We start from the raw sequence: 57,671 nt of genomic DNA, 5'->3' as shown, positions 1-57,671 counted from the left end.
GGATCGCCCGCGTCTCGAGGACCTTGAAAGCGCGGAGCTCGCGCGATCTCCGGGAGACATCCATTCGGCGACGCCGCCGTGATGCGCCGAACGCGAACGGCCCTTTGCGGTGGCGCGCGCAGCGACGGGCTCGCTAGCCTAGCGCGCCCTGATGATCCTCCGGAATGCCCTGAGCCGCTCCCTCGCGTTCGCCGCATTGTTCGTACCCCTCCTCGCGAGCGCCACGCGCGGGAGCGCGCTGCCGCGCCCGGCCGCCGTCGAGCCGGGCGCGCCGGCGGCGCCGAGCGCGATCGACGCCGCGATCGCGGAGCAGCCCGTCTGCGTCGGCTCGACGGTCGCGAGCGCGGGGGAGCTCGGCGACGTCCTGTTCTACCGCAGCGCGCCGGGCGAGCGCGGCACGGTCTCGGTCGGCTATTACGCCTTCTTCTCGGAGGAGCGGCCCTGGGGCAACAACTGGCTCACCTGGACCGTGCTGCCCGCGCTCGCCGTGGACATGGTCTACACGCACGGGCTGCTCTTCGGCCCGGGAGTCCAGCGCGTCGCCTACGGCAAGGGCGACGTCGAGGGGTTCAGGATCGTCTACGGCGTGGGCGAGGACGGGCGGCTCACGGCCGAGCACGGCGCGGCCGACCGCGGCGATCACAGCGAGGTGCGGCTCGATCGGGCCGATCTGCTCGCGGTCGATCCCGCGCGGCCGACGGTCTACTCGCGGTGGTGGAGCCATCAGCTCGGCGGGCAGGGCGCGGGGCCGGGCGATCTCGTCTACCGCCGCTGCTACGGCGCGGGCGCGATCCGGCCGCTGCCGCCGGACGTCGCGCGCGATTTTCGCCTGGACCGGCGCGCCGTGCCGGCCCGCGTGGTGCCCGCCGCGGCGCTGCTCGAGCCGCCCGCTTCGCCGCGCTGGCGCGAGCCGGCGGAGGGGGCGAGCGCTCAGGGCCTCGTCGCCTTCCGGCCGAGCGTCGCGTTGTAGATGGCGAGGAGGATGACGGCGCCGAGGATCGACATGAAGAAGCCCCCGCTCGACTGGTACGACGGGTAGAGGCCGAGGGCCCGGCCGATGAAGCCGCCGAGCAGGGCGCCCGCGATGCCGAGCAGCGCCGTAACCACGAAGCCGCCGGGATCGCGCCCGGGGGTGAGCAGCTTGGCGATGACGCCGACGATGAGCCCAAACAGGATCCACAACAGCACGGACATGGTTCGCTCCTCTCGACACCGGGCGACGCCGAGGGGCGTCTTCCCGCGTCAACGCGGAGGCCAGCGTTTGCAGACGACGTGCCGTTCGCGGTGAGCTCGGTTCGCACCGGGCTGAAGCGGAGGCTCGGCGGCCAGCGTGAACGGCGTCACCATCGGGCCTGCGGCGCTGGGCACCCGGTGTACATCGGCGACCCGCGCGGCGCGCCGACCCCGAGGCCGGTCTCCCGCTCCCGGGGCGCTCACGGCGGCTCCAGCGGACAGGCGCGCTCCGGCTCGTCCGCGCGCAGCGGCGTGGGCCGCGCGTCGCCGGTCGGGGGCGCGTCGCCGTCGCGCCCCGGCGAGGGCAAGGCGAGCGGGGCGAGCGCGGCGCCGGCAGCGCTGAAGAGCAGGCACAGCGATCCGCCGAGCACCGTGGCCGCGACCGTGCCGACCACGACCGGAGCGAGCCGCCGGCGACGCCGCCGGCGCAGCCGTGCCTGGCTCCGCAGCCCGCCGGGCAGGCGCGCTCGCAGCAGGAGGACGGGCGCGAGCGCGGCGTCGAGCTCCGGGCTGCGAGGCGCGCAGGCAGGAGCAGGCGGCGGAGCCATGGCGCTGGGAGGCGCCGCGTCCGCCGGCGGCGCGCCGGCCGCGGCGGCGTCCGCGGCCGTCACGACGAGCGCCGCCGGCGGGCAGGGCGAGGCGCGGTGGCCGACCCAGGTGGACGCGGACGAGGGATCGCGCCGCGCATCCGGCGGCGAGCAGGGCAGATCCAGGGGCGCGCTCCCCGGCAGCGAGGACGGGGAGCGGTACCCGACCCACGTCGAGGCGCATGCGGAGCGCGCCGCGGCGGCGTCCGCGGCGGGCTCGGCCGCACCGCGCGTCCAGCGCGACGAGGCCGCCGCCTCGGCGCGCGCGCTCGGGGCCGGGGGCCGAGCGAGGCTCGCCGCGGCGCGATCCTCCGCGGCGGAGCGCCCGCTGCGGAGCGCGACGTGCGCGAGCGCCTCGCGCAGGGCGCGCGCGCTCTGCGGGCGATCGTCCGGGTTCTTGCGCAGGCATTGCAGGATCAGCGCCTCCAGATCCGGATCGATCGCCGGGTGGAGGGCGCTCGGCCGGGGCGGCGGGGAGTCGACGTGCGCGGCGGCGAGCGCGACGGGCGTCGGGCGCTCGAACGGGAGCCGCCCCGTCGCCATCTCGAACAGCAGCACGCCGCACGCGTAGATGTCGCTGCGCGCGTCCACGGGCTGCCCTGCTGCCTGCTCCGGGCTCATGTAGGCGGGGGTCCCGATGACGAGCCGGCCGTCGTCGGCGGCCGCGGCGAGCAGCGGCGCGCCCGCGAGCGCGCCGGAGCGCTCGTCGTGGAGCAGCTTCGCCGTCCCGAAGTCGAGGAGCTTCACCTGCTCGAACGGCGCGCCGTCGTCGTCGACGCGGGGCACCAGGCGGATGTTCTCGGGCTTGACGTCGCGGTGGATGACGCCCGCGTCGTGCGCGTGCTGCAGCGCGGAGCACAGCTGGCGCATGATCGCGACGATGCGCTCCGCGGGCAGGATCGGCGCGGCGTTGAGCAGGTCGATGAGGTCCCCGCCGTCGAGGTGCTCGGTGACGAGGTACCAGAGGCTCGGCGGCTCCGGCTCGCGCCCGTCGGCGCCCGTGAACGGCGCGCCGTGGGGGCACGACGGCTCGCAGCCGAAGTCGAGGACCCGCACGATGTTCGGGTGATCGAGCCGGCTCGCCGCCATCGCCTCGACGTGGAACCTCAGCACCGCGTCCCCGGCGCGGGCGCCGCCGGAGCGCGGCCGCGACTCGGTCGAGGGCCGCTCGCTCACGCCGCTCGAGGCGCGGAGGCCCGGATCCTCCCGGCGCGACGGCGCGCAGGCGCGCGTCGTGCAGGCGCGGAGGCCCGCTCCGCCCGCCGCGCCCGGCGAGGCGCCGCGCTCGCGGATCATCTTCACCGCGCACGCGCGCCCGAGCCCGAGGTGCCGCGCGCGGTAGACGCGCCCCATCGCGCCGGCGCCGATCAGCTGCTCGATGAGGTACCGCCCCCCGAGCAGGCGTCCCCTGAGGGATCGCTCCGAGGACGGGAGTCCCGCGTCGAGGGGCGCGGAGGAGCGGAGGCAGTCCATGGCGCGTCCCACGCAGCAGAATGGGTGCCATCGCGCTGTGCGGACGGTTCACAGCCGCCCGCGGACGGCGCGGCGGCGCTGCGCGCACCCTCGCCGCGCCGCCGCGCCGGTCCGCGGAGCGCGCCGAGCGGCCCGCGCGCCGCGCGCCTCCGCGGGCAGGCGCCGCGAAACACCGGACAGCGCGCAGGGCGGCGGCGCCGCGGGGGCTGATTTGTTCCGTTGCCGACGGCCTGTGATAGCGTGGCGCGCGAGGAGGCCCGAGTGCTCTTGAGACGATGCGTTCCGTTCGCTGCGGCGCTGTTCCTGCTGCTCCCGACAGGCGAGGTGCTCGCGCAGTCGGACCAGGACAGAGCAGCGGCCCGGTCGCTGGCCACGCAGGGCGCCGAAGCGTTCACGTCCGGTCGCTTCGACGAGGCGATCGATCTGCTCGGTCGCGCAGAGGCGCTCGTGCACGCGCCGACGCACCTCCTGCTGATCGCGCGCGCGCAGACGCGCCTCGGCCGGCTCGTCGCGGCCAAGGAGACGTACCTGCGGATCGTCCGCGAGGAGCTGCCGCCCACGGCGCCGTCCCCCTTCAAGAAGGCCCAGCAGGACGCGCGGGAGGAGCTCGCCGCGGTCGATCCCAGGATCGCGTCGCTGCGCATCGCGCTGGAGGGCGCCGCCGGCCGGAAGATCGCCGTGAAGCTCGACGGCCAGCCGGTCGCGGACGCGCTGCTCGGCGTGCACCGCCCGATCGATCCCGGCAATCACGCGGTGACCGTCTATCCGCCGGGCCTCTCGCCGATCGAGCAGGCGGTCACGCTCGGCGACGGCGAGCGGAAGGAGCTGAAGATCCCGGTCCCGGAGAGCCCGGCCATGCCGCCCTCGCCCGACGCCTCGGGGGCGGGGCAGGGGACCTGGAGCAGCGGCCCAGGCGAGGTCCCCCCCGAAGGTCCGCCGGGCAAGCCGGAGCGAAAGACGAACGTGCTCATGCTGGGCGGGGGCATCGCGGCCGCGGCGCTCGGGCTCGGCGGGGTCGTGGTGGGCTCGGTGTTCCTGGCGAAGGGCGGCTCGACGCAGCAGCAAGCGAACGACATGAGCAAGACGTACCGGTGCGAGTCGCAGGCAGGCCCCGGCGCGGGCTGCGGTCCGCTGATCCAGCAGAGGATCAAGCAGCTCGACGCGGACGCCGCGGATCAGCAGACGACCGGCACGATCAACCTCATCACGGGCGGCGTGCTCCTCCTCGGCGGCGCGACGCTGATCGTGCTGGAGCTGACGTCCAAGCCGGAGCCGTCGAGCTCGGCGTGGGTCGCCCCCTACGTGACGCCCACCGGGCTCGGGGTGCGCGGCGCGTTCTGACGGGGGCGCCCCGCGCGCGCTCAGTAGCCGAAGTCGCCCGGAACGCCCGGCTTCTGCGGCTTCTGGGGCTGCGCGCTCGGCTTCGTCGGCGGCGCCTGCTGCGGCGGCTTCGTCACGGGCGGCGGCTTCGTCTGGGGAGGCGGCGTCCGCGGCGAGAGCGGCTTCACCGGCGCCGAGGACGCCGCCGGGACGGCGCTCGGCTCGGCCGTGGCGGGCGGCGTCGGCGGCGTGAGCTCTGCGGCCGAGGCGCTCGCGGTGACGACCGGCGGCTCCGGCGGGGGCGGCGTCGCGGTCGTCGGAGGCGGCGGGGGCGTCGCGATGGCCGTGGCGCTGACGGCGCTCGGCTCCGGGGTCGCCGCGCCCGACGGCCCGCTGCCCCCGAAGGCGAGCCAGACGGCGACGCCCGCGCCGAGCAGGGTGGCCGCCGCGGCGAGCGCGGCGAAGATCGGCATCCTGGACGGGGGGCGCGTCGCGCGGCCCGTGACGCCCGACGAGGCGCCCCACGAGTTGGCGGTCAGCTGCGGCGTGTGGCCCATGCCGGGCACCGCAGGCCCGTTCTGGCCCCACGAGGGGGTGTCGGGGCGGAGGGGGGGCGGAGGGGTCGTCGTCACCTCGGGCTGGGACGGCAGCGACAGCCGCGGGAGGGACGTCCGCCCCGTGTTCAGCAAGGCAAGGTTGGGCCGCGCCGCAGCCCAGGCGAGCAGCGCGCTCTTGAACTCCGCGCAGCTCTGGAAGCGGGCCCCCGGCTCGCGCGCCATCGCCTTCTGGATGATCCCGGAGAACTCGACGTCGAGGTCGGGCACGAGCTGCTGGGGGAGCGGCGCCGCCTCGAGGACGATCTTGAAGAGCAGCTCGTTGAAGGTCGCCGCGTCGAACGGCACCTGACCGGTCGTCGCCTGGTAGAGCAGCACGCCCATGGCGTAGATGTCGGTCCGCTGGTCGACGGGGCTGGAGCCGCGCGCCTGCTCGGGCGACATGTAGTAGGGCGTCCCGACGACGGCGCCCGTGCGCGTCATGCTCATCTCCGCGCCGGCGAGCGGCGAGAACTTCGAGACGCCGAAATCGAGCACCTTCACGAAGTTGCTGAGCCCGGCCTTCACGGGGATGACGAAGATGTTGTCGGGCTTCAGGTCGCGGTGGATGATCCCCGCGGCGTGCGCGGCGCCGAGCGCCTCGAGCACCTGGACCATGATCGGCACGGTGATCTCGGGCCCGAGCCGCCCCGCCCGCTCGATCTTGGCGCCGAGGGTCTCGCCCTCGAGGTACTCCATGACCATGTACCGCGTGCCGTCGGGCAGCACGCCGAGGTCGAGCACCTCGCAGATATGATCGGAGCCGATCCGCGCCGCGGCCTGGGCCTCGCGCTCGAAGCGCGCGACCGACTCGGCCTGGCTCGAGATGTTGGCGTGCAGCAGCTTGATGGCGACGCGGCGCCGGATGCGCACGTTCTCGCCTTCGAAGACCGCCCCCATGCCCCCCTGGCCGAGCAGCCGGACGATCCGGTACTTGCCGTCGATGATCTCGCCGACCAGCGCGCTCATGCCGGCGTTCCCGGTGCGGAGAAGCAAATCACCCGGGCAGACTAGCACGGTGGCCCGAGGGCAGCCTACGCCCTAGCGGGCGGGCGCGCCGTCGTGTCTCCGTCTCCGTCTCCGTCTCCGTCTCCGTCTCCGTCTCCGCTTCCGCTTCCGCTTCCGCCTACCCGCACGCGGACCTCCGCCCCGCACACCGACCGCCACCCGGCGCGACGCGCGCCGTTCGACGCAGCCCCCCGCGCGCGCCCTTCGGCCGACGGCGGAATGAAAGCCCCGCTCCGCGCATCCGCGGGGCTGGCGCAGGGGTTCTTCGTGATAACGTCGCCCTCGTATGCCGGTTTACGAGCTATCGGTCGACGGAACCCTGGTTCGCGAAGCGGAGAAGGTCGTGTCGCTCGTGGGCCGCGAGTTCCCGACGCTCGTCATGCGCTGGGAATCGCGCCTGTTCGACCAGCCGTGGCTCACCACGCTCGTGCTCGACTACGTGCTCGCGTTGCCGCCGCTCATCGTCGGGCAGGCGACGTTCAACGAGGTCAGGCTCGCCGCCTTCACGGGCCGCGCGGGCACGAAGTTCATGTACTTCGGCACCGAGATGAGCGCGAGCGTCCCCCGCATCGCGCCCGAGATGGAGAACGCGATCGCTCCGTCCGAGCTCTACCAGGAGTTCCGCCTCGACGAGCAGACTTGCCCGATCCCCTACCTGAAGCTGATCCAGGTCAGCCCGCGCATCTACGGCGAAGGGCTCCAGAACTACTACTCGCCCCCGATCAAGGTCGAGCGCTACGACGGGGTCGCCTCGCCCGAGCTCATCGCGGACTTCTTCCCGAAGGTCGTCGCGAACCTCGATCCCGTGAAGGGGACGACGCTGGTCGACCCCGCGCAGGGCTTCTGGACGGGCGCGCGCTTCCTCGGCGCCACGGCGATCGCCATCCTCCGGCAGGGCCGCGTGGTCGGGCTGCACCGCCGCACCGGCAAGACCGACAAGGACCCGATCCCGCCCGAGGTGAAGCGGCGCGATCCGCGGCTCGACGTGCGCGCCGACTGGGTCGCCGTGGACGTCGGCGCCGCGTCGACGGCCGTCGCCGTCCGGGGAGAGCGCGGCGGCGCCGAGTTCGTCCGGATCGGCGCCGACGGGCCGCTCCGGGTCTCGGCCGACAACGAGAACCCGAGCGAGGTCGCGTTCGAGGCGCTCGCCCGGACCACGAAGGCGTGGCGCGACCGGGTGATCCTGCCGATGACGCGCTGGGGCGACGTGCTGGTCGGGCACGCCGCGCGCGACATGCGCCTCCGGCCCGGCGAGGGCGCCCACGAGCGCGCCGCGGCCTCGCTCCCGGCCCTCGCGCTGCTGCGCGAGCGGACCGAGCGCGGCGAGCCGTTCCGGCTCCGCGGCCGGAGCGACCCCGACACGACCGAGGCGCTGAAGAAGCCGGCGCCGCCCGTCATCGACGAGGAAGGGATCGGCGCGCACGACCCGTTCGATCCGATCGAGCTCTACGCGTACTACGTCGGCCTGCACCTGAACCAGCGCTCGCGGGGCATCTCCACGCGCTACGCGATCACGATGCCGACGGGCTGGTCGCCCGAGCGCCGCGCCAGCGTGCTCATCGCCTTCCGCCGCGGCCTCTTCCGGAGCCTGCCCGCGGGGCTCTGCGAGTACCACGACCTCGAGGGGCTGAAGGTCGTCGACGCGGGCCCGTCGGCGATCGCCTACGCCGTCCAGGCGTTCCGCATGTTCGGCATCCAGCCGCGCGACGGCGGCGTCCCGTTCTGCGTCATCGACGCCGGGGCCAGCGAGGCGGGGATCGCCTTCGGCCTCCTGCGGAGCGCGAAGGCCCACGAGGCGGCGCAGGGGCTGGAGCGGATGGTCGAGTACCTCGATCCCACGGCGATCCCCTGGCTCGGCGGCGAGCGGCTCCTGCACCGGCTTGCCTACCGGGTGTACGCGGCCAGCGAGGCCGAGATGCGCGAGCGCCGCATCCCGTTCGAGCGCCCGCCCGAGGAGGGCCCGCTCGACGACGCGGAGGCCCTCTTCGCGCCGTCGCCCGACGCGCGCGCCAACACCTGGGCGCTCAAGGAGCTCCTGCGGCCCCTCCTCGAGGGGGGGCCGAGCGCGCCGGTCGCGGAGCAGCTCGCGCTGGTCGGGCTCGACGGCGAGAGCTCCGTGGTGCCGCTCTCGATCGACCGCGGCGCGCTGAGCGGCGCGATCGACGGGTGGTTCCGCGACGCGATCGACGTGTTCCGGCAGCACCTCGGCGGCGCGGTGGCGAAGATCGGGCGCGAGCCGGACCCGTACCAGGGGCTCCGGATCCTGCTCGCCGGGCGCCTCGGGATGAACCCGCGCTTCGCGGAGCTGCTCGCCGGCGTGCTGCCCGCGGGCGTGCAGCTGCACCGCTTCAAGGAGCCGGACAAGGCGAACCTGGGCGCGCCGACCGTCAAGATGGCCACCGCGCTCGGCGCGCTGTCGCTGCGGTTCGATCGGATCGGGGCCGCGCTCCGCGCGGAGAAGCGCGACGCGTTCCGCTACCGCGTCGGGCGCGCCCGCCACGGGCAGCTCGCCGACGTGCTCGATCCGTCGGTCGACTACGACGCGTGGCGCGAGATGGGCGCCTGCCTGAAGCCCGAGATCGAGGTCCTGTTCATGGCGGCCGAGGACGAGGGGGAGGTCGCGGCCGACGATCCCCGGGTGCGCCGCGCGGTCTGCGCGCTCGGGCGCGACGCCGTCGGGCAGCGGCTCTACATCCGGGCCGTCGGCCCGGCGCGCGCCGAGGTCAGCGTGGGGCCGCCCGGCGGCGAGCCCTCGGCGAGCGCCGTGTGCTGGTCGGTCGACCTGCAGAGCGGCGCCGCGGAGAAGACCGGCGGCTGAGCGCATGGGGGCGCCGCAGTTTCACGTGTCCCACGCCGATCTGGAGCTCGAGGGATCGATCCACGCCGCGGCGCCTGACGGCGCCGGCTCGGCGGCCGCGCCTGCGGCCGGCGCTGCCGGCGCCGCGCCTGCCGACGCCCGGCAGGCCGAGGCCAGGCTGGCCGCGCTGCTCGCGACGGCGACCGCGCTGGCCGGCTCGGCCTCGCTCGCCGAGGCCGCCTCGCGCGTGGTCGACGCGCTCGTCGAGCACCTCGGCTGGGACGTCGCGGCGCTCTGGCTCGCCGAGCCGGAGGCCAGCGCCGCGGGCTGCGCGCCGCCCGCCGCGGCGCCGAGCGCGCTCCGGTGCGTCGCGGCCCGGACGGCGGCGCACCTCGAGCGCGAGGCGATCGAGGCGGCGCTCCGCGAGGAGCCGCACCCCTCCGCCGAGCACGGGCTCGTCGACGACGTCTTCCGGAGCGGCGAGCCGGCGTTCCGCGCCGGCGCCGTCGCCTCCGCTGACGCCGCGCGCGCGCCGAGCTGGGAGCGCGCGGCGTGCGCCGCCCCGATCCCGTGCGGCGACGGCGCGGCCGGGGTGATCGAGCTGAGGAGCCGCGCCCCGCAGCGCCGCGACGAGCAGCTGCTCCTCGTCCTCGCGTCGATCGGCGGCCAGATCGGGCAGAGCGTCGCGCGGCGGCGCGCCGAGCGGGAGAGCGCGCGCGCCGCGGGCGAGCTCCGCGCGCTCGTCCGCGCCATCCCGGATCTCTGCTTCCGCCTCGACGCCGAGCTCCGGATCGTCGACTGCAACGAGCCGCGGCCCTCCGCGCTCCGCGTCGCGCCCGAGGCGCCGCTCGGCAAGCGCGTGGCGGAGGCGCTCCCCGGCGAGCTCGGGGAGCAGCTGGAGCGCGCGGTCCTGGAGGCCCGCGAGACGGGCGCCGTCGTCGCGCTCGAGCACGCCGTCCCGAGCGCGGGCGGAGAGCGCCACGTGGAGGCGCGCACGATGCCGTTCCTGGAGGGGCACGCCCTCGTCCTGCTCCGCGACATCACCGAGCGCCGGCGCGCCGAGGAGGCGCTCCGGCAGCGCGAGGAGCGCTCGCGCGAGTCGCAGAAGATGGAGGCGCTCGGCCGGCTGGCCGGCGGCATCGCGCACGACTTCAACAACATGCTCATGGTGATGCTCGGCTACGGCGAGCTCATCCTGCGCCGGCTCGGGCCCGAGAGCGCGCTCCGGCGCGACGCCCTCCAGGTCACGAAGGCCGGGGAGCGCGCCGCGGCGCTCACGCGGCAGCTCCTCGCGATGAGCCGGCGCAAGGTGCTGCAGCGCGAGGTGCTCGACCTCAACGCGGTGGTGCTCGACATGCAGACGATGCTCCAGCGCCTCATCGGCGAGAACATCGATCTGCGGACGAACGTCGGCCGGGATCTCGGCTCGATCAAGTTCGACAAGAGCCAGCTGGAGCAGGTGCTCCTGAACCTGGTCGTGAACGCGCGCGACGCGATGCCGGGCGGCGGGATGCTCGTGGTCGAGACCTCCCTCGGCGAGCCGGGCCAGAGCCCCGCGGCGCGCTCGTTCGTGCCCGCGGAGGGGGACGAGGCCGACGCGCCCGCCGCGGGCGGCCCCCCGTACGTCGTGCTGTCGGTGACCGACAGCGGCGACGGGATGGACCACGACACGCTCGCGCACCTGTTCGAGCCGTTCTTCACGACGAAGGCGCGCGGCAAGGGCACGGGGCTCGGCCTCGCCACGGTCTACGGGATCGTGAGCCAGAGCGGCGGGCTCATCGAGGTCGAGAGCGAGGTCGGGCGCGGCACGACGTTCCGCATCTACCTGCCGCGCGTCGAGGACCGCTCCGAGGCGGCGCCCGCGCACCCCCGGCCGCCGCCGGCCGGCGGCGACGAGACGGTGCTCGTCGTCGAGGACGACGACGCCGTGCGCAGGCTCATCGTCGAGGTGCTCGAGCGGCGCGGCTACGGCGTGATGTCGGCCGCGACCGGCGAGGAGGCGCTCGCCACGCTCGCGAGCGACGGGGAGGAGGCGGTCGACCTCCTGCTCACCGACCTCGTGATGCCGGGCATGAACGGCCGCGAGCTCGCCGAGCGCGCCCTCGCGATCCACCCCCGCACGCGCGTTCTGTACATGTCCGGCTACGCCGAGGACGTCCTCGCGGGCGCCGAGGCCGATCGCGAGCTCGTGCTGCTGCAGAAGCCGTTCACCCCCGACTCCCTGGCGCAGCGCGTGCGCGACCTGCTCGACCGGCGCTGACGGGAGCGACCGCGGCGAGCGCCCGGCCGGGGCGCCGTGGACCGAGGCTCACCGCCCGCCGCGGCCGAGGACGTCGTCGACGGGCGCCGGGTCGGCGACCCCGAGCGTCGCCGCCGGCCGCCGTCGCCGCAGGTAGAAGAAGTCGCGCGGCGCGGGCTCGGCCACGTACTCCTCCGGCTTGAACTGCACGTCGGGGATCAGCGCCGACCGCGCGCGCGGCCCCTCGCCGCCCTCACCGCGCCCGTACAGGAGGAAGCGGGGGTAGGCGTGGTTCACGTCGAGCTCCGCCACGTCGTGCGCGCCCGCGGCCCTCATCCCGTGGGCGAGGGTGCGCGCGGTCACGGCCTCGCCGAGCCCGTAGAAGAGCAGCTTGCCGGCCGCGTCGACGCCGAGCGCCGACCGCCGGATCACCGTCTCGCCGCTCACGGTCGCGCCCCAGTCGCGGTTCGAGTCGTAGAGCGCGTGGTGCAGCTCGCCCTGCTCGACCAGGCACGGCGGCGTCTGCCGGTAGGCCGCCATGCGGGCCTCCTCGGCGCGCAGCGCGGGCCAGGTGCGGATCCGCACGGCGCCGTCGCGGTACAGGGCGATCGTGCACGCCCGGCCGCGCGGCGGCAGGAACGTGTCGCCGTCGAGCATCATCCCGTAGTGGCCGTGCATCGCCTTGAAGCCCCCGTTGAAGGCGGCGATGAGCTCTCGCGCGTGGCCCTCGGGGACGAGCCCGGGGCGGCGCTCGGCCGGGACGTCCGGCGAGAACGGCTCCTTCGTGCCCGCGACGAGCCGGAGGTCGACGCGCCCGAGGTCGATCGCCACCACGGCGATCGCCGCGAACACGCGCCTCGGATCCGGGTGCACGGCGCTCCGCCAGAGCACCGGGGCGTCGCCGGGCCGCACGGCGTCGGGGATCGGCGTCCAGACGCCGTCCCCCGTGGCCGCGACCTCGCGGAAGGGCGGCGCGAACGGCGAGGGGGACGAGATCGCCTCCGCGTCCAGGCCCTCGCCCCGCACGGCCTCCGCCGCGGCGGCGGGCGCGGGCTCCCAGAACGTCTTCGGGGGCGCGTGCCGGTAGATGGCCTGGTTCACGCGGTCGGCGACGCCGTAGGCCACGTCCTCGGCCCACGCGACGGGCGCCGGGCCGACCACGGCCCGCGCCCCGTCGGCGAGCGCCGGGCCGAAGCCGGGGACCTCGTGGATGCCGTACCAGAGCGCCTCGACGGCGATCGCGCAGACCGCGACGCAGCGCAGCGCGCGCTCGGGCAAGCGCGGGCGGGACCGCCGCCTGCGCGGGGGCCCGCTGGCGGGAGGGGGCGAAGGCTTGTCCACGGCGACCGGGAGGCTACCCGATCGCGCGGGCAGCCCCAAGTTCCGGGCGGCGAGCGAGCGCGGCCGGCCAGCGCCGCGCGCCGGAAGCCCGCGCGGAGCTCGCTACGCCTGCCCGTGCGCCATGGTCCGGGGCCCGTCCTTGAACAGGATCTCGATCTTGCCCCGATCGATGACCTTCGCGACCACGCCGTCGCCGAACTTGCTGTGGTGGATGAGCTCGCCCTCGCCGAAGGTGAGGGTGGTGCGGTACGGCTTGAACGCCCCGGAGGGCTTCCCCGCGATGGCGCGCTCCCACGCGAGCGTCTGATCGCGCTCGGCGCGCTGGGCGGCGGTGAGGCGCTCCACGCCGCCGCCGCGCGTCGAGGCCGACGCGGCCCTCGGCTCGCCGCTGCTCCGCGACGCGGCGCGCGCGGCGGCGCGGCTCTCGCGCTCGCTCTTCGGCTGGCGGTAGAGGTGGTGCGACATGCAGGTCTTGCACTCGACCTTCTTCACCACGTCGCCGACCATCGCGATGATGCGATGGGTAAGATCGAGGCGGCACTTGGTACACCAGGCGTCGACCTCGCCGCCCGTCCTAAGCTTCTTCGTCGTCACTTCTCCTCGCGGCGCCGGTCTCGCCCGGTCTCTTTGCTTCGGTCCTTCACGTTCACTTGCGCGCTCACCTCCGGCTTCGGCAGGCCCGTCCTCGGCTCGTCCTGGCCGTCGTCTCGCTTGGCCGCCTCGTTCGGGACGAAGCGGATCTCGGTCTTGATCTCGAAGGAGAGCTTCGTCAGCACCTTCGTGATCTCGTCCGCGAACTGGGTGTGCTCGAGCACGTCCCGGATCTCCTTGGCGACGACCCGGTAGAGACCGTTCTTCGTCTCGTCGATCTGGGTGTAGAGGTAGTGGAGGACCTCTTTGGGGAGCTTGAGGTCGCCTACGAAGTGCCGGAGGTTCTCGGGCCCCTCGCTCAGCTTGTCGATGCCGCTCTCGACGGCGCGCTCGACCACGCGCTTGAAGATCTCCGGGATAGCGCGCTCGAAGAGGCGCTTCTTCTCGCCTTCGCCTTCCACCTTGTCCCCTTCGTCCTCGCGGAGCGGCTCGGTGTCGTCGGCCATGGCTCGGGCTCCCCTAGCGGGACGGGGCGGCCACGTCAATGCAGGGGTTCGCGCAGGGTGCCGGCGTCGCGCCATGGTCCATGGATCTGCCGGATTTTGATGACGATGGGGAGCCTTTCGCGCGCCGCTTCGCGGGCAGGAGAGCTCGGCCTTCGCCCCGGCCGCGCGGCCGGAGGTCGTGGTGACCCGGACAGAACTTCGCGGCGCGACGGACGGGCGCGCGCGGCCGCGCGCCTGCGATCGCGGGGGGACGCGCGGCCGGCTCAGAGCCCGTCGTAGGCGTCGGTCTCGTTCATCTCGTAGGGCTCGTCGGACTCCGCCCCAGCGTCGCCCTCGCGCGCTCGCTTGTAGGACTTCAGCATCCACACCTCCGCCGCGAACCGGCCGGCGCCGCGGCGGGCGCTGATCTCGACCGTGGCGTCGTCGTCCTCGAGCGGGCAGAAAGGCCGATCCGGCTGGACGATCGGCCATGCGTCCTCGCTGCCGTCGCTCGCGATCATCGCCCCGCGGCTGCTCCGCACGGCGACGTCCAGGTTGAGGATCCCGGGGCCGCCGACGGCGAACACCCGGTAGCAGGCGCCCCGGAGCGCCTGCAGCTTCTCCGTCACGATCGCCCCGCCCTCGGCCACCTGCCCCTCGATCGGCTTGGGCGAGACCCGGCGCATGCCGTTCTCCGGGCCGCAGAGCAGCGACAGGCGCGTCACGTCCTTCAACGGATTGCCGCTGATCTTGAAGTTCCCGTAGCAGCGCACCCAGGGCCCGCCGACGCGCACCGGGAGGACCGGCAGGTCGGGATCCGCGGGCGCTCCGGCGTCGCCTCCGCCCTGTCCCGCGTCCGCGTCCGACAGCCCGCCGGCCCCGACCGTGACGGCCACGTTCGGCGGCGCGGCCGAGAGCACCACCGGGGGGCCGGGCTTGCCCTCCCAGGGGCGCGGCTCCTCGCGGCAGCCTGCCGCGACGAGCCCGAGGAGCAACGCGGCGCCGAGGCGCGCGGCCCTGGGGACGACCGGGGAGGGGCAGGGGCGCCGGGACGACACCGCGGTCGGCTCTTGCGCTAGAGTCCCGCGCGATGGAAGCGTTTTCTGCGCGCGGCGAGCGGCGGCCGCGCAATCCGCACAAAGCGAGGCGCGAGGCGCGCAATCCGCGCCGATGGCGCAGAGGGCGGGCCTCGCGCGCGTGAGCACGAAGCCTCGGTCGCCCTCGCGCTCGCGCTCGGGCGCACGCCAGAGCCAGGCTCAGGAGCGCGCCCCGCGCCGCCGCGGCTCGTCCGGTGAGCACGGCGCGCCCCCGCCGGCGCCGCCGGATCCGAGCGAGCGCGATCGGGAGATCGCCGCCGCCCTCGGGGCCTGGTTCGATCGCGTCGCGCGCGACCTGCCGTGGCGGAGGACGCGCGACCCCTACGCGATCTGGCTGAGCGAGGTGATGCTCCAGCAGACGCGCGTCGAGACGGTGATCCCGTACTACGAGCGCTTCCTCGCCCGCTATCCGACGGTCTCCGCCCTCGCCTCCGCCGAGATCGACGACGTGCTCTCGCTGTGGAGCGGCCTCGGCTACTACCGCCGCGCCCGCGTGCTCCACCTCGCCGCGCGCGAGATCACGGAGCGCCACGACGGCGCGCTCCCCCGCGACGTCCCGGCGCTCCTCGCCCTGCCCGGCGTCGGCGCGTACACCGCGGGCGCGATCGCGAGCATCGCGTACGATCAGCCGGTGCCGCTCGTCGACGGCAACGTCGCCCGGGTGCTCTCCCGCATCGAGGGGATCGACGACGACATCCGCAGCACCTCGGGCACGCGCAAGCTCTGGTCGGCCGCGGAACGCCTCGTGCGGGCCGCCGCGGGCAGCGTTCATCCGGGACGCTTCAACCAGGCGCTGATGGAGCTCGGCGCGACCGTGTGCGCGCCCCGCAACCCCCGCTGCGAGGCCTGTCCCGTCGACGGCGCGTGCGCCGCGCGCGCCGAGGGACGGCAGGCGGAGCTGCCGGTGATCGCCCCGAAGCGCGACGTCCCGGCGGTCGCGATGGTCGCCGCGGTGGTGCGGTCGGGCGACCGCGTGCTCTTCGTCCGCCGCGCCGACGGAGGTCTCTTCGGCGGGCTCTGGGAGCCGCCCATGGTCGAGGCGCGCGCGCTCGCGGACGCCCTAGCCCTCCTCGAGCAGGTCGGCGTCGCGCCTGACGCGCCGCTCCGCGAGGTCGGCCGCGTGCGCCACATCCTCACGCACCGGCGGCTCGACGTGACGGTCGCGCGCGCCGAGGTGGCGGCCCCGTGGCGTTGCCGGGCAAAGCTTGCCGCCCCCTACGAGAAGGCGGCGTGGCTCGATCCGAGCGCGATGGAGTTCGGTGTTTCCAAGCTCGCGCGAAAGGTCCTGTCCGCGGCCTCGGCGCCGGACGAAGGGAGCGCGCGCCGGACGCGCTGAACGCGCGCGGGCCGGGCGGCCCGGCGCGCGCCGCGGCCTCGGAGAGGCCGGAGGCGGCCCGAAATCGCGTCCTCGCGGTCCTCCGGGGAAGCAGCGCTCCGCTGCGGGCGGGGCGCGGCGCCGCTTGCGGGCGAGCGGCTGCGGCAGAGCGCCGCGGGCGGGGGCGAAACCCATATGTCGTCGCGGGACGCCGCCGGCTTTGACGCTGCAGCGCGAGCGCGGTGGCACGGAAGGCGCTTGGTGGGAGGGAGGGCAGGCCCTCTAGCCTCGCGGCGCCGGCGGTGGCCGGAGCTCGATTCAAGCCTGGGAGCTCAAGCGACATGGATGCGCGACGACGGACCACAGAGACGCTGCTCACGCCGAGCGCACCTGCGCGATCCATGACCGTGATGGCGGACGACGGAGCGCTGTACGTGCTGCCGCTGTGCGAGCGGATCGTGCTCGACGTGCTGGCCTACGAGGACGAAGGCCTCTTGGCGTTCATCCGCATCGACGGCGAGGTGGTGGCGGAGCTACCCGTGCTCGGCCAGGCGTGATCGGGCCGGTCCCGCTCGCGCGCGGGGCGCCGCGCCGCGCCCCTCGATGCGCCGCCGCTCAGCCCGTGTTCCGCCGCATCCGCTGGGTCACGGGTTGCTCGTCCTCTTCGTCGGCGTCCGGCTCCACGGACTCGACCTCCTCGTCTTCCAGGAGATACGGCAGGTCGCCGTCGTCGTCGTCGTGCGACATCACGACGTCGCTCATGTCCTGCCCCTTCGTCGCTCCCTCGAGGAACTCCGCCCCGAGATCGCTCGCCAGATCGGCGGCGGCGTCGGCGGCGTCGGGGTTCACCTCGAACTCGGTGCAGCCGGCGTCGTTCGGGTGGTGGTGGTAGCCGCGGACCTCGTCGTCGAGCGTCGGGATCACGTCGCTGAGCTCGCTGCGCGGGCTCACCTTGCCGCGCAGCGGGGGCGCCGATGCGGCGTCGATCACGTCGACGAACGGCTCGTCCAGCTCGGTCGCGCCGGGCCATCGCGCGGCGGCCCCGGGGGCCTGCGGCTGCTTGCGCGGCCTTCCCTGGTCGCTGCGATCTTCTCGTTCTCGGCGCTGCGTCGCGCTCGCGCGCGGCGCGCGTAGCGCCGGCGAAGGTGCGGCGGTGCTCTGCCTGCCTCGGGTGCTTGAATTGCTCACGGTGGTCTCGCCATGCAGGGTCCGGTCCGCAGGTGAAGCGGGCGGATACGCAACGGGGGCGAGGACCGTGCCGAGGGCCGCGGCCGGCGCCGTCGCCGAGGCGCCGCGCGCGAGCGACGCGCGGCGCCTCGGCGCCGGCGCCGGCCGGGACGCAATTGAGCGTGCCAGCGAGCGCCACCTCGGGGTAGAAGGCTCGTGGCGATGCTGGAACTCCGGACCGGGCTTGCGCTCGTGGCCGTGCTGCTCGTGGCGTCCTTCGGGCGCGCCGCCGCGGCCCAGCCTGCTCCCGGCCGCGCCGGCGAGGCGGCCGCGGAGGCGCCGCCCGGCGAGGAGGGCGGCGGCGCCGAGCTCGAGGCGTACCGCGCGCTCGCGAGGCCGCCGGGAACGGCGGCGCGCGTCGTGTCGTCCCTCGCGATGGGGACGGGGCTCCGGTTCAACAACCCGTACCGGCTGCAGACGCAGCTCGGCGACACGGCGGAATCGCTCTCGCTCACCGCGGGGTACCTCGATCTCGGGGTCGCGCTGGCGCTGGGGCCGGCCGACGGCGTCCAGCACGGCGGCGCGCTGCGCCTCTCGCTCGCGGTGAGCGGCGTCCCGCAGGAGTCGATCACGCCGAGCTACTTCGTCGCTTACCGCGGCCTCCCCCGCGCGCTCGCGTACGGTCGGCTCGGCGCGTCGATCCTGATCGAGCCCGACGTGAACGTCGGCGGCGAGCTCGCGGTGGGGCTCGGGTACTACCTCCTCGCGGGCGTCGCGCTCTCGGGCGAGCTCGTCGGGGATCTCTTCTACGGCGCCGCGACGTACGAGGCGGCGTACACCGTTTACCCCGTCGTGTCGGCGCAGCTCGGGCTCATGATCGATCACGAGCTTTTGCCATGAGGTCGCCGGGGCGCGAGCGGCGCAGCGGGCGCCTCCGGGCGAACGAGGTCGCGGGGGTCGCGGCGCTCCTGCTCCTCGCGGGCATCGGGCCGGTCGTGGGCGACATCGGCAGCTGCGGGCAGGCGCCGGAGGAGCTCGACCCGCGCAAGTTCTTCGCGCTGAAGGCGCAGATCGACTGCGCCAAGTGCGAGGAATGCGGCCTGCGCACGCGCGCCTGCGCCGCCGCCTGCGGCTTCGAGGCCGCGCCGGAGCTCCCGAACGGCTGCTACCCGCTGGTCCACGACGGCGAGGTGTGCCTGCACAAGCTGCAGACGGCGAGCTGCGACGCGTACCGCGAGCACATGGCGGACGAGGGCGCCTCCACCCCGACGGAGTGCAATTTCTGCCCACTGGAGGAGGCCCCGTGAGCGGGCGCGGCGCAGCCGCCCCCGGCCGCCGCCTCGCGCGGGCCGCCCGCGCGCTCTCGTGCGCCGCGGCGCTCTCGGCCCTGTCCGGGTGCGCCTCGAGACCGGCGCTCCTCGCGAGCCACGACGACTACGCGGCGTACCGGGCGACCCGCGTGTCGACGACCCTCGAGGGGCGGCTCGCGGCGGCGTCGGCTTACCTCGAGCGCCATCCGGAGGGGGCGTTCGCCGCCGAGGTGCGCGCGTACCTCGCGCGGGCCGAGCCGATCTACTACGCGGCGAAGCGCGGGACGGCCGCGGGGCTCGCGGCGTACCTGGCCACGCTGCCGAGGGGCGCGTTCCGCGAGGACGCGACCCGCCGGCTGCGCGCGCTCGTCCGGGAGCGCAGCGCCGGCGATCTGCTCTCGCGCGCGGCCCGCGAGACCGACGCGCAGCTCTCGCGGCAGCGGGCGGAGCGCGCGCGGGTCCGCGAGGAGCTCGCCGCGTGGCTGCGCCGCTTCCTGGGCAGGGAGGCCTGGGGGCGCCCGCTCGCGGAGGCGCCCGCCGAGGTGATCGTCCCGTTCAGCCTGACGCTGCCGGCGCCCCGGTGCGCGCCCGCCGACGAGCGCGCGGCCCCGGGCGCCGCCGTCTGCGCGAAGCGGATCGCGCTCCCGTTCGTCGTGAACGCCGGGGGCGAGAGCGCGCCGCGGCAGGCGGAGATCGAGATCTCCGTCCTGGAGGACGCGGCGGGCCGCCCGATCGAGGTCGCGGTCCGGGGGCCCGATCTCTTCACGCGGCTCGAGGAGGCGCGCTCGGCGCGCGAGGTCGCCCCGGACGACCCGGAGGGCCGTATCGGGGGGATCGCCCTGGCGGTCGAGCTCGCGCGCGGCGCCTTCGCGGCGCGCGTCTCCGGCGATCCGTCGTGCGGCCGCCAGGTGGAGGCGCCCGTCGTGCTGCACCTCGAGTGCGAGGGGGCCCGCCTCGTGGCGCGGGCCGCGAGCGAGGCGGGCGAGGACGACGCCGTGACGATCGCCGTCGCCCCCGCCGCGCGCTAGGCCGCCGCGCGAGCGCTAGCACGGCTTGTTCTTCTTCTTCCCCTTGAGCTTCGCCGTGTTCTTCGGGCAGACGTCCTTGATGGCCGCGGAGCGCTCCCTGTAGATCGCCTTCATCGCCTCGAAGACGGCCCCCTGGTCGCGCTTGATGTCCTTCGTCTCCCCCGGATCCGCGACGACGTCGTAGAGCTCGAACGCGTCGTCGTCGCCGTAGGCGATGAGCTTGTGCCGCCCGCTGATGAGCGCCCTGCGCCGGTCGTTGTCGCTCGTGCGCGGCAGATCGACGACGACGTCGCGCGGCTCCGCGCTCGCGCCGTAGAGCTCGGGCACGAGGCTCTTGCCCGGGAACGACGGCTCCGGCGGGGCGCCGGTCATGTCCAGGATCGTGGGCGCGAGGTCGATGGAGCTGCGCGGCACGTCGATCCGGCGCGGGGTGATCCCGCCGGGCGCCTGGATCATCAGCGGCACGTGGGTGAGCACGTCCCACACCTCGAAGCCGTGGCGGTACATCTTGTGCTCGCCGAACGCCTCGCCGTGGTCCGCGGTGATGATGATCGCCGTGTCCTTCCCCCACGGCTGCTGCGCGACGAAATCGAGCAGCTTGCCCACGTGCATGTCGGTGAACCTGACCTCCCCGTCGTACTTGTCGCGGGCGCGCTTGCCGAACGGCTCGATCCCCTCGTGCGTCATGTACACGTCGTGCGGATCGAGGAAGTGGAAGTACGCGAAGAAGGTGCCCGAGGTGTTCGCCTTGTCGGAGAGCATCTCGATCGCGAGCTCCAGGTGTCCGGGGCTCGTCACGTTCCGGTCGGTCGTGTTGTCGGCCGAGAGCCCCGGCACGATCTCGTACACGTCGAAGCCCTGACGGAAGCCCGCCTTCTGGTCGAAGTAGAAGTGCGCGTGCGCGGTCATCGTCCGCACCCCGGCCTTCTGCAGGAGCTCCGGGAACATGAGGACGCTGTCGGGGTAGTTGCCGAAGAAGTAGCCGCTGCGATCGACCTCGCTCGGGTACCGGCCGGCGAGGAAGCCGCCGACGCTCATCGAGGTGTACGACGAGATCGCGTAGTGGCGCGTGTAGCTGACCGCCTTCTTCTCGAACGCGGTCAGCCGGGGCGCGATGTCGCGCTCGTAGCCGTTCCACGGCATGTCCGCGCGCAGGCTGTCGATCGAGATCACGAGCACGTTCATCTTCGGGCGCTGCGCCGCTGGCGCCCCCGCGGCGCCGCCCTCCTTGCCCGCGGCGGCCCCGGCGGCCGGCGCGGCGCTCTCCCCCGCGGCGTCCTGCGAGCCCGCCGCGGCGGCCTGCGAGCCGGCCGCGCCGGGCTCCTGCCGCGCCGTGGGCTCCGGCGTGCGCGCGGGCGGGGGGTGGCCGTCGCCCTCGCGGGAGCAGCCCGCTCCGGCGCTGACGAGCGCGAGCGCGAGCGCCGCCGCGAGGCGCCGGCGGGTCAGGCGCGAGGGCGCCGGGCAGGAGGGCGCCGGTTGTCCTTCCGGTTCCCAGGCTCTCGTACGTGAAGCGACCGTGTGCATGGTGGCCGTCTTACTCCGACTTGCGCCGCTCCGCCAAAGCCGCACACCGGGGGCGAGTTCCGGTATGCTCTCCGCTCATGGCCCCGGCCCATCGGAATCCTCCACCGCTGCCGCCCTCGGGCCGATCGCAACCCGGGGCCAGGCCAGGGGAGAGGTCGTCGCCCGACCCGCCGAGGTCGCTCCCGCCCAACGCGCCGCGGCGGGTGGGCGAGCACGTCAGCCAGGCGCTCAAGGATCACATCACCGAGATGGCGCTTGGCCTGCTCGAGGAGCAGATGCAGGCCCGCATCGTCCACTACCGCGCCGATCTCGAGACCAACCCCGAGCTCGACGCGGTCACCGCGCAGGTCGTCGCCCAGCTGAAGGTGATCCAGGCCTCCGCGGGCGCGGGCGAGCGCGGGGCGAAGAACCGCGACGCGATCCGCGACGCGCACGAGCGGACCCTCCGCGCCCTGCTCGAGCGGGTCATCCGCGAGGACGGCATCTCGCTGCTCGTCGAGCGGCGGCTCAAGAAGATCCACAAGAACCTCGCCCGCCTGTTCTTCCAGTCCGAGCTCCACGAGAAGACGCGGGGCCGCGACGGCGCGCCGAAGGTGATCCACCACGGCGAGCAGGCGCTCTTCTACGTGCTGACCCGCTACAAGAACCGGATCGAGGCCGAGCTCGAGGGCTTCGAGTTCGCCTCCGAGGAGGCGCGGGAGCAGTCGTTCGAGCTGCTCGCGAAGCTCACGAAGGACATGCAGGACGCCTTCCTGTCGCGCCGATCGAGCGAGCTCAGGCGCATCGTCTCGGTGGTGCACGTCGTGCTCGTCGACTTCTTCGGCGAGCGGCTCGCCCCGAGCCTCGGCGAGGTCGCCGCGAAGGTGGTGCGGGACGCGCGCACGTACGAGGGCAGGGCGTTCGCGTACAAGGTGACGAGCGAGGCCTTCCCTCGCTTCCGCGCGGCGTTCGAGCGGACCCTGATGGTGATGCTCGTCGGCTTCGCCGAGGACGAGCTGGTCGCGCAGCTCGCGGACACGGCGGGCTCCGAGCGCGACGAGACGATCCTCTTCATCACCGATCCCCACCTCTTCAGCATGATCTGCGGCGAGGTCTGCGAGGGGCTCTACGAGTTCCTCTGCAACGAGGGCTTTCTCGACCTGCCGCCCGACTGGCGCCGCGCCTCGACGGCGCCCTCCGACAGCTGACCCAAGAGAAACCCACCGACATCATGAGACGGTACGACGTCGCGCGAGCGGGCTCCGGCCTGCTCCTCGCTCTCTCTCTGCTCGCCGGCTGCGCGCGGGGCCCCGATGTGGACGCCTCGGGGCTCGCGCTGCGGCGCGTGGTCATCTACAGGAACGGCGTCGCGTACTTCGAGCGCCGGGGGCTCATCGACGCCGATCAGGTGACCTTCCGCGTGCGCAAGGAGAAGGTCGGCGACTTCCTCGCGACGCTCGCAGTCATCGAGGCCGGCGGCAGCAGCGTCCGGAGCGCGTCGTTCCCGGTCGAGGTCGACGACGGCTCGGGCGAGGGCGACGCGCCGGAGGAGCCCGGGCCCGAGGTGACGACGGCGTCGCCCCCCAAGGACAAGGGCGCGGCGGCGGGGGAGAAGAAGCGCGACGAGCTCGAGAAGGTGAAGCTCACCCTCGACGGGCGAGAGCACGACCTCGTGGTCGGCTACGTGGCCGAGACGCCGGTGTGGCGCCCCTCCTACCGGCTCGTGATGGGCGCGGCCGGGGCCCAGGGGGCGGCGTCGAAGCAGGCGCACCTCCAGGCGTGGGGCATCGTGCAGAACCTCTCGGGCGAGGACTGGAAGGGCGTGAAGCTGTCGCTCGTGGCGGGCGCGCCGCTCGCCTTCCAGGCGACGCTCGATCAGGCGGCGATCCCGCCGCGCCCGATCGTCAGCGACCAGGGCGAGGTGATCGCGTCCGTGCCGACGAGCGAGACCACGCTGGCCGCCGAGGCCGCGCCGCCGCCGCCGCCCATGCCCGCGCCGCAGGCTGCGCCGGCCGTGCCGCCGGCGGCGGCAGGTGCCGATGAAGGCCACGGGTACGCGTTCGAGGCCGAGGAGGGCGCCGCTGCCAGCAGGGCGGCGATGAGGGACCGGCTCGAGGTCGCCAAGGCGCCCGCGAAGCCGATGGCGAAGCGGGCCGTCGGCGGCGCGGCCGGCGCGCCTGGCGCCGCGGGGCCGCGGGGCGGGGTGATGTTCAACGACGATCCGCTGGCGATGGACAACAAGGCGATGATGAACCCGTCGCCGCCGCGCAACATGAGCGCCCTCGCCGCGGTCGCGATGGAGGCGGGCACGACGCGCTACGACATCCCGTTCCCGGTCGACATCCCCGACCGGAGCGCGACGATGGTCCTGCTCCTCGCGAAGCAGGTGCCCGGCGAGTCGATCTTCCTGTTCGCGCCCGACGGCGGCGTGCCCGCGTCGAGCTCGCACCCGTTCCGGGTGGCGCGCTTCACGAACGACACGAAGGGGCTCCTGGAGCGCGGCCCCATCGCGGTCTTCGAGAACGGCGCGTTCCTCGGCCAGGGCATGGTCGAGCCGCTGCCGCCGGGGGCCACGACGACGGTGCCGTTCGCGCTGGAGCGGGGCCTCGCCGTCGACACGACGCGCGAGGAGAGCGCCGAGGGCGCGCGCCTCGCGAAGATCGAGGGCGGCGCGCTCGAGATCGAGCGCGACTGGGTGACGCACACGAAGTACGCCGTCCGCAACGGCGGCGATCTCGCGGCGAGGACGCTCGTGAAGCACCCGCGCCTGCACGGGACGCGCCTGCACGCGCCGCCGAAGGGCACGGAGGACAACGTCGGCACGGGCAGCGCGCTCGTGCCGATCGACGTGCCGCGGCGGGGGACGGCGGTGCTCGACGTGGACGAGCGGCGGATCTTCCGGCAGCAGATCGACTGGCTCAGCCAGCTCGCCGACGACGCGGTGCAGGCCTACCTGAAGGACCCGCGCGCCGACGCGGCCGTGGCGAAGCAGCTCGGGCAGGCCTGGGAGGTCCGGGGCAAGCTGCGCCCGGCGATCGACGAGCGCGACAGGCTGATCGCGGAGCAGCAGCGCCTCGAGCAGCAGAGCCACGAGCTCCGCCAGAACCTCCGGGCGATCGAGAAGAACAAGACCGCCGACGAGCTCCGCCGCGACCTCACCGACCGCCTCGCCAAGGCGTCGGCGCGCCTCGACGAGATCACGAAGCGCGTCATCGTGCTCGAGATGCAGATCAACGAGCAGCAGATCCGCTTCCGAGATCTCACGAGCGAGATCAAGCTCCTCGCCCCGCTCGCCCCCGTGCGCGCGACCCCCTGAGCGCACCGCTCCCGGCCCTCGGTGGGGATGCCTCTCATCCCCGGTTCCGGCGGTGGGGCGGGCCCGCATCCCCCGAGGGGGCTCGACGGGGGATGCGCGCACCCCGCCGCGCCGCCGTGCCCGCCGAGCGCTCGCCCGCTACCGCGCCGGTTTGCTCGCGCTGGGCGGCTGCCGCACGGTGCCTGCGTGGGTCCAGCTCCGCTCCATGCCCGTCGCGAGCCAGGCCACCTCGACGCGCTCGCTCCCGAAGACGGCCGCGACGCGATCGCCCCACTGCGCGGGGGCGGGGAGCTCCACGCTCTTCTGCTCCTTGATGCTGCCGAGCGCCTCCGCGCCGACGAGGAACGTGGCGATCCCCTCGCTCGCGAACGCCGACACCGCGGTGCTCGGCACGAACGGCGCGACCACCGCGCGCACCGTCGACAGGTCGGTCGCGCGCTCCGCGACCGCCCGCACCTCGTCGAGCGTCGACAGGACGAGCGCCACCCCGCCGGCCGCCTTGCCCTCGGCCGGCGCGGCCGGCGCCATGTCGTCTCCAGCGCTCGGCGCGCTCGGCGCGACCGGCGCTGCGGGCGCGGTCGGCTCGGCCGGCTCGGCCGGGGCGGCGGCCTTGCGCCCGCGCGCCCCGACCGCCGCGCGCCCGCTCCCCTTCGGCACGCCCGCGAGCACGTCGAGCGTCAGCGGTCCCTTCCAGGGCACCGCCGTGGGCGCCGGCGGCGGCTTCTTCGTGCTCACCTGCTCGCCCTTCTTGTCGCGGAGGATCAGCACGTCGTCGGTCGGCAGCGCCCGCGGCACGGTCACCCGCACGGGCCGCTTGAACGACCGCGGATCGCCGACCGAGCCGGTGGCCACGGCGTAGGCGAGCGTCTCGGCCGAGGCCACGACGAACGACGGCGCCCCGGCGATGCGCGGCTCCGGATCGGCGGTGCGCAGCGACAGGCCGCCGGGCGGCGGCGGGTAGATCTCCGAGGTGACGACGCGCCGGTCCGGCTCGACGATGCGCGCGCCCGTCGCCACGAGGTCGACCAGCGCGCCCGACTGCGCGAGCACCTCGAGCACCTGCCGCGACGGCGGCGCGACCAGCAGATCGAGCCGCGACGGGACGCGCTTCGACTTGAGCAGCAGCGCCGCCGCGAGCATGTCGCGCAACGTCACGCCGGAGTCGCCCCCGAGGACGACCTGCGCCACCGGTTTGCCGGCGAGATCGCGGACCGGCCGGACCACGCCCTCCTCGTCCATGAGCAGCGGGTCGACCGTGCCGAGGTCGATCGAGACGACCTCCTCGCACGGCGCGCCCGGGTCCGGCACGAGCGCGCGGTGGGCCTTCGACCTGCGCTGATCGCGGAGGAAGACCTCCGTCTTTTCGTCGCTCACGAACAGCGCCGCCGCCGCGCCCACCTGCGGCGCGATGCCGCAGAGCACCGCGCGGTCGCCCACCGAGAGGAGCCGCGCGCTCGGCCCGGCGAACTCGAGGATCACCGGCGCGTGGTGCTCGCCCTCGATGCGCCGGACCACCTCGTCGAGGTTCCTGCGGAGCAGCTCGAGCGCGACGTCCCGCGCGCACACGAAGGGACGCACCCTGCCCGATAGGTGGATCTGCACGCTCCGCGGCGGCCGGAGCCAGGCCGAGCCCGTGGCGAGCGCCTGCCCGAGCTGGCTCGGCGAGACGACGAGCGACAGCATGCCGATGCCGCCGACCGTCGCGAGGCGCGGGTCGTCGGTGAGGGCGAGCCGCGCCGGCGCGGCGAAGCGCTCGAGGTGCACGGGCGCGGGAAAGCCGATGCCCGGCCGCGCGATCGGGATGTTGTAGGTCGGGAACTCGGGCGACACCGAGTGTGGGCTGCCCTCGTCGATGTCCGCGAGCGAGCTCGCGTCGGCCACGCAGGTGCCGTCGTAGGCGACGGCGACCTCGACCGGCGTCTTCTTCATGCCCGTGGCGATGGCCTCGGCCAGCGCGCGCGACGGCGCCCTGGAGAGGATCACCTGGTCGACCTTGACCTGGACGAGATCACCGCGCAGCTGAGGATCCGTCGCCCGCCCGGCGAGGATCTTCTGGGGCATCGTGCGGGGGGGATCCCCGGCTCGCGCACGCATAGATGTTGGGCCGTCCTTGTTTTTCTTGATGAGCTGGCGGGCGCGACGCAGGGCCGCGCCCGGCCACGTTTGACGTCTCCCGCCGGCGAGATGCGCCGGCGGGATCCGCCCGCGGCCTTGCCGCGAGGCGAAAGAACGGCCGCACGTTAGCCGCTCGCCGGGACAAGGGTCAAGGCGTGCTTTGGAGCGGGCCCCTTGGGGCGGGAATCGCCCGGCTGGGACCAGGATGCAAGAGGCAAAGCGCGCCCGCCGCTTATCGCGATCGCCGCGCTGCCGGGCGAACGGCGCGAGCTTTCGCGGTGTTACGCGCCGCCGCGAGGTCGCCGCCCCGCGCGCTCGCCTGCTGCCGCGGGCGGCCGGCGCGAGGCGCCCCGCGCGCGCCCTCGCGGACGCCCGGCGGGGGCGAGGGCAGGCGCCCGGGCCCGGGCGCCGGACGCGCGCCGGTTCGTTTGTTTTCCCGATCGTGCCGCGCTTGGGTAGTCTCCCCCCATGTTCCAGGCCGTGCTGAAGGAAGTCGTAGAGAACACCGAGGGCGGCATCGCGACCCTTCTCATGGATTTCGAGGGGATCGCGGTCGACAGCTACTCCAAGCCGGGGGCCGCGTTCGACATCACCACCATCGGCGCGGAGTTCAGCGTCGTGCTCAAGTCGATCCAGCGCGCCGCCGAGATGCTCGACGCGGGCAACGCCGCCGAGATCGCGATCCAGGCGGAGAAGGTCACCACGCTGATCCGCGTCGTGAACAACTCGTACTTCGTGGCCTTCTCGATGACGCCCGACGCGAACATCGGCAAGGCCCGCTACCTCTTGCGCACCAAGGTGCCCGTGCTGCTGAAGGAGCTCGCCTGAGCGGCTTCAGGATCTCGGTCATCTCGGGGCCGAACCTCGATCGTCTGGGCAAGCGCGAGCCAGCGATCTACGGCACGGCCACGCTGGATGACGTCCACCGCGCCGTCGAGGAAGCCGCACTGGCCCACGGCGCCTCGGTGTCGTGCATGCAGTCGAACTGCGAGGGGGAGCTCGTGACCGCGATCAGCCACGCCGGCGATCGCGGCTTCCACGGCATCCTCCTCAACGCCGGCGCGTACACGCACACCTCCATCGCCCTCTACGACGCGATCCGCGCGGGCGCGCTCCCGACCGTCGAGGTGCACATCTCCAACCCGGACGCTCGCGAGCCGTTCCGTCGCCGCTCGCGCATCGCGCCCGCGTGCATGGCGCGCGTCGCGGGCTTCGGTCCGAGCTCGTACGTCCTCGGGTTGCTCGGGTTGCTCGGGCACCTGGAGAAGCTGCGATCGGACGAAAGAGGTTGAACATGCGCCGTCACTCTGGTTGAAAGGCGGCAAACATCGATGGCCGAACGTCCTTCCATGAACATCAACCTCAAGCAGTTGCGGGCGCTGGTGCGCCTTTTAGAGAAGCGCAACGTGAGCGACTTCGAGTTCGAGGACGAACACGTTCGCATCCGGCTCACGCGCGGGGGCCTCGTGCCGCAGGGAGGGGCGCCGCAGCTCGCGCCCGTCGCCTACCAGCTCCATAGCGCGCCGGCGGCGTCGCCCGCGGCGCCGCCCGCTCCTGCGCCGGCGGCGGCGCCCGCCGCGGCGCCTGCGCCGGCGGCGCCCGCCGCGGCGAGCGACGAGGGGATCTCGTACGTCACCTCGCCGTTCGTCGGCACGTTCTATCGCTCGCCGTCTCCTGATGCGCCGCCGTTCGTCGACGTCGGCAGCGCGATCCGCGTGGGTCAGGCGCTCTGCATCATCGAGGCGATGAAGCTGATGAACGAGATCGAGGCGGACTCCCCCGGCACGATCGTCGAGATCCTCGTCGACAACGGCAAGCCGGTCGAGTTCGGGCAGCGTCTCTTCAAGGTGCGGAGCAGCTAGCGCTGCCCGGGCGAGGGTGCCGTGTTCCAGAAGATCCTGATCGCCAATCGCGGCGAGATCGCGATGCGTGTCATCCGCGCCTGCCGCCTGCTCGGCATCCGCTCGGTCGCGATCCACTCCGAGGCGGACGCCGCGGCGCTGCACGTCCGGTTCGCGGACGAGGCCGTGTGCGTCGGCCCGGCCGAAGCGTCGAAGAGCTACCTCAACATCCCGCAGATCATCGCGGCCGCCGAGGTCACCGGCGCCGACGCGATCCACCCGGGCTACGGGTTCCTCTCGGAGAACGCGAAGTTCGCCGAGCTCTGCAAGAAGTGCCGGCTCACCTTCATCGGGCCGAGCGCGGACGCGATGCGGACCTGGGGCGACAAGGTGTCGGCGCGCGCGGTCGCGAAGCGCTTCGGCATCCCGATGCTGAGCGGCACCGGCGTGCTCACGAGCGCGGCGGACGCGGCGGAGCAGGCGGAGCGCGTCGGCTACCCGGTGATCCTGAAGGCCTCCGGCGGCGGCGGCGGCCGGGGCATGCGCATCGTCCGCCACGCCGGCGAGGTGCAGCGCTCGTTCGAGATCGCGACGCAGGAGGCCCTGTCCGGCTTCAAGAACCCGGACGTGTACCTCGAGCGCTACGTCGAGGCGCCGCGCCACATCGAGTTCCAGGTGCTCGCGGATCAGCACGGGGGCGTGTGGACGCTCGGCGAGCGCGAGTGCTCGCTCCAGCGCCGGCACCAGAAGGTGATGGAGGAGTCGCCGAGCCCCGCGATGGACAACGAGAAGCGCACCCGGATGGGCGAGATCATCCGGGCCGCGATCCTCGAGACCGGCTACACGGGCCTCGGCACGCTCGAGTTCCTGATGGATGAGCGCGGCGAGCTCTACTTCATGGAGATGAACACCCGCGTGCAGGTCGAGCACCCGGTCACCGAGATGGTGACCGGCGTCGATCTCGTCGCGCAGCAGATCCTCGCCGCCGCCGGCGAGCGCCTCACGCTGCCGGACACGCGCCCGTGGAGCTTCCGCGGCCACGCCATCGAGTGCCGGGTCAACGCCGAGGATCCGCGCTCGTTCGTGCCGTGGCCGGGGCTCATCACCGAGTATCACTCCCCCGGCGGCGTCGGGATCCGCGTCGACTCCGGCGTCTACGGCGGCTTCCGCGTCCCGAGCTCCTACGACTCGCTGGTCGCCAAGGTGATCGCGCACGGCGCGAACCGGGCCGAGGCGATCGCGAGGCTCCGGTGCGCGCTCGACGAGTTCATCATCGGCGGCATCCGCACGAACATCCCGCTGCACCAGGCGCTGCTGCGCGATCCCGACGTCATCGCGGGCAACATCTCGACCCACACGATCGAGCGCGTCGTCTCGCAGGGCTTCTGATCGCGGCGCTCCGGCGCGCGCGACGAGGGCGGCGCTCCCGCCGCGCGCGGCGCCGGTCCTGCAGGCGGCAGCGACGGGGCTTCTCCCGCTCCTCGCCGCGCGAGTCGCCGCGCGAGCGGGCGGCGTTCCCGGTCGAGGCGATCTCGCCGGCGCGCAGCAGTTGCGCGCTCGCCGCGGCGGCGGGCTCGCGGCTGCGGTGATCTCACGATCGCGCAGCCGTTGCGCGCTCGCCGCGACGGGCTCGCGGCTGCGGCGATCTCGCGGTCGCGCAGCCGTTGCGCGCAGCCGTTGCGCGCAGCCGTTGCGCGCAGCCGTTGCGCGCAGCCGTTGCGCGCAGCCGTTGCGCCCTCGCCGCGGCGGCGAGCGCGGGATGAGCTCGATGGATGTTGCCTGAGCGACAGGTCGGAGCTACGGCCCGGTGCTACTTTACGTTGCTCTCGAGATCGGGCGCGCGCGCCCCTCGCCGGGCGGGCAAACCCCTTGAAATAGAAAGCATTTGCTGCGGGTATGGAAGCGAACGCGGGCGTGCAGGCTGACTTCTCTTCGTGGGTGCAGGCCACCTCCGATGTTTCCGAGCTCGAGCTCGGAATCCCTGGTTTCGGTTACGTCGATCTCTTCGACCCCGCGAAGCTCGCCGAGCTGACGGAGCGCTTCGAGGAGTATTTCCACGCGTCGGACGAGGGCGCCTACGCGCGCTTCGACGCGTACCGGGCCGCCCTGCGCGCGGAGCAGGCGACCTCCGGGGGCGGCGGCGCGGGCCGGCCCGCGCTCACCGCGGAGCAGGTCTCCGAGGCGCTCCTCGCGGCGGCGCCGTACGTCGGCCGCTTCGTCGCCACGCTCTTCCGCGTCGAGCGGGAGACCCAGGCGCAGATCGACGCGACCCGCGAGCGGGCCGCGCTCTGGGACTTCAAGCGCGAGTTCTCGAAGAAGCGGCTGTTCAAGCCGAACCCCGGGAAGGCGTGGCATGGCACGCCCGTCGAGGCGGCGCACGCGGCGCGGCGGGCGCTCGCGGCCATGGGCGCGCCGGCGAGCGCGCTCGACAGCGGCTCCGCCGCCGAGGAGCTCGCGATCGCGCGCGCGACGCTCGCGCTGATCGAGGTCGACGAGATCGCGCGCAAGGCCGCCAAGGCCGGCGGCGCCAAGTGGACGGACGAGCTCCGAGGCCGCGCGGCGAAGGCGCGCGCGGCGCTGCGGGAGGACCCGGCGCTCGCGGAGCGCGTGGCGCCGGCCGTCGCGGTCGCGGGCGCGGCGCCGACCGAGGCCGAGGACGCGGCGGTCGTCGCGTTCGCGCTCGACGCCGTCGAGGCGTGGCTCGCGGCGCGTCGCGCGGACGAGCACGACCCGGCGCATCGCTGGCCGACGCTCAAGGCGCCGCGCACGCTCGACTACCAGGCGCTGGTCCAGCTGCACAGGAAGGGCGCGAGCGACGGCCCGGGCTCGGCCGAGCTCCTCGTCGGGCCGGAGCACGAGCGGCGGGCTCGCGACGGCTTCGCGCTGACCGACCGGCGCGCGGCGCCCCGCGAGGTCGAGAGCCAGGTCGACTACTGCCTGCTCTGCCACGATCGCGACAAGGACTCGTGCTCGAAGGGCCTGCGCGACAACAAGACCGGGGCGATCAAGTCGAACCCGCTCGGCGTCGAGCTCCACGGCTGCCCGCTCGACGAGAAGATCAGCGAGATGCACACGATGCGCGGGCGGGGCGAGTCGATCGCCGCGCTCGCGCTCGTCTGCATCGACAACCCGATGTGCCCCGGCACCGGCCACCGCATCTGCAACGACTGCATGAAGGCGTGCGTCTTCCAGAAGCAGGACCCGGTGGACATCCCGCAGGTCGAGACCGCGGCGCTCACGGACGTCCTGTCGCTCCCGTGGGGCCTCGAGATCTACGGGCTGCTCACGCGGTGGAACCCGCTCGACGCGCTCCGGCCGCACGCGCTCCCGTACAACGGCAAGAACGTGCTCGTCGTCGGCCTCGGCCCCGCCGGCTACACCCTGTCGCACCACCTCACGCGGCAGGGCTTCGCGTGCGTGGCGATCGACGGCCTCAAGATCGAGCCGCTGCCGGTGGAGCTCACGGGCGACGAGACGCGTCCGCCGCGGCCGGTCAGGGATTTCAAGCGGCTCTACACCGAGCTCGACGAGCGCGTCCTCCTCGGCTTCGGCGGGGTGAGCGAGTACGGGATCACGGTGCGGTGGGACAAGAACTTCCTCACCGTCCTCTACATCACGCTCGCGCGGCAGCGGCTGCTCCGGATCTATGGCGGCGTGCGGTTCGGCGGCACGATCGATCTCGACGACGCCTTCCGGCGCGGGTTCCACCACGTCGCGATCGCGGCGGGCGCGGGGCGGCCGACGATCATCCCGCTCAAGAACAACCTCGCGCGCGGCATCCGCAAGGCGTCGGACTTCCTGATGGCGCTCCAGCTGGCCGGCGCCTACAAGCGCTCGGCGCTCGCGAACCTGCAGGTGCGGCTGCCGGCGGTGGTGATCGGCGGCGGCCTGACGGCGATCGACACCGCGACGGAGCTCGCGGCCTACTACGTCGTGCAGGCCGAGAAGACGGCCGACCGGCTCGACGCGCTCATCGCCGAGCGCGGCGAGGCGTCGGTGCTCGCGATGTTCGACGAGGAGGAGCGGGAGTTTTTGGCCGAGCAGCGGCGCCACGCCGAGGAGATCCGCGACGAGCGCGCGCGCGCCGCGCGCGAGGGCAGGCCGCCGCGGTTCCAGGGCCTCATCGACGCGTGGGGCGGCGTCTCGCTGGTCTACCGCAAGCGGCTCATCGACTCGCCGGCCTACCGGCTGAACCACGAGGAGGTCGCCAAGTCGCTCGAGGAGGGGATCCGTTACGTCGAGAACCTCGCTCCGCTCGAGGCGGTGCTCGACGAGCGCGGGTGCGTCTCGTCGCTCGTCTTCGATCGCCAGGAGGTCGTGGACGGCAAGTGGCGGAGCGCGGGCCAGACGGTCTCGATCCCGGCCCGCACCGTGTGCGTGGCGGCCGGGACGAGCCCCAACGTCACGTACGAGAAGGAGCGCCCGGGCTCGTTCGCGTTCGACAAGTGGAAGCAGTTCTTCCAGCCGCACCGCGCGTACGTCGACGAGGCCGGCGCGCTCAAGGTCGAGCCGGCCAAGGCGCGCGAGGGCTTCTTCACGAGCTACAACGACGGCGAGCACGCGGTGAGCTTCTACGGCGACAACCACCCGCACTATGCGGGGAGCGTCGTGAAGGCGATGGCGAGCGCCAAGGACGCGTACCCGTCGGTCGTCGCGCTGTTCCAGCGCGACCTCGCCCGGCTCGGCGAGGAGCCGCAGGCGGCGCGCGACGCGCGGCGGCGCGACCTCTTCGCCCGCCTCGATCACGATTTCACCGCGGTGGTCGAGCGCGTCGAGCGGCTGACGCCGACGATCGTCGAGGTGGTCGTGCGCGCGCCCGCGGCGGCGCGCAAGTTCGAGCCGGGGCAGTTCTACCGGCTGCAGAACTACGAGGTGCGCTCGCCGGTGGTCCGCGGCACGCGGCTCGCGATGGAGGGGCTCGCGCTCACGGGCGCGTGGGTCGACAAGGAGAAGGGGCTGCTATCGCTCATCGCGCTCGAGATGGGCGCGTCCTCCCGGCTGCTCGCCGCGCTGCGCGCGGGTGAGGAGGTCGTCGTGATGGGGCCGACCGGGACGCCGACGGAGATCCCCGAGGGCGAGACCGTGCTGCTCGCCGGCGGCGGGCTCGGCAACGCCGTGCTGTTCTCGATCGCGAAGGCGCTCAAGGCGCGCGGCGACCGCGTGATCTACTTCGCCGGCTACCGGCGCGGCGAGGATCTCTTCAAGCAGGACGAGATCGAGGTGGCGACCGATCAGGTCATCTGGTGCACCGACGGCGGCGCGGAGATCCCCCCGCGGCGCGCCACGGATCGCCATTTCCGCGGCAACATCGTCCAGGCGATGCGGGCCTACGCGGAGCGGCAGCTCGGCGGCGAGCTGGCGAGCCTCTCGGAGGTCCGGCGCATCATCGCGATCGGCTCGGACAAGATGATGAACGCGGTGCGCGAGGCGCGGCACGGCGTGCTCGCGCCGCACCTCAACCCGAAGCACGTGGGCATCGCGAGCATCAACTCGCCGATGCAGTGCATGATGAAGGAGGTCTGCGCGCAGTGCCTCCAGCGCCACGTGGATCCGGAGACGGGCAAGGAGACAGTGGTCTTCTCGTGCTTCAACCAGGATCAGCTCATCGACCACGTCGACTTCAAGAACCTCGCCGCGAGGCTCCGGGCCAACACGGTGCAGGAGAAGCTGTCGAACGCCTGGCTCGATCACATCCTGGCCGAGCGCCCCGCGCTGCGGCACGTGTGACGCGGTCCCGGGCGCCCCGGCGATCCGGGGCGCCCTGAGCTGCGGCGGAGGCGGCTGGGCGGCTCGCGGTCAGGCGCCTGCGGGCAGCTTGATCTTCGGCTCCTTCGGGTGGCGCCGGTAGAGCAGGATCGTCCGGCCGAGCGTCTGCGCCACCTCGGCGCGGAGCCGCTCGGAGAGGGTGTCGGCGACCTCGCCCAGGTCGTCCGGGCACTCGGTGCCCAGGCGTACCTTGACGAGCTCGTGTCGCTCCAGGGCGGCGTCGACGGCCGCGACGACCCCGTCCGTCAGCCCGGCCTTGCCGAGCTGCACGATCGGGTCGAGGTGATGCCCCAGCGCCCGGAGGTGGCGGCGCTGCTTTCCTGTGAGATCCAAAGCGTTCGGCCTTTCTCGCGTCGCTCGCGCGAGGCGGGCCCTTCACCGGACCGGCCTCTCCTCGCGGGCGCGCGCTGGGTCATACCGGCCTCCGGGCCAAGGGAAAAGGGCGCGCCGCGCAGCGCCGCGCGCAGCCCGTCCGGCTGGGCACGCTGGTATCAAGCGATAGGTGTGCCTATCGGGGTAAATGTATGCGAATGGGGGTTGTGGTGTGAGTGGTCGGTGGTGCGCGCGCGCGCGTGCCAGGCGCCAGATGGATGATGACGACCGCTGGCCGATGCCGACGGCCGCGTTGCGCGAGCGGGCGAGATCTCCCGGCGCTCCGTGCCGCTCTGAGTTTTGCTTGACGTGGCCGCGCAACAGGCATCCCCTGGATGTAGCGGCCGGCGTGTCGACGGGGTCTCGAGCGCTCGGATCGACAGCGACATGGGCTCATCGAGCGAGCGAGATGCGGCATCGGGTCAGGACGTCGAGCTCCCTCGGCTCGACGAGGTGGCGGACCCGATCGAGCTCACGGTCCACGACGAGGTGAGCCCTTGCCCGTACCTCCCCGAGGTCGACGCGCGGATGCCGCTCCGCGTGCCCATCCGCCCGCTCACGCGCGCGGAGTTCGAGCGGCGGCTGGTCGCGGGCAACCGCCGTCACGGCAAGCTGCTCTACCGCACGCAGTGCCCCTCGTGCCGCGCGTGCGAGCCGATCCGGATCATCGTGGGCGACTTCGTCCTCGGCCGCACGCAGCGCCGGGTGCTCCGCCGCGGCGAGCAGGTGGTCGACGTCGAGATCGGTCCGCCCGTCACCACGCGGGAGAAGGTCGCGCTCTACAACCTGCACAAGCACGGCCGGGGGCTGATGCGCGACGACGGCCCGCTCGGCGCCGCGGGCTACGAGGCGTTCCTCGTGGACAGCTGCTGCGAGACGTTCGAGATGCGCTACCGCGTCGGCGGTCGCCTCGTCGGGGTCGCCGTCGTGGATCGCGGGCAGGAGTCGCTGTCGGCGGTCTATTCGTTCTACGATCCCGAGCTCGAGCCGCTGAGCCCCGGCGTCTTCTCGATCTTGAAGCAGCTCGAGCTGTGCCGCGCCTGGGGCCTGCGGTACCTGTACCTCGGCCTCTACGTCGAGAAATGCTCGCGGCTGGTCTACAAGGCCCAGTACCTGCCGCACGAGCGCCTCATCGACGGCCGCTGGCGGCGCTTCGATCGTCCGGCGGCCCGGGCGCCCTGACGGGAGCAGGCGGCTGTCCCGGGCGGCGCCTCGCGGCGCCCGCGCCCGCGGCGCCCGCGCCCGCGGCGCCCTGGCGGGGGCGCGCGGCTGGACTTCGCGGGCCGCCCGCTTCAAGAACGCGCCATGTCGAATCGCGCGCTCGTGTTCGCCTCCTGCGCTGTGCTCTCGACCCTGCTCACCGTCGCCTGCGGCGAGACGCGGCCGATCGTCGATCGCGGCGACGCCGCGGGCGGCGCCGGCGGCGCTGGCTCGTCGGCGAGCGGGGAGGGCGGCGCCGGCGGGGGGCCGTCCGGTGACGGCGGTCAGGCCGCCGGCGCGGCAGGCGGCGGGGAAGGGTAGAGACGCCGCGCGCCCGCGGCCCGGTTGTGTCCCCGCATCGCCGGGCCTAGACCGCTCGCGTGCACCCGCTCGCAGAGAAGGTCCTCGCCCGCGACACGCGCGCGACGGCGCGGGCCTGCCGGCTCGTCGACGATCGCGCCGGCGACTACGCCGCGATCCTGAAGGATCTCTTCCCCCACACCGGCCGCGCCTGGGTCCTCGGCGTGACCGGCAACCCGGGGGCGGGCAAGAGCACGCTCACCGACCGCCTGATCTGCGCGTTCCGGAAGCAGGATCGCCGGGTCGCCGTGGTTGCGGTCGATCCCACGAGCCCGTTCACCGGCGGCGCCATCCTCGGCGATCGCATCCGCATGCAGGCGCATTTCGGCGATCCCGACGTGTTCATCCGGTCGCTGGCGACCCGGGGCGCGCTCGGCGGGCTGTCGCGCTCGGCGGTGGACATCGCGCGGGTGCTCGACGCGTGGGGGGCCGACGTCGTGCTGGTCGAGACCGTCGGGGTCGGGCAGGACGAGCTCGAGATCACGCGCATGGCGCACACGACCCTGGTCGTCGCGGCGCCGGGCATGGGCGACGAGGTGCAGGCGATCAAGGCGGGCATCCTGGAGTGCGCCGACGTCTTCGCCGTGAACAAGGCCGATCGGGACGGGGCCGACGCCGCGGTGCGCGATCTCGAGCTCATGATCGCGCTCGGCGGCGAGGTGGCGAGGGCGTCCGGGCGGTCGCGCGGGCACAGCGCCGCGGCGCTCCACGCCCGCGAAGCCGAGGCGGCGTCGGCTCCGGGCGGCGCGCCGGCCGAGGGGCCGTGGGAGCCCGCCATCGCGCGGACCGTGGCCACGCGCAACGAGGGTGTGGCGGCGCTCGTGGACCGGCTGGAGGCGCACCGGGCGTGGCTGTTCGGGACCGAGGCCGGCGCCGCGCGCCGGGAGGAGCGCCTGCGCGAGGCGATGCACGTGCAGCTCCGCGACGCGCTCACCGACGCCGCGGTCGCCGCGCTCGGGCCCGCGCTCGACGCGGCGGTGCGCGCCGTCGCGCGGCGCGAGGTCGACCCCTACACGGCGTCGGAGCGGCTCGTCGACGCGTTCCGCGGCGCCGGAGCCGCCTTGCCCGGCGCCGCCGTCGCGCCGGGCGACGGGCCCTGAGCCGGCGTCGTCGCTAGTTCACGCACCGATCCAGCGCCTCTCTCTCGTCCTTGCACGCCGTATCCCACTTATAGTTGCGGCAAATCGCGGTGTCGTCCTCGCACGCGAGGAGATCGTCGTACCGGTCGAGGCAGTCGCGGCGGTCTGCGTCTACGAACCTGACATCGTAGCGATCGAGGCAATCGTTGAACTCGCGCTCGTTACACCCCTCGCAGTCGCACCTGTCGTCGCAGAGATCGTCCTCCGGGCGGCCGCACGCGGCGGTGAAAAGGCAGGCGAGGGTGAGGGTCAGGAACAAGGCCTTCATGGGCCAAGCTTACCTCGCGTCTTCAGCGTCGAGGGAATAAACAGCCGACAGCAGACGTGCCGAGCGGCGATAAGCGACGAGCGATGCGCCGCGCTGGCCGCGCCCGTTTCCGTAAGTGCGCTCGGCGCCCGGCGTGCGCAGCGCCGATGGCGCTCAGGCCTGCGCGCCCCCGCGGCGTGGCGAGCGCGGCGCCTTGCGCCCCACGTTCTCCGCGTGGAACGCGCTCGGGCACGCGTCGTTGACCCCGCAGCCTCCGCACGCCGGCTTCCTCGCGAAGCAGATCCGGCGGCCGTGGAAGATCAGCGTGTGAGACAGCATGTCCCAGTCGCGCTTCGGGAAGAGCGCCATGAGATCGCGCTCGATCTGCTCCGGCTTGTCGCTCTTCGTCCACCCGAGCCGCTGGGACAGGCGCTGCACGTGGGTATCGACGACGACGCCCTCCGGCGCGCCGAAGGCCACGCCGAGCACCACATTCGCCGTCTTGCGCCCGACGCCGGACAGCTCCACGAGCTCCGCCAGCGTCCTCGGCACCTCCCCGCCGTGCCGCTCGACGAGGCCTCGCGCGAGCCCCACGACGTTCCTGGCCTTCTGGTTGAACATCCCCATCCCGAGCCGCCGGAGGAGCGCGCCCACCTCGGCGGGATCGGCGCCGGCGAGCGCGCGGGCGTCGGGATAGGCGGCGAACAGATGGGGCGTCACCTTGTTGACCAGCACGTCCGTCGTCTGCGCGCTGAGCACCGTCGCGACCAGCAGCTCGAACGAGGATTTGTGGTCTAGCTCGCAATGAGCATCCGGATGCAGCGCGCGCAGCCGCGCAAAGGTGGCCCGAGGCGGGGTGTCAGGCCGCGCGCGCGCCGGCGCGGGACGAGCGGCGGCAGCGGCCCCGGGCGGGCGGCGCGCGCCCCGTCCGGCCGGGGCGGGGCCGCCGCCGGGGCCGCGCTTCGCCGTCTCAGCTGACGAAGGCGCGTTTCCGCGTCTCATGCTCATCGAGGAGCTTCTCGACGCTCGCGAGCGCGTTCTCCACCGACTCCTGCACCATCTGCAGGACCGTCGTCGCCGAGCCCTTCAGCGCCTCGTAATAGCGCTGCCGCTCGGTCGAGTGGATGATCGACGGGGGCAGACCGGTGCGGAGCAGCAGCATGTTCATGAACAGCCGCGCGACCTTGCCGCTGTCGTTCGGGAACGGATAGACCCGCAGCAGATCGTAGTGCGCGCGCGCCGCGATCCGGATGCCGTTCCGCGTCTTCCGCGTCTCGGGGTCGTTCAGCCAGTCGATGATCTGCCGCACCTTGTAGGCGATCTTGTCCGGCGGGGCGTACTCGTGGAAGTAGAGCCGGTGCTGGGGGATGTCCTTGCGGTATTTCACCGTCTTGAGGTCCCCCTCCTCCGGGTGGAGGATCAGGTACAGCTTCCTCATGCAGTCGAGCGTGATCGGCGCCCGCTTGTTCTCGCCCTGCTCGCGCACATAGACGATGGCCTCCTTGTGGCGCCGGATGTCATCGTACGTCGGCTGAAGGCTCGAGTCCGTCACGAGCGGCGCAGGGCCGCTGAGGGCCGCGCGCAGCTCGTCGAACGTGTAGACCACACCCTCGAGCGCGCTGTCGTGGTAAATCCACGACATATCGAGGCTCTCGATATAACGCCGCCGGAAATCCTCCGATTGCGCGTTCAGCCGCTGCTCGATGATCGCGCTGCGCTCCTCGATGGTGGCTCGCCGCGGCGGGGGCAGCATCGGCAAGGGCAGCGTGACCACCCGCGGGGGCTCCCGGAGCGGGACGCGGCCAGGACGGCGCTCGATCGACGACGCCGGGCCCTTCCCCTTGGCCACGCCCGGCCGCACGCTCTTCTTCTCGGCGGCGGGCTTGTCGCTCGTGCGCTGCGGCCTGTCGCTCGCGCGCTGCGGCCGGTCGCTCGCGCGCTGCGGCTTGTCGCTCGTCCGGCGCGGGCGCTCGGCCTCGACCGCCGCGTCCTGCTCCCCGGCGTGCTTGAGCTTCAGCCGCTCCTTCAGCTTCGGCTGATCGTCGAGCCTCAGCTTCTTGCGGAGCTTCTTCGGCTCCGCCGCCGGCGCGAGCGTCCGCTCGGAGCGCGCCGCGATCTTCCGCCTGACGAGCCTCGGCTTCGTGGCCTTGACCCGCGCGAGCCTCGGCCGCGTGGCCTTGACCCGCGAGGTCTTCGTCTTCGCGGCCTTGGCGCGCCGCGCCCGCCCGGCGGCCGCCCTCGGCTTCGCGGCCCTGGCCTTCTTCGCCGCCCTCGGCTTCGCGACCTTGGCCCGCGTCGCCCTGGGCTTCGTGGCCTTGGCCCGCGCCGTCTTGGCCCGCGTCGCCCGCGTCGCCTTGGCCTTCGCGGCCCTGGCCTTGACCTTCGTCGCCCGCGCCTTCGCCCTGGCCTTGGTGGTCCTGAGCTTGGCGGCGGCGCGCGTCGGCTTCGCCTTCGTCCGGGCGGCCGACTTCCTCGCCTTGGACGCGCTGGCTCGCTTCGCGGCAGCGCGCGTCGCCTTTTTCGCCTTCGTGGCCGCCGATTTCTTCTTGGCGCCCGTCCGGGTTGCCCGCGCCGGTGCGCGCGTCGCCTTGCGCCTCGCCGGGGCCGCCGACTTGCGGGTGGTCGCCCGCTTTGTCGTCGCCTTCCGGCGCTTTGCCGCCTTCACGGCAGAGGTGCGTCGCGCAGCAGGTCGAGAGGACGCGGCCTTTCGTTTAGGCTTTCGAGCGGCTGAACGGGCGGCGGGCTTCGCCTTCCGCGTCCGCGCCGAAGACGCGGCTCGCCTCGAGCTCGCCGCGCTGGCCTTGGTCGCTCTCTTCCGGTCTTTTTTTGAAGTTTTTCGGGTCTTCTTTGCCGCCATGGGCGTGCTTTCACACGATCGCTCAGGCTGCCCGCTGCCACGGTGCGGCGAGCTAACATACATCCAAAAGGGGCCTAATGCCGGCCAGCAGCCTAGCAATTTGAGGATTTATCCGTCAACCAGTCCGGTGCAGAAGTGGGCCGGATCCGACATGCGCGGGCTGGATCGCCGGCGATCCAGCTCGGCCGCTCTGCCAGGCAGCGCCCGCGGTGGGCGCGGGCCGGGCGGCGCTCGCGGTGGGCGGGGTCGCCCCGCGTATCGAGCGAGAGCGCTCCTCGGCGCTCAGCTGTCGACGTTGATCCCGAGCCGCTTTCGGATGGCGAAGTACTCCTCGCCGACCGCGTAGAGCATGAGCTCCTTGAGCCGCTCTTTCTGGGGCACAGCGGCGCTCGCCTCGTCGGCCGCCTTGATCATCTCCTGCGCCAGCTCGAGGTCGTTGGCGAGGAGGAACCCGGCTCGATCGGCCGTCAGGTCGACGCCGGAGACCCAGCGCTTCAGGTCGATCGCGCCGGCCTGGAGGAGCTTGGTCACGATGCTCGCCAGCTGATCGCGCGCCGGCCCCACGATGGTGGGATCCAGGACCGACAGGTTCTCCTTCACCGGCCCCTCCAGCTCCTTCGTGATCGGGAACGTGGGCGAGATCAGCTTGATCGCCGCGAACAGCCAGGCGCGCAGGCCGGTGCCCGTCGGCACCAGGTGGCGGAGGTACATGCCCGGCCGGTAGTAGGTGAGGTGGCGCGCCGCGATGAACGCGGCCGCCTGGGTCGGCAGATCCATCTGGAGCGCCGCGGCGCCGAGCACGATCGCCGGCACGTGCGCGTGGAGGAACGAGACGCCGCCGCCGTCGTTCGGGTTCTGGAACGTGACCGGCGGCTCGAGGCCGAGGACGCCCGCCGCGTAGTAGAGCGTCTGCGACATCGGGTAAGGGTGGCGCGAGAGGTCGATCTGGTAGGCGAGCTGGTAGCCGAGCTCCTCCAGCGGCTGCCCGTTCTTCCGCAGCACGGCCGGCTCGATCACGCCGAAGATGGCGGTCAGGAGCGGATCCGCGTCCGGGTGGACGAGCGCGGTCGCCCACGCCTCGTCGTCGAGCGGCTGCTGCGCGGCCGCGGCCGTGTCCGGGCGCAGCCGCCGGAAGAAGCGCTCCTCGTCCGGCTCGGCCGCGTTCAGGCAGCAGAGCGCCTGGCAGAGGCAGAAGGCGGCGTCGGCCCGCTTGGTCTCGGTGTACATCTTCCGCAGCAGCCGGTAAGCGTCCGGCTTGTAGGGGGAGCGCCGCAGGATCGGGAGCTGCGCGGCCACCGCCTTGTCCAGGTACTCCGCCGGGTTGCTCGCGTAGAGGTTCGCCAGGAGCTCGTTGCGCTCCTCGCTGTCCGGATCGAGCGTCTGCGCCGCCTCGTAGGCGTCGATCGCCTCGCTCATCCAGCCGAGCTTGTCCTTGTAGAGGGCGCCCAGCCGGTCGAACGTCTCGAGCATCTTCGCGGTGTCGTTCTCCTCCGTCGCCCGGTCGAGCTCGACCTTGAGCAGGCGCTCCACCTCCTCGTGGTCGCCCTTCTCGGCGCGCAGCTCGATCGCCTCGGCGAGCGCCCGGGTGAGGGACGGATCGAGCTCCAGCACCTCGTCGTAGAACTGGGCGGCCCGGTCGAGATCGCCGAGCTGCCGCGCGCTCACGATCGCCGCGGTGTGCAGGTACTTCGCCTTCTGCCGGCTGTCGTCGATCTTCGCGGCGAGCTTGAGGACGATGTCGATGAGCTTCGACCAGTCCTTCTCCTCGCTGTAGAGCTGCATCAGCTTGGTGAGGATCTTCCGGTCGTCCGGCCGCTCGTCGAGCGCGGCCACGTAGCTCTTCGCCGCGCGCGTCCGGTCGTGGAGGTGCGTCGCGAGCAGGTCGCCGATCTCGAGCAGAAGCGCGCTCCGCTCCTCGCCGGTCACCACGTCGAGCCGCCGGTGCTTGAGGCGCGCGACCTCTTCCCAGTCCCCCTTGGCCTCGAACACCCGGGAGAGCAGGGCGAGCGGGGCGGGGGACTCCGGGGCGAGATCCGCGGCGTCGTTCAGCGGCGCCACCGCGCCGTCCGGGTCGCCGGCCGCGAGCCGCGCCTCGCCGAGCCGGAGGAGCGCCTCGGCCCGCTCCCGCTCCGGCAGGCCGGCGCCGAAGCGCGCGACGAGGCGCTCGTAGAGCTCCGCGGCCTCCTTGGCCCTGCCCGCGTCGAGGTTGACCTTCGCGGCGCGCGACAGCGCCGCCGGATCGTCCGGCGCGAGCGCGAGCAGCGCCTGCACGGTGCCGATCGCCTTGCCGCTCGAGCCGCTCTTGCTGAGCGCGTCGACGTAGCGGAAGAGCAGCTTGAGCCCCTGCTCCCTCGGCAGGGCGTCGACCCGGCTCGAGAGCAGCTCGTAGTGCCGCGCCGCCTCGAGGAACCGGCCGGCCTCGAACGCGAGATCGCCCGAGATCATGAGCCCCGGCGCGCTCGTCGGATCGAGGTCGACCGCCCTCGTGGCCGCCTCGGCGGCGCGCGCGTCGTCCTTGAGGCGCTCCCGCAGCAAGAGGGCCATCTCGCCGTAGAGGCGGGCCTTCGTGAGGTTGCCCTCGGCGACCTCGGCCTCGCGCGCGATGAGCTCGACGGCGCTCGTCGCGTCGCCCCGGGCGAGGTAGGCCGCGCGCAGCGCCGACGACGCGCCCGCGTTCTGCGGCTGCGCGTCGAGGGCCATCTTGTACCGCTCGATCGCCCCGTCGCGATCGCCCTTCTCCTCGAGCATCTTCGCCGCGCGGATCCAGAGATCGGCCCTGCTCTCCGCGGTCTTGGCGGTCGCCGCGAGCGACTCGATCGCGCTCAGCGCCGCCGCGGCGTCGCCGGTCGCGGCCCGCACGTGCGCCAGCGACTCGAGCGCCCCGGCGTGGTGCGGGTCGATCGCGAGCACCCGCTCGTAGGCCTTGCGGGCGCGCTCGGGCGAGCCGACCTGCTCGAGCAGCACGCGCCCCACGGCGAGCAGGAGCTCCTCCCGCCGCTTGTCGTCGGGCACGATGCCGAGCTGCCGCTCGTAGAGGGCGACCACGTCCTCCCACCGCTCGAGGGCGCGGTAGTGCCGCCCGAGCGCGGCCAGCGAGCCCTCGTGCGCGCCGTCGATCCTGAGGATCGCCTCGAGGGCCTCGGCCGCCTTCGCGTGGTCGAGGAACTCCTCGTCGTGGATGCCGGCGATCCGCTCGTAGAGGTTGATCTTCTGGCGCGGCGTCGCGCTCACCTCGATCTGCCGCTCCAGGTTCTGGAGCAGCTCCTGGTAGCGCCCGGCGCGGCTGTAGATGCGGTCGAGCCCGCGCAGGGCGTTCAGGCTGGTCGGATCGAGCTCCAGCGCCGCCTCGTAGCGGCGCGTCGCCTCACCGAGGTCGCCGAGCCGGTCCTCGTAGAGCTCGGCGAGCCTGCACATCGTGTCGACGCGCTCCTCGCCCCGCAGCGCCTCCGCGCGCCGCTCGAGGATCTTGGCGTAGCCGGCGTGGTCCTCGACGCGCCGGTAAATCCGGAGCAGCGCGTCGCACGCCTTGGTGTGGCCGGGGTCCTCGGCGAAGATCTGCTCGTAGAGATCGCGCGCGCGGCCCGCGTCGTTCAGCTTCGTCTCGAGGAGCTCGGCCGCCGCGGCGCGGAGATCGCGCGCCTCGCCGGGGGTCGGGGCGCGATCGGCGCGCGAGAGCAGCACCTGGACGAGCTCCTGCCACTGCTGGGCGCGGCGGTAGACCTGCGCCAGCCCCTCCAGCGCCTTCTCGTTCGCCGGATCGAGCCCGAGCACGAACTGGAAGCACGGGATCCCGAGGTCCGCCCGCGCGATCTTCTCCGCGTACCAGGGCCCGAGCCGGTTGAAGAGCGCGATCTTCGGCTCGGCGGCCATCGCCTCGTCGGTGCTCGCCTGGCTCAGGATCTGGAGCGCCTCGGACCAGACCTTCATGTCGTTGCCGGCCGCGCGCTCCAGGTCGACGGCGTACGCGTCCTGCTCCGGATCCTGGGCGAGCGCCTGGGCGAACGCGAACACCCCCTGGTCCTTGTCGTCGAGCTCCCGCGCGTAGAGGTGCCCGATCTCGTTCAGCGCCCGGGCGCGCTCCCCCGCGCTCTCGGCGCGCTCGCTCCGCTGGAGGAGCATCTCCACGAGCTCCTCGTGCTTGCCGAGCGCCTTGCGGAGCTCCTCGAGCGCGCTGAAGGCGATGTCGTCGCCCGGGTCGAGCTCGAGGAGGCGCAGGTAGACGGCCTCCGCCTTGTCGTGGAGCCGCCCCTTCTCGTAGATCCGGGCCGCCCGGTAGTAGAGGAGCCGCTTCGCCGCCGCCTGGTCGCCGCCCGCGGCCGCGTCGACCTGCTCGGAGGCCGTCACGAGCGCCTCGGCGACCCGCCCCGGGTCTGCCCCCCGGTCGACGGTCGCCTCGACGGCGAGCGCCAGGTCGGCGTCGGTCGGGCTCGCGACGAGCCGGCCGATGAGGTCGTTCAGCTCGGCGTCGCCGATCGCCGCCCCCTTCTGCTGCGGCTTGCCGAGCGGCTCGACCGCGTCGAGCGCCGCGCGCGCGCTCCGCGGCCGGTCGTCCTGCGCCTTCGCGAGCAGGTGCGCCGCGAGCTCGTCGATGTCCTTGCCCACCCACCCGCGCGGCGCGACCGCGCTCGGCGCGGGCGGCGGCTCGGTGAGGTGCGCGACGGCCACGTCGACCGCGGCCGCGCCCGAGAACACGCGCTTGCCCGTGAGGAGCTCGAAGAGCAGCGCGCCGAAGGCGTAGAGATCGCTCGCGGGGCCGACGCCCTCGCCGCGCAGCTGCTCGGGGCTGGACGTCTTGACGAGCTCCGGGCTGGACCACCCGGCGCCGAGCCGGTCGCCGCCCACGTCGATGAGGACGGGGAGCGGCTGCCCCTCGTCGCCGCGGGCGACGAGCACGTTCTCCAGCTTGAGCGCCCCGTGGACGACGCGCTGCTCGTGGAGCGCGGCGAGCCCGCCCAGGATCCCGCGGAGCAGCGGCTTTGCCTCGTTGATGTGGAGCGGCCCCGATCGCGCGAGGCGCGCCGACAGCGGGAGCCCGTCGACGTGCGTGTAGGCGACGAACGCCCGGCCGCCCACGAGCCCGGCCTCGACGCCGCTGGCCAGGCTCTCGTGGTGCACCTGCGCGGCGAGGCGGACGTGGGTCAAGAACCGGCGCACCGCCCGGCCGTCGCGCGTCACCTCGCGCCGGAGCACCTTCAGCGTCCGCGGCTCGGTCCCCCGCGTCGCCGCGTAGACCAGGCCTCGCGGCCCCTCGCCGATTTTTCTCGTGATGATGTAGTCGCCGAACGCCTCGCCGGGCGCGAGCTCCTCGGGCAGGCTGATCCCCTGGGAGCCGAGGGCGCGGACGCGCGCGTCGACCTCGGCGCGTGAGGCGATGACGGCGTCGATCAGCGCCTCGATGGCGTCGACCTCGACGCAATGGTCCGTGAGCGCGCGCGCGAAGGAGGCCTTGGAGGCGTTGCCGCCGATCTCGGCCGGGCTGAAACCGAGGAGGTCGGACGACAGGGCCATCATTTCATCGAGCGAAAAGAGGCGCTCGAGCTCGCCTCGGACGATATCAATGGACATGGGTCTCCTCGGGCCGAGCCCTCGTGGCGGCGCGCGCAGCGGGCCTGCCGCACGGCGGGGCGTGCGTCATGCTAGCGAAGCTTGCGGCGCCATGCGACATCCGACGCTCGCCGGTGCCGGCATCGCCCAGGGCGGCGCTCGACGCGGGCGCGGCCGCCCGCGCGCGGCTGGGCTTCACCCTGATTGCCGCGTCGAAACCGGGTGGAAGTTAGCGCGGAGTTGCAGGAATCCTGGAGGAAAGTTGACAGGAGCGCGGGTGATGTGCGAGCGGATGTCCGTGCGTCGAATAGCGCAGTTCCTCGAGCGGACCCTCCCCATCGCGGTGCTCGTCGTGGCGGTCGTGGGCGCTCCGGTCATGATCTTCTCGCCTCAGGGCCTGCCTCGCCTCCGGGAGCTCGAGAGAGAGCTCGCCGACGTCGAGGAGGAGAACGCCGAGCTCGGGCGGCAAATCGAGGCGCTCCGCGGCAAGGTGGCGCGCCTGCGCGACGACCCGACCGCCGTGGAGAGGATCGCGCGCGACAACCTGGGTCTCGTGCGGCAGAGCGAGGTTGTCTTTCAGTTCTCCCGCTGACGACTCGGGGTCTTCTGGCGCTCTCCAGGCCTCGTGTCGTCCTCGGACAGCAGCGCTCCTCCGCGGGGCGCCTCGCCTGATCGGGTGAGCTCGCCCGGCGCTCGGCGCCGCGCTGCCGGCGCACCTGCGCCCACCGAGCGCCGCCTCCGCGCCCGCGCCGCCCGCGTCTCCTTATAGGGAGATCCGGCGCGCCGCTCGCGCGAAGGTCCCGGCGTCCGTCGTGGCCGCGTGCGGGGCGCTGCACGCTGGCTCCGCCCTTTCTGGTATCGTGCAGCGAGTGTCGCTAGACCTGGGCCGCCTCCTCATCGCCGCCGGCGCCGTCTCCAAGGCTGAGGTCGAAGCCGCCCTCTTCGTGGCGGTCCTGCGGGGCATCTCGTTCCCCCGCGCCCTCATCGACCGCGCCGCCATCAGCGAGCGCGCCCTGGAGGCGGAGCTCGAGCGCCGCGGCGGCCTCGCGCTCCGGCAGGTCGTCGGCGCCCGCGATCTCGTCGCGCGCCTGCCGCGCGCCATGTGCCGCCGCCTCGGCGCCGTCCCGATCCGCCTCGATCCCGGCGCCGGCACCGTCGACGTCGCCGCCGCCGATCCGCTCGACCGCCACATCGCCGACGAGTTCAGCTTCCACCTCGGCGCGCCGGTGCGCATCTACCGCGCGCCGATCACGGCGATCGAGGAGGCCATCCGCGCCCTGGAGCTCGACGAGCGCGAGCAGGTCCCCGCCCGCTCGCGCCGCGCCACCCCGGCGTTCCCGCACGGCGCGCCCCAGTCGACCATCCCGCCGCCGCCGTCCTACGAGGTGCCCATCCCGCTCATCCGGCGCGCCGCGGTGCCCTCGTTCGACGAGCCGGGTCTCCACGAGCCGCCCAGCGGCAAATCAGGCCGCCGCGTCCCCGCGCACAACGGTCACGTGCTGCTCGCCGAGGCGCCGTCGTCGCAGGAGGAGCCGATCCTGCCGCTCCGCCACGCCAAGGCGGCGCCCGGCGCGCGCGGCTCTCCCGCGAGCGCGCGCGGCCCGCTGGAGGCCGCGCGCGGCGCGGGCGCGCGTCGGGCCACCCTGCGCGCGCCGGCGGACGTGGAGCCGCCGGCCGTCTCGTTCCCGCCGTCTCCGCCCGTGGAGATCTCCCCGCCGTTCAAGCTGCTCGCCTCGATCATGCCCCAGGGCTCGCCCGCTCCCGACCGCGGCCCGGACAGCGGCGGGCGCGAGCCGGCCCCCTCGACGCGGCGGCTCGGCCGGCTGCCGCTCGACGCGCCCTCCGGGGTCGCCCCCGCGTCGCGCCGGAGCGCCGGCGCGCCCTCCGGGGTCGCCCCCGCGTCGCGCCGGAGCGCCGTGGACGCGGAGGTCCCGCCGCTGCTGCGCGGCGGGGGTCGTCCCGAGGGCGCCGCGTCGCCGTCGAGCCTGCGCTCCGGGCGGCTCCCGGCGCTGCCACCCGCGCCCGAGGAGCTCATCGATCCCCTCGACGACGACCCGCCGCCGCAGCCGTTCGTCGATCTGAGCGACGTCATCGACGCGCTCTACCTCGCGCGCACGCGGGACGATGTCGTCCGGCTCGCGCTGCGGGGCCTGCGCCTGTTCGCGCGTCGCGTCGCGATCTTCGCCGCGCACCGCGGGGTCTTCCGGGGGTTCGCCTGCAACGCGGAGTTCGGCGATCAGGAGGCGTTGCGGAAGCTCACCTTGCCGATGGATCAGCCGAGCATCCTCGCCACCGCCGTGGCGACGCACCTCTACGTCGGGCCGATCCCCGGCACGCCCACGCACGCGCCGCTGCTCGACGTCATGGTCAACCCGAGCCTCGACGTCGCCGCGGTCGCCGTGCAGGTCGTCGGCCGGCCCGCGATGATCCTGGTCGCCGACCGGATCATCGACACCGCGAGCGGGTCGCGCCGGATGGTCGAGCTCGCGCGCGCCGTGGGCGAGGCGTTCAGCCGGATCCTCTCCGCGCGGGGGTGAGCGCCCGCGCGGCGCGATCGCGGCGCTCGATCCCGATCCGCGTCGATCGCATGCGCGCCGCGGGCGGCGGCGGTCGCGCGCGACGCTCGTTCCTCATCCCTCCAGCGGTCCTCTCCGACGGCCGCTCCTCGATCTGCAGCGGCGGCGCTTCCTCGAGCGACGGCGAGGGCATCGCCTTGAGCGACGGCGAGGGCATCGCCTCGAGCGACGGCGAGGGCATCGCCTTGAGCGACGGCGAGCGCGTCGTCGAGGCGATCGCGACGCTCGAGGCGGCGCGGCGCTGCGCGCGATCCTGTGACGAGCACCGGCAAGCGACCGCCATCTGAACGCGGGTCATCTCGGTCGGCGCCTCCGAGCGCGGCGCTCCGGCGTGCTGCGTCGACGCTGCAGCGAGGCGCGATCTCGCCGGCCGCGCCCCTGCGGTAGCCGCTGGCCTCCTCGCGCACGCGCGCCGCTGCCGCGCGCACCGCGCATCGCAGCCGCGCGATCGCTATCGCAGCCGCGCGCATCGCTACCGCGCGCATCGCTGCCGCGGCGTAGGCCGCGCGCCGCTCTCGCGCCCACGCGCATCGCGCCGCGCGCGCTGCAGGCGCCGCGTTGCAAGCGTGCGCTCCGTGGCTTTCATCTGCGCAACGAAGGCAGGAAAATCCCGATGCTTGTCGAGGTGCAAGTGCGCGTCGCCTGAACTCAAGAGGTGTGATTTTCCAGTGTGTCGGTTCAGGACGATCTGAGCTAGTCGCGTGCCACAAGAATTTTCTTGTGACGGGGGAACTCAGTACGCTCCTTTCGAAATTTTTTACAATCCGGAACCCTTTTTCTGAACGACGGTCAGATTTGGCTATCCGACTGCGGGTCAAATCGGGTTAAGGCATTTGGGTCTCATCGAGTTCGCGTGGACAGCGTGATTCGCCTCCCCGAAAGGAGCTTCAAATGCATCCTGCAAAGCCGCACCAGAGCAATGTGGTCACCCGTAAGCTCGCCGTGGTGATCGCTGGTTTGACCGCTGCTGCGGCCGGTTGCTCGGCAGACGTCGGCGACGGTAGCACCGAGGCAGTCGGCACCAATCAGTTGGGATTTGACGACTTCGAGCGGACCGTCTTCCGCGAGGCTGACACTGGCATCTACATTGTTAACGGGGACACGCCTGTCGTAGATATCAAGCATCTGCGCGAGTTCTGGGAGACGCATGTGCGCGATGGTGCGCTGATCGTCAACCAGTCCGGGGGCAGCGATATTGTCTGGACGACGGAGCAGCGGCGCAATCTCACCTACTGCGTGAGCACGAGATTCGGGGGCAACTACGAGTCCGTCGTCGCCGCGATGGCGTCGGCCGTGGAGGCGTGGGAGGAGGTCGCGGACGTCGACTTCATCCACGTGGAGTCTGCCGACTCGAACTGCACGTCGAGCACCAGCAGCGTCCTGTTCGACGTGAACCCCGTGAACGCGGGCGGCCAGTACCTGGCGCGCGCCTTCTTCCCCGGCCAGTCGCGGTCGTCGCGGAACGTCCTGATCGACAGGACCGCTCACAACAGCGCCCAGCCCGATCTCACGGGCATCCTCCGCCACGAGCTGGGTCACACCCTCGGCTTCCGCCACGAGCACACCCGTCCTGAGTCCGGCGCCTGCTTCGAGGACAACAACTGGCGCGCCCTCACCTCGTACGACGGAGCGTCCGTCATGCACTATCCCCAGTGCAACGGCACCGGCGACAGGACGCTCAACCTCACGGCGAAGGACATCGCAGGCGTTCAATCGCTCTACGGCGCTCCCGAAGGAGGCGGCGGAGGCGGTGGCGGCGGCGGCGGCGGTGGCGGCGGCGGCGGCGGCGGCGGCGGTGGCGGCGGGGTGCCGACCAGCGAGACGTTCAGCGGCCGCGTCGCCCGAGGCGCGTTCGACGCGGTCGGGCCCGCCGACGGGATCGAGGTCGTGCCCGGGACGACCCTCACCGTGGCCATGACCGGGACCGGAGACCCCGATCTCTACGTGAAATTCGGCGACGCGCCGACGGCGCGCTCGTTCGATTGCCGGCCGTACCTCAGCGACGCGAACGAGACCTGCACGCTCGAGGTGCCGGAAGGCGAGACGAGGGCCTTCATCAAGGTGCACGGCTACACGGCGGCGAACTACCAGATCGAGGTGAGCTACTCCGCGCCGGGGGCGCCGGACGCGCCGGAAGGCGGCGGCACCGAGACGTCCACGAGCTTCGAGGGCAGCATCTCGCGGCGCGAGACGGCATCCCACGGGCCGATCGCGGTCGTCCCGGGCACGACCTTCCGGGCCGTGATGAGCGGCACCGGGGATCCCGATCTCTACGTGCGGTTCGGCGAGCAGCCGACGCTGAGCGCCTACGACTGCCGCCCTTACCTCGACGGCGCGGACGAGACGTGCGAGCTGACGGTCCCCGACGGCGCGTCGGAGGCCTTCCTCCTCGTGCAGGGATACTCGGACAGCACGTACACGGTGAACGTCGACTACACGACCCCGTGAAGCGGCGGAGAGGATCCGGGAGGTAACGGCGATCCGTCTCGCGGAGAGACACCGAGGACAGCGGGCGCTCGTCCTCGGTGTCTTCCGCGATCGCGGCGCGAGCGCGGCCCCGGATCGCCCGCGGGCGGGCTCACCCGGAGCGCCAGGGAGCGGCGGCGGCGCTCCCCCCCGCCTCGCAGGCCGTCGCCGACGCGGCGGCGCCGAGCGGGAGGGAGGTGATGAACTCGTCATCTGCCGACAGCGCCGCGTCGCCGAGCACCACGAACGTGTCGTGGCCGTCCTCGATGACCAGCTGATCGCTCAGGACGGCGTGGCTCTCGGCGGTCCCCTCGTCGAACATGCGGACGCTCGGCGCCGCGAGCGCCGCGCGCCGGGCGACCCACGCCGCGACCGGCGTCACGATCGAGCCCACCGGCGCATAGATGGTGGCCTCTCCGGTCGGGATCCGGACGAAGCCGGACGCGCGGCCGGCCCGGCGGAGCAGCGCTGCGCCGTGCTGCGGATCGAGGATCATCCGCTTCACCACGCCGGCGGCGTCGCCGAGGGAGACGTCGGCATAGACGAGGCGGCCCGAGGGGTCGAGCTCGGCATACTCGCGGAGAACGCCGCCGGCCGGGAGCGCGCCCCCCGCCGCGGGCCCGTGGCCGGCGTCGGCGGGCGTCAGGCGGGTCTCGCTCGAGAGCGTCTCCGATCCATCCGGCCGGATCGCCCGCTCGACCCGGCTCTGCGCGCCGGCGCTGCCGAAGAACGTGTAAACCTTCGTCTCGGCCCGCTCGATCGATTCGCCCGGGAGGCAGGCCGCTGCCCCTCGAGCGACCCGATCCCCGACCGAGCTTGTCGCGCCGTCGCTACAGCCCACGAGCTGGCTGCCCGTGAGCGCGACCGCGAACAAAAGGGAGGTGCGTGTGCTCATACCCACTGTTCGCCGCAGCCTCCTGTTTATTTCATGCTCGCTCCGGTTTTCGCGGCTGCCGGTTCCGGGCGGACGGAGCGCGCGGCGAAAGCGTGCGGCGCGCGGCGAAAGCATGCGACGCGTGACAAGAGCGCGCGGCGAGCGGCAAGAGCTCGGCGAGCGGCAAGAGCGCGGTGGCGGCGCGTGGGGGAGCGCGGCGAAGGCCTGTGGGGAAGCGCGCGGCAGGGGCGCCGCGAACGCGCGTGGGCTCGCGGTGCAGGGGAAATTCGCGATGAAAGCGCGGCGCGCGGGCCGCCGATGAGGCCCTGCGGCGCGGGCTCGCCTGCGAGGAAATCGACCTCTGCGCCCCGGTGAATGGTAGGCTGCAGGCCCGGATCCCTCCCGGACGCCGCCGCTCGCCCATGCCGAACGAGACCCCTCACGCCCATCGCTCCCTCCGGCTGCTGGCCGCGCTGCTCGTGGAGCTCGTCGCGCTCGCCGGCTGCGTTGGAGAGCCCTTTCAGATCGGTTACGGCTCCGGGACCGGAGGAGGGACCGGCGGAAGCGGCGGGAGCGAGCCGATGGGCGGCGGCGGGAGCGAGCCGATGGGCGGCGGCGGCGCCGGGGGAGGGACCGGCGGAGGGCCGCCCATCGTCGAGGTGACGTGGCCGGACTCGCCGACGAGACGCTGCTCCGACGGAACGACCGTGCTCGAGGCGTGCCCGGCACCGTCGGAGCCCTTCTTCGGACAGGACGGCAACTACGAGATCGCCGTTCCCTCCTACACAGAAGACGACGGCACCGTGAACGACTCGGTGACCGGGCTCACGTGGGAAAAGGTGACGGAGAGCGGGACGTTCACGCTGCAGGGCGCGCTCCAGCACTGCGAGACGCTCAGCGCCGATCAGGTCGGCGGCATCGCGAAGTGGCGCCTGCCAACGCGGCGCGAGCTCGTCTCCATCCTGGATTTCGGCCACGCCACGGCGTTTCCGGACATCTTCTTCACGAGCACCCAGGACAGCTTCTACTGGTCCGCGACCGACGTCGCCGACGACGACAGCTTCGCGTGGGGCGTGCTCGCCGCCGACGCGTCCGTGGGGTTCTTCCAGAAGGACATGTCCGGCGCGCGAGCGCTGTGCGTCGGGGGCGAGGGCGGGATGGAGCCGCCCGATCTGTCGTTCGGCGAGGAGTGGGTGCTCGATGGGCGGACGGGGCTCGTCTGGCAGCGCCACGCCTCCCTGACCCGCTTCATCTGGAACGGCGCGCTCGCCCACTGCGAGGAGCTCACGCTGGCCGGCAAGGGCGACTGGCGGCTGCCGAGCGCGAAGGAGCTGCTCTCGATCGTCGACGATCGACGTACCGGGCCGGCGATCGACCCGGAGGCCTTCCCGGGGGCGCCGTCCGACGTCTTCTGGTCGTCGACGCCCGCCATCGGCAGCGCCGACAAGGCGATCCTCGTCAACTTCACGAACGGCACATCGCAGGACCACTCGGTCCGCGATCGGCGGCTCACGCGCTGCGTCCGCTCCGACAGGTGAGCGCCGCCCGAGCCGCGCGCTCCCTGCCGTGATGCCCGCCGCTCCCGAGCCGCGGACCGGGCTGACCCGCCGTCCGCCGCGGCTCAGCCGCCGGGCTTGACGAACTTCAGGACGAAGCGGTCGCTCATGCCGCGCTTGTCGCCCGCCACCATGGGCGAGGCGTTCCAGTCGCGCGTGTCGCCGGGCGTCCGGAGGAAGCTCGCCTCGGCCGCGAGCCGGAAGCCGGCCTGCTCGATCTCCTGCCGCACGACCTTCTCCTCGATCCGGTGGAGCGTCTTCACCTCGGTGACGCCCGTCGCGTCGCGCCCCGCGTGATCGATGATCGCGTACACGCCGCCGGGCTTGAGCGCGCGGAAGATGGCGCGGTTCATCGCGGCCCGGTCCACCTCCATCCACACGGCGTCGTGATAGAAGAGGACGAGGAACACGGCGTCGAGATCCCGCGCCTCGGGCGGCAACGGGTCGTCGAGCTCGCGGTCGACCCGGACCACCGGTTTCATCACGGGCTTCTTGAGCCGCTCGCTCCACGGCTTCTCGGCGAAGCGCTCGAGGACGAAGCGGTTGTTCTGCCCGTAGACGGCCCCGCTCGGGCCGACCGCCCGCGACAGGAGCTCGGCCGTGTACCCGCCCCCGGCCATGAGCTCCGCGACCTTCATCCCCGGCTGGATGCCGAAGAAGGCGAGCGTCTCCGCGGGCTTCCGGCCAGCGTCGAGCGCCTTGTCGGCGTCCGCGCGGTCGGCGGCCTCCACGACGGCGCGCAGGGCCGCGGGCACCTCGACCGAGGTGACCTGGGACGGCGCGGAGGCGGCAGCGTCGGTCGGGGCGGGGGCCGTCGCGGTCGGTGCCGCATCGGGCGAGGCGGCCGGCGCGGCGGGAGGAGCGGACGGTGCCGCAGGAGGCGCGGAGGCGCACCCGGTGAGCGCGGCGAGGGCGAAGGCGAGGAGGGCGCGATGACGTTGCACGCCGCGCTGCTAGCCGAGCGGGCTGAGCGCCGCAAGCGGCTCGGGCTGCGGGCGGTCGGCGAGCGGCTGAGCGCCGCAAGCGGCTCGGGCTGCGGGCGGTCAGCGCAGGGTGGCTGCGGGCGTCGCGTCCGTGGGGGCGCCCGCGGCGGGCGTCGCGCCTGCGGCGGGCGTCGCGCCTGCGGCGGGCGTCGCACCCGCGGCGGGCGTCGCGCCCGTGGAGGCGCCCGCCGCGGGCGCTGCCTCGGCCGTGGAGCTCGCCGGCGGCGTCGCCCTTCGCAGGGGCAGGAGCGCCGCGTGCACCGCGGGGGCGAGCCGCGGCTGCGCCACGGCCGCGGCGCGCTGCGCGGCCGCGCTCAGCCGGCCCTCGCCGACGCGCACGCTGGCGACGGCGATCCCGGCCAGCGCGGCGCAGGCGATCGCCACCGCGAGCAGGCGCTGCCGCGTCGCCCCGGCCGCCGGGAGCGCCGCGCTCGGCACCGACGCCGGCCGGAGCTCGTCCCGCGGCCGCTGCGAGGGGATCCCCGGCCTCACGGACGGGGCCAGGAGCGGATCGAGCGAGCTCTCGTCGCCGGAGGCCGGCGCCACCGCGTGGAATCCGCCGCTCAGCGGGGCGCTCGACGGCTCCGGCAGCGCCGCGCCGTTCGCGTCGAGCGGCTCGGCGTCGCCGCCGAGCGCCTGCGACGGACCGCTGAGCCGCCGCGTCACGCGCAGGGTGAAGGGGCTGTCCTCGTCGGCGCGCGCCAGCTCGCCCCCTTCCAGGTCGTCGTCGCCGTCCGGGCGCTCGGACGCGGGGTGGCCCGCCGGGCGCGGCTCGGACGGCTCCTTCAGCGCCGCGCCCACGAGCGCCGCGAGATCCTCCGGCGCGCCGATCTCGTGGCCGGCCTCGCGGAGCGCCTCAATGGCCTCCAGCATGGCGCGCGCGTCGGGGAAGCGGTCCTCCCGTCGGGGCGCGAGCGCGCGCGCGAGGAGCGCCTCGAGGGCGGGGCTCACCTCGGGGCGCAGCTCGCTCGCCCGCAGCATCTGCCCCTCGCGCGCCGCGGCCATGCGCGTGGCGGCGCTGGTCCCGGAGAACGGCCGCGTGCCGGTGAGCATCTGGAAGAGCACCACCCCGAGCGCGAACAGGTCGGCGCGGGCGTCGACCCGCTCCCCGTCGAACTGCTCGGGCGGCATGTAGGTCGGCTTTCCGACGAGATCGCGCCTGGCCGCGTCGCCCGCCTCGCCCCGCGTGGCGATCGCCACGCCGAAGTCCGCGATCTTCACCGCGCCGGCCAGCGAGATGAGCACGTTCCCCGGGCTCACGTCGCGGTGCACCATCAGCCGCCCCTCGGCGGCCGAGCGCTCGTGCGCATAGCCGAGCCCCTTGAGCACCTCGGACGCGACGAAGAGCGCGACCGGCACCGGGACAGACTCCCCGCGCGCCCAGATCCATCGGCAGAGCCGGCCGAGGTCCGTTCCGGACACGAGCTCGAGCACGAGGTAGAAGTCGCCCGCCTCGTCGACGCCGAAGTCGAGCACCTCATCGATGTTGGGGTGCTTGAGGCGGGTCATCATGCTCGCCTCGGCGATGAAGAGCTGCTTGAGATCGTCGCTGCCGGCGTGCATCGGGACGATTCGCTTGATGGCGACCGGGATCTCCTCGCCATCCGGCCCGAGCGCGGCCGCGCGGAACACCTCGCCCATCCCGCCGCGCGCCACCCGCGGTCCGATGGCGTAACGCCCCAGCACAGACCCCCTCGATGGCACGCTCTCCACGGTGCCCGACTGTAAATGGCACCGAGGGGCCGGGTAAAGGGGCGACCGCGCTCGACCATCCTGGATGCCGGGGTCGATTGCACAAATCGACTCGCGGCGTTCCCGCGCGGCCGAAGCCCGGCTGTCACGAGGCGGCGCGGCGGCACGTCCACGACGAATCCACGGCTGCCCGGTGAGCTCGCGCAGGGCCGACGTGCGCCGCGGGGCGCGGTGGATGTCGCTGGATCTGCGCCGGTCTGGTACAAGTCCGCTCAGGACATGATGCACGCTGCCCTGAACGATTCGACTCCGGTTGTCTTCATCACCGGCGCTTCCGCTGGCTTCGGCGCGGCGATCGCCCGTCGCTTCGCGGGCCTGGGCGCTCGGCTGATCCTGGCGGCGCGCCGTTACGAGCGCCTGGAGGCGCTCGCGGCCGAGCTCACGGGCGGCGGGGCGGGCTCGTCGTCCGGGGGTGGGCGGGCGGCCGCGGTCCACCTCGTCCGGCTGGACGTCCGGGATCGGGGCGCGGTGGATCGGGCGATCGCGGAGCTCCCGCCGGAGCTGTCCGAGGTGTCGGTGCTGGTCAACAACGCGGGCGGCGCGCTCGGCCTCTCGCCGGCGCACGCGGCGGATCTCGAGGACTGGGAGCAGATGGTCGACACGAACATCAAGGGGCTGCTCTACTGCACGCGGGCGCTCTTGCCCGGGATGGTGGCGCGCGACCGGGGGCACATCATCAACATCGGCTCGGTGGCCGCCGAGACGCCGTATCCCGGGAGCAACGTCTACGGCGCGTGCAAGGCGTTCGTCGCGCAGTTCTCGCTGAACCTGCGCGCGGATCTCCTCGGCAGCCGGGTGCGCGTCACCGACATCGAGCCCGGCATGGCCGAGACGGAGTTCTCGGTGGTGCGCTTCAAGGGCGACGAGGAGAGGGCCGCCTCCGTGTACCAGGGGGTGAAGCCGCTCTCGGCCGAGGACGTGGCCGAGGCCGTGGTCTGGTGCGCGACGCTCCCGGAGCACGTCAACGTGAACCGGCTGGAGCTGATGCCCGTCATGCAGGCGTTCGCCGGCTTCGCCGTGAAGCGAGCCTAGAGCGGCGCTCGCCCGCTTCGGAGACGGGCCCATCTCGGCGTTTTCGGTGCTCGGCGTACCGGAGTACGCCTGTGCGCCGAAAACGCCGATCTGGACCCGTCTCCTGTGCGGGCGAGCGCCGCTCTGCCCGCGTCGACCCAGGGAGTAGGGGATTCCTCAAGGACGGGGAGAGAGCTCCGAGATCGCTTGTCTCGGTGACTTGGCGGTTCAATCTCGTCTCGCTCCGGTGCCTCACGCCTGGTGGAGCAAGATCTGGAGGAGCCCGAGCGCCGCGCGCCTGCGCTTGCCGTCGACGGCCTCCGTCGCGCCGACGCACAGCGGGCAGCCGGTCTGGTCGCAGCCGCACCCCGCGATGAGCTGCCGCGTGCGCGCGAGGAGCTCGTCGCGCTGCTCGTAGATGCGCTCGGACAGGCCGACGCCGCCGGGCACGTTGTCGAACAGGAACAGCGTCGGATCGAAGACCCCGGCCCGCTCGCCGCCGGGCGGGACGTCCGGCGCCCGCGCCTCGCTCCCGTCCTCGAGCGTCTGGCCGATGTCCCGCGGATCGCACATGAGCGAGAGCGTCGCGACCGTCTCCAGCGCCCGCGC

General features: G+C 73.6%; 44 protein-coding genes (1 of these 44 cut by a window edge). 25 read left to right on the top strand and 19 right to left on the bottom strand.

Translation table 11 applies throughout. The annotated features are described in order from the left end of the window. Positions 1 to 151 precede the first annotated feature (151 nt). Positions 152 to 970 (top strand): hypothetical protein, encoded by an 819-nt coding sequence (locus tag NQZ70_RS24515; protein ID WP_165374136.1) that lies wholly within the window; start codon positions 152 to 154, stop codon positions 968 to 970. On the opposite strand, the gene NQZ70_RS24510 is transcribed toward NQZ70_RS24515, so the two are convergent. Together NQZ70_RS24510 and NQZ70_RS24505 are read right to left on the bottom strand one after the other, a co-directional pair. Next, positions 931 to 1,194: a GlsB/YeaQ/YmgE family stress response membrane protein gene (locus NQZ70_RS24510; RefSeq protein WP_129576356.1), complete on the bottom strand. Its 264-nt coding sequence runs from the start codon at positions 1,192 to 1,194 to the stop codon at positions 931 to 933. The two genes, NQZ70_RS24515 and NQZ70_RS24510, sit on opposite strands and share 40 nt — an antisense overlap. A 239-nt stretch (positions 1,195 to 1,433) precedes the next feature. Continuing rightward, a complete protein-coding gene (locus tag NQZ70_RS24505; RefSeq protein ID WP_129576355.1) occupies positions 1,434 to 3,293 on the bottom strand; it encodes a serine/threonine-protein kinase in 1,860 nt (619 codons plus the stop codon). Positions 3,294 to 3,554: 261 nt separating this feature from the next. Between NQZ70_RS24505 and NQZ70_RS24500 the strand changes: the two genes are divergently transcribed. Then, positions 3,555 to 4,634, top strand: a complete 1,080-nt coding sequence (locus NQZ70_RS24500) for a tol-pal system YbgF family protein (RefSeq protein WP_129576354.1) — start codon at positions 3,555 to 3,557, stop codon at positions 4,632 to 4,634. 20 nt (positions 4,635 to 4,654) lie between these two features. On the opposite strand, the gene NQZ70_RS24495 is transcribed toward NQZ70_RS24500, so the two are convergent. After that, positions 4,655 to 6,175 (bottom strand): serine/threonine-protein kinase, encoded by a 1,521-nt coding sequence (locus NQZ70_RS24495; RefSeq protein ID WP_129576353.1) that lies wholly within the window; start codon positions 6,173 to 6,175, stop codon positions 4,655 to 4,657. A gap of 325 nt (positions 6,176 to 6,500) precedes the next feature. Here NQZ70_RS24495 and NQZ70_RS24490 point away from each other — a divergent pair, with 325 nt between their 5' ends. Beyond that, positions 6,501 to 9,032: a hypothetical protein gene (locus NQZ70_RS24490; protein ID WP_129576352.1), complete on the top strand. Its 2,532-nt coding sequence runs from the start codon at positions 6,501 to 6,503 to the stop codon at positions 9,030 to 9,032. A gap of 4 nt (positions 9,033 to 9,036) precedes the next feature. After that, on the top strand, positions 9,037 to 11,271 hold the full coding sequence (locus tag NQZ70_RS24485) for a PAS domain-containing sensor histidine kinase (RefSeq protein WP_129576351.1): 2,235 nt from the start codon (positions 9,037 to 9,039) through the stop codon (positions 11,269 to 11,271). 48 nt (positions 11,272 to 11,319) lie between these two features. On the opposite strand, the gene NQZ70_RS24480 is transcribed toward NQZ70_RS24485, so the two are convergent. The 4 genes from NQZ70_RS24480 to NQZ70_RS24465 all read right to left on the bottom strand — a co-directional run bounded on the left by NQZ70_RS24480 (position 11,320) and on the right by NQZ70_RS24465 (position 14,725). Continuing rightward, positions 11,320 to 12,528: a phosphodiester glycosidase family protein gene (locus tag NQZ70_RS24480; protein ID WP_129581546.1), complete on the bottom strand. Its 1,209-nt coding sequence runs from the start codon at positions 12,526 to 12,528 to the stop codon at positions 11,320 to 11,322. Positions 12,529 to 12,693: 165 nt separating this feature from the next. After that, positions 12,694 to 13,185, bottom strand: a complete 492-nt coding sequence (locus tag NQZ70_RS24475; RefSeq protein WP_129576350.1) for a hypothetical protein — start codon at positions 13,183 to 13,185, stop codon at positions 12,694 to 12,696. Then, positions 13,182 to 13,688 (bottom strand): hypothetical protein, encoded by a 507-nt coding sequence (locus tag NQZ70_RS24470; RefSeq protein WP_129576349.1) that lies wholly within the window; start codon positions 13,686 to 13,688, stop codon positions 13,182 to 13,184. The genes NQZ70_RS24475 and NQZ70_RS24470 overlap by 4 nt, the downstream gene beginning before the upstream one ends. A gap of 263 nt (positions 13,689 to 13,951) precedes the next feature. Next, on the bottom strand, positions 13,952 to 14,725 hold the full coding sequence (locus NQZ70_RS24465) for a hypothetical protein (protein ID WP_129576348.1): 774 nt from the start codon (positions 14,723 to 14,725) through the stop codon (positions 13,952 to 13,954). A gap of 139 nt (positions 14,726 to 14,864) precedes the next feature. Between NQZ70_RS24465 and mutY the strand changes: the two genes are divergently transcribed. Both mutY and NQZ70_RS24455 read left to right on the top strand, forming a co-directional pair. Then, entirely contained in the window at positions 14,865 to 16,100 is a 1,236-nt protein-coding gene (mutY, locus tag NQZ70_RS24460) for an A/G-specific adenine glycosylase (RefSeq protein ID WP_237245573.1), read from the top strand. A gap of 320 nt (positions 16,101 to 16,420) precedes the next feature. Beyond that, positions 16,421 to 16,636: a hypothetical protein gene (locus NQZ70_RS24455; RefSeq protein ID WP_044986107.1), complete on the top strand. Its 216-nt coding sequence runs from the start codon at positions 16,421 to 16,423 to the stop codon at positions 16,634 to 16,636. 58 nt (positions 16,637 to 16,694) lie between these two features. Here the strand turns inward: NQZ70_RS24455 and NQZ70_RS24450 are convergent, their stop codons facing one another. Further along, entirely contained in the window at positions 16,695 to 17,069 is a 375-nt protein-coding gene (locus NQZ70_RS24450) for a hypothetical protein (protein ID WP_237245572.1), read from the bottom strand. Between the two features lie 399 nt (positions 17,070 to 17,468). Here NQZ70_RS24450 and NQZ70_RS24445 point away from each other — a divergent pair, with 399 nt between their 5' ends. The 3 genes from NQZ70_RS24445 to NQZ70_RS24435 are packed head-to-tail and all read left to right on the top strand — an operon-like array spanning position 17,469 to position 19,584. Continuing rightward, on the top strand, positions 17,469 to 18,146 hold the full coding sequence (locus tag NQZ70_RS24445) for a hypothetical protein (RefSeq protein WP_237245571.1): 678 nt from the start codon (positions 17,469 to 17,471) through the stop codon (positions 18,144 to 18,146). Further along, positions 18,143 to 18,553: a hypothetical protein gene (locus NQZ70_RS24440; RefSeq protein ID WP_129576344.1), complete on the top strand. Its 411-nt coding sequence runs from the start codon at positions 18,143 to 18,145 to the stop codon at positions 18,551 to 18,553. The genes NQZ70_RS24445 and NQZ70_RS24440 overlap by 4 nt, the downstream gene beginning before the upstream one ends. Next, entirely contained in the window at positions 18,550 to 19,584 is a 1,035-nt protein-coding gene (locus tag NQZ70_RS24435; protein ID WP_129576343.1) for a hypothetical protein, read from the top strand. The genes NQZ70_RS24440 and NQZ70_RS24435 overlap by 4 nt, the downstream gene beginning before the upstream one ends. A 15-nt stretch (positions 19,585 to 19,599) precedes the next feature. Here NQZ70_RS24435 and NQZ70_RS24430 read toward each other — a convergent pair whose 3' ends face one another. After that, complete coding sequence (locus NQZ70_RS24430) at positions 19,600 to 21,108, bottom strand: sulfatase (RefSeq protein WP_129576342.1); 1,509 nt, start codon at positions 21,106 to 21,108, stop codon at positions 19,600 to 19,602. A gap of 203 nt (positions 21,109 to 21,311) precedes the next feature. Between NQZ70_RS24430 and NQZ70_RS24425 the strand changes: the two genes are divergently transcribed. Both NQZ70_RS24425 and NQZ70_RS24420 read left to right on the top strand, forming a co-directional pair. Beyond that, complete coding sequence (locus NQZ70_RS24425) at positions 21,312 to 22,295, top strand: hypothetical protein (RefSeq protein WP_020736644.1); 984 nt, start codon at positions 21,312 to 21,314, stop codon at positions 22,293 to 22,295. 23 nt (positions 22,296 to 22,318) lie between these two features. Continuing rightward, positions 22,319 to 24,403 (top strand): hypothetical protein, encoded by a 2,085-nt coding sequence (locus NQZ70_RS24420; RefSeq protein WP_129576341.1) that lies wholly within the window; start codon positions 22,319 to 22,321, stop codon positions 24,401 to 24,403. A gap of 138 nt (positions 24,404 to 24,541) precedes the next feature. Here NQZ70_RS24420 and NQZ70_RS24415 read toward each other — a convergent pair whose 3' ends face one another. Beyond that, positions 24,542 to 26,464 carry an aconitase family protein gene (locus NQZ70_RS24415; RefSeq protein ID WP_129576340.1) on the bottom strand — a complete coding sequence of 641 codons (1,923 nt, stop codon included), beginning with the start codon at positions 26,462 to 26,464 and terminating at the stop codon, positions 24,542 to 24,544. A gap of 534 nt (positions 26,465 to 26,998) precedes the next feature. Between NQZ70_RS24415 and NQZ70_RS24410 the strand changes: the two genes are divergently transcribed. The 5 genes from NQZ70_RS24410 (at position 26,999) to NQZ70_RS24390 (ending at position 34,086) form a co-directional block, all read left to right on the top strand. Then, positions 26,999 to 27,346 (top strand): roadblock/LC7 domain-containing protein, encoded by a 348-nt coding sequence (locus NQZ70_RS24410; RefSeq protein ID WP_237245570.1) that lies wholly within the window; start codon positions 26,999 to 27,001, stop codon positions 27,344 to 27,346. After that, positions 27,343 to 27,810, top strand: coding sequence for a type II 3-dehydroquinate dehydratase (locus tag NQZ70_RS24405; RefSeq protein ID WP_129581545.1), 468 nt, complete (start codon positions 27,343 to 27,345; stop codon positions 27,808 to 27,810). Before NQZ70_RS24410 ends, NQZ70_RS24405 begins: the two co-directional genes overlap by 4 nt. A gap of 39 nt (positions 27,811 to 27,849) precedes the next feature. Continuing rightward, positions 27,850 to 28,380 (top strand): acetyl-CoA carboxylase biotin carboxyl carrier protein, encoded by a 531-nt coding sequence (accB, locus tag NQZ70_RS24400; RefSeq protein ID WP_129576339.1) that lies wholly within the window; start codon positions 27,850 to 27,852, stop codon positions 28,378 to 28,380. A gap of 21 nt (positions 28,381 to 28,401) precedes the next feature. Beyond that, the gene (gene accC, locus NQZ70_RS24395; RefSeq protein ID WP_129576338.1) at positions 28,402 to 29,748 is read left to right on the top strand and encodes an acetyl-CoA carboxylase biotin carboxylase subunit; all 1,347 of its coding nucleotides are present in this window, start codon (positions 28,402 to 28,404) and stop codon (positions 29,746 to 29,748) included. A 507-nt stretch (positions 29,749 to 30,255) separates the two neighbouring features. Beyond that, positions 30,256 to 34,086, top strand: coding sequence for an FAD-dependent oxidoreductase (locus tag NQZ70_RS24390; RefSeq protein WP_237245569.1), 3,831 nt, complete (start codon positions 30,256 to 30,258; stop codon positions 34,084 to 34,086). A gap of 69 nt (positions 34,087 to 34,155) precedes the next feature. Here the strand turns inward: NQZ70_RS24390 and yhbY are convergent, their stop codons facing one another. Beyond that, the gene (gene yhbY / locus NQZ70_RS24385) at positions 34,156 to 34,458 is read right to left on the bottom strand and encodes a ribosome assembly RNA-binding protein YhbY (protein ID WP_020736636.1); all 303 of its coding nucleotides are present in this window, start codon (positions 34,456 to 34,458) and stop codon (positions 34,156 to 34,158) included. Between the two features lie 426 nt (positions 34,459 to 34,884). On the opposite strand from yhbY, the gene NQZ70_RS24380 reads away from it, so the two are divergent. The 3 genes from NQZ70_RS24380 to meaB all read left to right on the top strand — a co-directional run bounded on the left by NQZ70_RS24380 (position 34,885) and on the right by meaB (position 37,157). Further along, positions 34,885 to 35,679 carry an arginyltransferase gene (locus NQZ70_RS24380; protein WP_129576337.1) on the top strand — a complete coding sequence of 265 codons (795 nt, stop codon included), beginning with the start codon at positions 34,885 to 34,887 and terminating at the stop codon, positions 35,677 to 35,679. A gap of 123 nt (positions 35,680 to 35,802) precedes the next feature. Continuing rightward, positions 35,803 to 36,018, top strand: coding sequence for a hypothetical protein (locus NQZ70_RS24375; protein WP_129576336.1), 216 nt, complete (start codon positions 35,803 to 35,805; stop codon positions 36,016 to 36,018). Positions 36,019 to 36,077: 59 nt separating this feature from the next. After that, a complete protein-coding gene (gene meaB, locus NQZ70_RS24370; protein ID WP_129576335.1) occupies positions 36,078 to 37,157 on the top strand; it encodes a methylmalonyl Co-A mutase-associated GTPase MeaB in 1,080 nt (359 codons plus the stop codon). Positions 37,158 to 37,170: 13 nt separating this feature from the next. Here meaB and NQZ70_RS24365 read toward each other — a convergent pair whose 3' ends face one another. From NQZ70_RS24365 to NQZ70_RS24350, 4 genes are all read right to left on the bottom strand, one after another. Next, a complete protein-coding gene (locus tag NQZ70_RS24365) occupies positions 37,171 to 37,464 on the bottom strand; it encodes a hypothetical protein (RefSeq protein WP_129576334.1) in 294 nt (97 codons plus the stop codon). A gap of 153 nt (positions 37,465 to 37,617) precedes the next feature. Beyond that, entirely contained in the window at positions 37,618 to 38,274 is a 657-nt protein-coding gene (nth, locus tag NQZ70_RS24360) for an endonuclease III (RefSeq protein WP_275938226.1), read from the bottom strand. A gap of 139 nt (positions 38,275 to 38,413) precedes the next feature. Further along, entirely contained in the window at positions 38,414 to 40,108 is a 1,695-nt protein-coding gene (locus tag NQZ70_RS24355) for a Fic family protein (RefSeq protein WP_129576333.1), read from the bottom strand. A 474-nt stretch (positions 40,109 to 40,582) separates the two neighbouring features. Further along, positions 40,583 to 45,865, bottom strand: coding sequence for a serine/threonine-protein kinase (locus tag NQZ70_RS24350; protein WP_129576332.1), 5,283 nt, complete (start codon positions 45,863 to 45,865; stop codon positions 40,583 to 40,585). A gap of 271 nt (positions 45,866 to 46,136) precedes the next feature. Between NQZ70_RS24350 and NQZ70_RS24345 the strand changes: the two genes are divergently transcribed. The 4 genes from NQZ70_RS24345 to NQZ70_RS24330 all read left to right on the top strand — a co-directional run bounded on the left by NQZ70_RS24345 (position 46,137) and on the right by NQZ70_RS24330 (position 50,868). Beyond that, complete coding sequence (locus NQZ70_RS24345; RefSeq protein WP_061625815.1) at positions 46,137 to 46,436, top strand: septum formation initiator family protein; 300 nt, start codon at positions 46,137 to 46,139, stop codon at positions 46,434 to 46,436. A 277-nt stretch (positions 46,437 to 46,713) separates the two neighbouring features. Then, entirely contained in the window at positions 46,714 to 48,381 is a 1,668-nt protein-coding gene (locus tag NQZ70_RS24340) for a hypothetical protein (protein WP_165374135.1), read from the top strand. Beyond that, positions 48,378 to 48,707 (top strand): hypothetical protein, encoded by a 330-nt coding sequence (locus NQZ70_RS24335; RefSeq protein WP_129576330.1) that lies wholly within the window; start codon positions 48,378 to 48,380, stop codon positions 48,705 to 48,707. The genes NQZ70_RS24340 and NQZ70_RS24335 overlap by 4 nt, the downstream gene beginning before the upstream one ends. Positions 48,708 to 49,311: 604 nt before the next feature. Then, positions 49,312 to 50,868: a pre-peptidase C-terminal domain-containing protein gene (locus NQZ70_RS24330; protein ID WP_129576329.1), complete on the top strand. Its 1,557-nt coding sequence runs from the start codon at positions 49,312 to 49,314 to the stop codon at positions 50,866 to 50,868. Between the two features lie 130 nt (positions 50,869 to 50,998). Here the strand turns inward: NQZ70_RS24330 and NQZ70_RS24325 are convergent, their stop codons facing one another. Then, a complete protein-coding gene (locus NQZ70_RS24325) occupies positions 50,999 to 51,781 on the bottom strand; it encodes a hypothetical protein (RefSeq protein WP_129576328.1) in 783 nt (260 codons plus the stop codon). Between the two features lie 401 nt (positions 51,782 to 52,182). Here NQZ70_RS24325 and NQZ70_RS24320 point away from each other — a divergent pair, with 401 nt between their 5' ends. Continuing rightward, complete coding sequence (locus NQZ70_RS24320; RefSeq protein ID WP_129576327.1) at positions 52,183 to 53,298, top strand: DUF1566 domain-containing protein; 1,116 nt, start codon at positions 52,183 to 52,185, stop codon at positions 53,296 to 53,298. A gap of 83 nt (positions 53,299 to 53,381) precedes the next feature. On the opposite strand, the gene NQZ70_RS24315 is transcribed toward NQZ70_RS24320, so the two are convergent. Continuing rightward, positions 53,382 to 54,260 carry a class I SAM-dependent methyltransferase gene (locus NQZ70_RS24315; protein ID WP_165374134.1) on the bottom strand — a complete coding sequence of 293 codons (879 nt, stop codon included), beginning with the start codon at positions 54,258 to 54,260 and terminating at the stop codon, positions 53,382 to 53,384. Between the two features lie 99 nt (positions 54,261 to 54,359). Further along, positions 54,360 to 55,985, bottom strand: coding sequence for a serine/threonine-protein kinase (locus tag NQZ70_RS24310; RefSeq protein ID WP_129576326.1), 1,626 nt, complete (start codon positions 55,983 to 55,985; stop codon positions 54,360 to 54,362). Positions 55,986 to 56,270: 285 nt separating this feature from the next. Between NQZ70_RS24310 and NQZ70_RS24305 the strand changes: the two genes are divergently transcribed. Beyond that, positions 56,271 to 57,083: an SDR family oxidoreductase gene (locus NQZ70_RS24305; RefSeq protein WP_129576325.1), complete on the top strand. Its 813-nt coding sequence runs from the start codon at positions 56,271 to 56,273 to the stop codon at positions 57,081 to 57,083. Positions 57,084 to 57,314: 231 nt separating this feature from the next. On the opposite strand, the gene NQZ70_RS24300 is transcribed toward NQZ70_RS24305, so the two are convergent. Then, positions 57,315 to 57,671: the 3' end of a DEAD/DEAH box helicase gene (locus NQZ70_RS24300; RefSeq protein WP_129576324.1), read on the bottom strand. The gene runs 2,040 nt beyond the window's last position; 357 of the gene's 2,397 nt are visible here — the last part of the coding sequence; the start codon falls outside the window, past its right edge; its stop codon occupies positions 57,315 to 57,317.

The sequence above is a fragment of the Sorangium sp. So ce836 genome (assembly GCF_028553905.1).
GTDB classification, from domain to species: domain Bacteria; phylum Myxococcota_A; class Polyangia; order Polyangiales; family Polyangiaceae; genus Sorangium; species Sorangium cellulosum_D.
Note: the sequence above shows the minus strand (reverse complement) of the source record. Positions and strands in the feature narration are given on the sequence as shown.

Bases quoted from the DNA above. Each gene is read 5' to 3' on its own strand.
- NQZ70_RS24515 (WP_165374136.1), top strand. From the start codon at position 152: ATGATCCTCCGGAATGCCCTGAGCCGCTCCCTCGCGTTCGCCGCATTG.
- NQZ70_RS24510 (WP_129576356.1), bottom strand. From the start codon at position 1,194: ATGTCCGTGCTGTTGTGGATCCTGTTTGGGCTCATCGTCGGCGTCATC.
- NQZ70_RS24505 (WP_129576355.1), bottom strand. From the start codon at position 3,293: ATGGACTGCCTCCGCTCCTCCGCGCCCCTCGACGCGGGACTCCCGTCC.
- NQZ70_RS24495 (WP_129576353.1), bottom strand. From the start codon at position 6,175: ATGAGCGCGCTGGTCGGCGAGATCATCGACGGCAAGTACCGGATCGTC.
- NQZ70_RS24490 (WP_129576352.1), top strand. From the start codon at position 6,501: ATGCCGGTTTACGAGCTATCGGTCGACGGAACCCTGGTTCGCGAAGCG.
- NQZ70_RS24485 (WP_129576351.1), top strand. From the start codon at position 9,037: ATGGGGGCGCCGCAGTTTCACGTGTCCCACGCCGATCTGGAGCTCGAG.
- NQZ70_RS24470 (WP_129576349.1), bottom strand. From the start codon at position 13,688: ATGGCCGACGACACCGAGCCGCTCCGCGAGGACGAAGGGGACAAGGTG.
- NQZ70_RS24455 (WP_044986107.1), top strand. From the start codon at position 16,421: ATGGATGCGCGACGACGGACCACAGAGACGCTGCTCACGCCGAGCGCA.
- NQZ70_RS24445 (WP_237245571.1), top strand. From the start codon at position 17,469: ATGCTGGAACTCCGGACCGGGCTTGCGCTCGTGGCCGTGCTGCTCGTG.
- NQZ70_RS24440 (WP_129576344.1), top strand. From the start codon at position 18,143: ATGAGGTCGCCGGGGCGCGAGCGGCGCAGCGGGCGCCTCCGGGCGAAC.
- NQZ70_RS24430 (WP_129576342.1), bottom strand. From the start codon at position 21,108: ATGCACACGGTCGCTTCACGTACGAGAGCCTGGGAACCGGAAGGACAA.
- NQZ70_RS24420 (WP_129576341.1), top strand. From the start codon at position 22,319: ATGAGACGGTACGACGTCGCGCGAGCGGGCTCCGGCCTGCTCCTCGCT.
- NQZ70_RS24415 (WP_129576340.1), bottom strand. From the start codon at position 26,464: ATGCCCCAGAAGATCCTCGCCGGGCGGGCGACGGATCCTCAGCTGCGC.
- accB (WP_129576339.1), top strand. From the start codon at position 27,850: ATGGCCGAACGTCCTTCCATGAACATCAACCTCAAGCAGTTGCGGGCG.
- NQZ70_RS24390 (WP_237245569.1), top strand. From the start codon at position 30,256: ATGGAAGCGAACGCGGGCGTGCAGGCTGACTTCTCTTCGTGGGTGCAG.
- NQZ70_RS24380 (WP_129576337.1), top strand. From the start codon at position 34,885: ATGGGCTCATCGAGCGAGCGAGATGCGGCATCGGGTCAGGACGTCGAG.
- NQZ70_RS24375 (WP_129576336.1), top strand. From the start codon at position 35,803: ATGTCGAATCGCGCGCTCGTGTTCGCCTCCTGCGCTGTGCTCTCGACC.
- NQZ70_RS24365 (WP_129576334.1), bottom strand. From the start codon at position 37,464: ATGAAGGCCTTGTTCCTGACCCTCACCCTCGCCTGCCTTTTCACCGCC.
- NQZ70_RS24350 (WP_129576332.1), bottom strand. From the start codon at position 45,865: ATGTCCATTGATATCGTCCGAGGCGAGCTCGAGCGCCTCTTTTCGCTC.
- NQZ70_RS24345 (WP_061625815.1), top strand. From the start codon at position 46,137: ATGTCCGTGCGTCGAATAGCGCAGTTCCTCGAGCGGACCCTCCCCATC.
- NQZ70_RS24330 (WP_129576329.1), top strand. From the start codon at position 49,312: ATGCATCCTGCAAAGCCGCACCAGAGCAATGTGGTCACCCGTAAGCTC.
- NQZ70_RS24325 (WP_129576328.1), bottom strand. From the start codon at position 51,781: ATGAGCACACGCACCTCCCTTTTGTTCGCGGTCGCGCTCACGGGCAGC.
- NQZ70_RS24320 (WP_129576327.1), top strand. From the start codon at position 52,183: ATGCCGAACGAGACCCCTCACGCCCATCGCTCCCTCCGGCTGCTGGCC.
- NQZ70_RS24305 (WP_129576325.1), top strand. From the start codon at position 56,271: ATGATGCACGCTGCCCTGAACGATTCGACTCCGGTTGTCTTCATCACC.